Origin of the sequence: Reyranella sp. (genome assembly GCF_050185545.1) — a bacterium.
Lineage (GTDB): Bacteria > Pseudomonadota > Alphaproteobacteria > Reyranellales > Reyranellaceae > Reyranella.
This window is the reverse complement of sequence record NZ_JBFWZI010000003.1, coordinates 1-56,388: the sequence shown is the minus strand read 5'-3', so window position 1 is coordinate 56,388 and position 56,388 is coordinate 1. Positions and strand designations below refer to the sequence as shown.

Below are 56,388 nucleotides of genomic sequence, written 5' to 3'. Positions count from 1 at the left end.
GCCGACGAAGACGCCCCACAGGGTGAGCACCGGGATCAGCGCGTTGCGCAGGCAATGCTTCCAGATCACGACCGCCTCGCTCAACCCCTTGATGCGGGCGAGCTTGACGAACTCGCTCTCCATCACGTCGAGCATGGCCGAGCGCGTGATGCGCATGAAGCCCGCCACCAGGAACGTGCCCAGCGTGATCACCGGCAGCACGAAATGGGCCGGCCCACCCATTCGGCCCGATGGCAGCCAACCCAGCTCGACGCTGAACACGAAGATCAGCAGCACGCCAAGCCAGAAGCTCGGCACGGCAACCCCGAGCACCGCCACCGTGCCGGCGGCGCGGTCGAGCCATCCGCCGCGATTGAGCGCCGCCAGCACGCCGAGCGGGATGCCGAGTGCCATGCCGAGCAGGATCGCCCATGGCATCAGCACAAGCGTGTTGGGCAGCCGGTCGAAGAAGGCCTCGACCGCAGGCTGCTTCATGCGGATCGAGTTGCCGAGATCGCCGTGGATCGCGTTGCCGACGAAGATCGCGAACTGCTCGAAGATCGAGCCGTCGAGCCCGAGCGTCTGGATCAGCGCCTCCCGGTCTTCCGCGGTTGCATCCTCGGGCAGCATCAGGTCGACCGGGTTGCCGGTCATCCGGCCGAGGAAGAAGACGATCGTCGCCACGAGGCAGAGCAGGACCACGCCTTGCAGCAGCCGGCGGGCGATGTAGCGCTTCATGGCCTGCCCATGGGCGGCGCTTCGCTCACTTCTTCCAGGGCTTCTCGTCGGGGCGCGGGATGCGCTCGAACACGTCGCCCAGCTCGTGCCGGCCCGGAATGGCCTCGAACTGCCCGACCTTCTTGGTGTTGATGGCGTAGTAGCCCATGCCTTCCAGAATCGGCACCACGGTCCACGAATTGGAGGCGATCTCGACCATGCGATCGGTCAGGGCCGTCCGCTTGGTGCGGTCGAGCTCAGCCAGGAGGGCGCGGTAGGTCTTGACGAAGTCCTGACAGGTCTCGGCGCAATTGTCCTTGTCGCCGAACAGACGCTGGGTGCTGTCGGGCGAGAAGGCGCCGTTATAGCGCCACGGCGCATCGGGCCGACCGGCGGTGCGGTACATCGAGGCCCAGCCCGTCAGCTGCGCCTGGTCGCCGCGCTCGAGTGGCGGGAAGGAGCCCCATTCGTAGTGCTTCAGCGTCACCTTGATGCCGATCTTGGTCCACATGTCGGCGATCGCGGTGCCGATATCGATCATGAACTGCGTGCCCGGCAGCGCGGTGTTGGCGAACTTGAGCTCGAAGCCGTTGGGATAGCCCTCCTCCGCGAGAATCTTCTTGGCCTGCGCCGGATCGTAGCGAAAAGCCTCGGCCGCCCACTTCTCCCAGCGCGGCGCGCTGAGGAAATCGGTGTAGGCGAACGTCGCGAACGGATAGGGCATCCGCGCCTTGCCGTTCATGACGTGCTCGATCACCTGCTTGCGATCGATCGCCAGGGACAATGCCTGGCGCACGCGCGGCTTGGCGATCGGCTGGTCCTTCAACTCGGGCTTCCAGGTGCCGTAGAATTGAAAGATCGCCTGCATCGTGCCCGGCACCGACAGCACCTCGAGCCCGGCGCGGGCGGCGCCGAGCATGGTCTCGGGCCCTATCGAGGCGATCGCCGCTTCGCCGGTGCGCACCATGGCAACGCGGGTGCTCTCCTCCGGCACCAGCAGGACGTGGAGATCCTTGAAATGCGGCCGGCCGCGCCAGTGCGGCGTGGTCACCGCGGTGAACTCGATGCGATCACCCGGCACGTTGCGGACGAACTTCCACGGGCCGCTGCCGATCGGCTTCTTGCGGAACTCCTCTTCGCCGACCTTCTCGATGTAGGCCTTGGGCATGATGGCGCCTTCCGGCGCGACGGCGCGCGACAGGCCGGCCGGCAGGCCGATCTGCGGGCTGCTGGTATTGACCTTCACCGTCATGTCATCGACGACCTCGATGCTCTTGATGCTGCGCCGCATGCTCGCCGCCGCGGCGGCGAGCGATCCCGGCCCCATCTGGCGCTCGAGGCTGAACTTGACGTCGTGGGCGGTAAGCTTGTCGCCATTGTGGAACGTCTGGCCCGGCCGGATGAAGAACGTCCAGGTCAGGCCGTCGGGCGACAGTTCCCAGCGCTCGGCCACGCCCGGCCCGACACCGCCTTTGGCGACGTCGAAGCCGACCAGGGAATCGTACATCGCGGCCTGGTAGACGGCGTTGCCGGGGCGACCCTCGAGGATCGGGTCCAGCGTCTGGGCGCCCAGCGATTCGACGGCGAATACGAGAGTGCCCTTCTGGTCCTGGGCATGGAGCGGCGACAGGGCGCCGACGATCACGGCAGCGGCCCACGCCGCCACCTTGGTGGCTTGCCGGAACATGGATCCTCCTCCCAGAGGGGTCACGGCGCCTTGGTTGTTCTCTGCGCGCCGTGCACGGCTGCTGAACTATCCGTTGCGCCTTGAAATCTTGTCAATAGCGGCGGTCCACGGTCGGCGCAGGGACCGTCCACGTGCGAAATCCGTGACCATGCGGTGACCGGCGAACCTTTTCCCGCCCCAGGCGTTCAGACGCCGCTGACACAGCATTAAATGTCAGCCTCCACAACGAGGATACTTTCCATGGCGACCGTTACGATCGAGGGCACCGACTACACTTATGACCTGGCGATGATCGGCAGCGACGCCCTTGCCGACACCCTGATCGGAAACGACGACCTCGTTCGTTACTTCATCGACGGACTTGGGCTGAACGACAAACTGACCGGTGCCGGCAACGACGACATCCTGGTCGGCGGCTTCGGGTCCGACACCCTGAAGGGCCGCGCCGGCGACGACATCCTGATCGGCGACCATCTCACGGCGACCGGCCAGATCGTCGGCGATTTTCACCGGGACGACGACGACTGGGAAGACGACGACGATGACGGGCATCATGCGGGAGCAGTCAGCCCGCCGGGCGCCAACGCCAACTGGAAGGCCTGGGAGAACTACGAGAACCGCCTGAAGGAGTTCTTCGATCATCTCGATCCGACGCTCACCTACAAGCTGAACGGCGTCGTGATGACGGCGGAGGAGCTGTCGGCCGCCTGGGCTGCCTACAACGACGACCTGACGATCGACGACGTGCATGTGATCACCGGCAAGAAGATCGAGAACACCAACGGCAACGACACGGCGAACCACGACATCACCGACAATCTCGCCCTGTGGGCGGACCTCACCGACAGCGACGAGGACCAGACCGAGGCGGCCGCTTTCCTCGATTTCGGCACCGTCCAGGTCTTCCACCCCGGTGACCACGTCGTGGTGATCGACACGGCTGTCTTTTCCGGCCCGTCGAGCAACTACACGCTGCTGGTCGGTCCGGACAGCGTGCTGGTGCGCGACAATGTCGGTAGCGACGGCCTCGATGCCCTGCTCGGCGTCGAGCGCATGGAGTTCGCCGATGTGACGCTCCATACCGACTGGTTCTCCGGCGTCGCCTCGCTGCCCGGGCACCAGCTCGACGACCTCACCGACATGTACATCGCCTATTTTGACCGCGCTCCCGACGCGCTCGGTCTGTGCTATTGGGCGAGCCGGCTGGCCGACGGCATGAGCCTGCTGGAGATCGCCAAGAGCTTCTTCGTCCAGCCCGAGACCTTGGCCACCTTCCCGGCGAGCCAGTCGACCGTCGCATTCGTCACGCATGTCTACAACAACATGCTCGGACGGGACCCCGACGCGCCCGGGCTGAACTATTGGGTGCACGATCTGGAAACCGGCGCCATTGGCCGCGACTACTTCATGGTGGCGGTGATCTACGGCGCCCAAGCCTCGACCGGCAGTGCAGCCGACGCTCAGTACCTCGCCAACAAGCACGCCATTGGCGAGGATTTCGCCATCAATGCCGGATTGAGCGAGGTTGCCTGGGCGCAGGCCGTCATGCAGGGCGTCGACGGCTCGGCAGCCAGCGTCGCCGCCGCCCATGCGCAGGTCGATAACTACTCGGCCACGGCGAGCGCCGGCGGCCACCTGGTCGTCGAGCTGATTGGCGTCGCCGGGTAGTCCTCACCTCCAACGCGACTCACTACTGGGAGCGCGCCACTCCGTGGCGCTCATGCGGACCGCGGGCGTCCCGCACGCTCATGACGATGAGCGGGCGGGACGCCCGCGGTCCAGAAGTGCATGAGCGCCACGGAGTGGTGCGCTCCCGGCACGCTCGTCTGTCGGGCTCCGGCGCACCTTCAAAGAGAAGGCTCAGATCGCCTCGGCACCGAACGTCGCGCACCAATGGGCGTGACGTTCCTTGGCGACTCTATCGCGGACGAACGCCAGCGCCTCGTCGTCCAGGCGCTCGACTTCCTCGAGCACGAAGCTCGCCGCACCGCTCGCGTTCCACGCCGCCTGCAACGTGCGGTGCGGACTGGTTCCCAGGCGCAGCGCGAACCAGAGCCGGTTCTGGATCGTCGCAAGGTTGCAGGCCCATCCGATCCACCGTCGACCGCTCGCCAAGCAGCGCACAGCATAGATGCCGCCGATCACCTTGCGCTCCTTGTAAGCGGCAATGGCCGCCTTCTTCTCCCTGGGCGTCACGTTACCGACCTCCGGTTCAACTGGTTTGCTGCACATTATTATCCGGATATTATTGACGCAAGCAGTTTCATCCGGATAAATAATTGTCATGTTGAATCCCCAGGCCAAGACCTGCACCGCATTCGACAGGTTTCAGCGAATTGCACAGGGGTCGCTGGCCGACGTCGCCCTCGCCGTGAGGACGGCCCTGTTGGAAAACCCGGACGCGTCGATCCTCGTCTTCGACGACGTGACGGGTTCGGTGATCGACCTCGATGTCCGGGGTACCGCGGCCGAAATCGTGAGCCGTCTCGCCGGACCGGCACCGGCGGCCCAACCAAGTGACCAAGGCGGGGAATCGCCACCAGCCAGCCGCAGTCGCGGCAGGCCGCGTCTCGGCGTCGTCGCCCGGGAGGTCACCCTCCTGCCCCGCCATTGGCAATGGCTGGCGCAACAGCGGGGGGGCGCGTCCGCCGCCCTGCGGCGCCTGGTCGACGAGGCGCGACGTATCGATCACGGCCGAACGCAGGTCCGCGCCAACCGGGAACGTGCCTATCGCTTCATGTCGGCCTTGGCAGGCAACCTTGCAGGGTTCGAGGAGGCGACACGGGCCCTGTTCGCCGGCGAGCGCGAACGCTTCGAGCAATGCACGGCTTCCTGGCCCGCCGATGTCCGGACGCAGGCCCATCGGCTGGCCTGGAGCGAGCTGCCCGCGATGGACGGCAGCGGCGACGAAGGCTGACAAACTCCGCCCCCGTGAGAATGCCTTGGGGCGCTCGCCTCTTTGTTGGGAGCGCGCCACTGATGGCGGACTGGACCGCGGGCATCCCGCCCGCTCATGGCGCGGCTCGGCTCGGGCGCCGGTCTGCCGCGCCCCTGCCGAACGCGCCCTCATCATGCTCATGAGCGGCCGGGACGCCCGCGGTCCGCATGAGCGTCATCTTGGCGGAGTTTACTCCGCCATCAGTGGCGCGGTCCCAGCGATAGGCGCCGTCTTCCCAGGCGAATAAGCCCAACAGTGTGAGATGGTCCAACTCTCGTTTTTGGGTTCAAAGCGCCGACGTGAACTCGGGGGCCGCATTGCATTCCCCGGGGCCGACTCCTATCGTTGCGTCAACGGAGGGCGCGCTCGTCGCCCGGAAAAATGGGAGAAGGACAGCCATGCGTCCCCTCGGCGTCGTGCTGTCGATATTCTGGGTGGCCTTCGTCGGCTTCGGATCCTGGTACGGCCTGACGCTGGGCTCGCCCTATCTCGATTGGCTCGTGCGCCTCGTTTCGGTACCGGTCGACAAGGTGCCCAAAACCGCGCCGATCAGCGGGTTCGGCCTCTATTGGCAGCTGATCGATCCGGCACCGCTGTTCATGCTGATGCTCCTGCCAGTCATCGTCGCCTGGCTCCTCGCGGCTCTCGCCTCGTGGTTCGTGGACTGACCGCCTCGCCCATCGCGGCGAGTTGAGGACAAGGCGATTGGTTAGAGTAGCCGGCCCGCTCGCCCGCCTCGCTTCGAAAGTAAATCGTAACGTCGACGCGAATTGGCTCTCGACCGAGCGCCTGCTCGGGGGGCACATTCCGCATCGAAACCGCAACATCGAGTGATCAACGTGTCGACTCCCCTCTCCGATTTCGCGCTCGCAGTCGCAAGCCTCGTCAACCCGGCAAACGGCGGCTACACCGCCTACACCTATGAAACGGTCGGCCTCACGACCCCCACCAAGGAGCCGATTGCAACTCTGACGGGAACAGAGCACCCCACCATCTACACCGACTGCTCGGGCTGGGTGAACTACGCGCTGAACACCGTGGCGCCGATCCATCAGGCGGTCGAATTGGCTGCCCGGCTGATCCCCTACTTCAATCCGGGCAACCAGCCGGCGCTCGACGAAAGCGCCTGGCCGTGGTCGCGAGCCGACGTGCTGTCCTACTTCTTCGGCGAGATGGCGGACGGCAGCAACGGGTTCGTCTCCGTGTCGGACTTCGCGACGCTTCAAGCCGGCGACCTGATCGCCTACGGGACGGGGATCTACACCAATCCAACGCATTCGAGCACGGCCCCGCCGCCGAGCTCGGGCTCGGCGCTGATCCCGACCCAGGACACCGGCCACACCATGATCGTGGTTGGTACACCCTCCCTGGCGCCGCAATCCGAATGGGGTACGACACAGAGCAACGGGCTGGCCCCGAACGTGGCCAACGTCTACGCCGTGCAGGTCGTCGACAGCAGCGACATCCTGCACTTCGACGATTCGCGGAAGTATGCGCCAGTCGAGGACAATCCTCCGAACCTGCCTGCCGGCATTCCGCAGTCCAGCCTGGTGTCCGGCGGGGTGGGGATCGGCACGCTGTGGTTCTCGACCGACGCAAGCGGCACGCCCCTGCAGTTCCGCTTCGATCTCGGCGACCCCTGGTTCGCGAATACCCTGGCAGGCGTCCAGAATGGCGACGCCGCCGTCCTGATCAACGCCGGGCGGCTCACCAGCACCATCGAGTTGTCGGGCAGCATGCTCGACCCCAACGGCAACCTGATCGTCACGGCGTTCGCCGATGCGGCACCGGTGCTGAACGGCGTGGCCTACAATACCCAGATCGAGACCGTGACCGGTACCGGAGGCCTCTACGTCCAGGGTGAAGGCACGATCCAGCTCGGCGCCGGCAACAGCTTCACGGGCGGCGTCAGCATCGCCAATGCGGCGGTGTCGCTTGCCGGCGCCGACGCGGCAGGAAGCGGCATCGTCACCTTCGTCGACGCGTTCGACTCGACCCTGGTGCTGCAGAACGCCGCCGCCGTGCCGTCCGCCACCCTGCTGGGTTTCTCGGCAGGCGACTCCATCGGCCTTCCCTACGATCCGTTCACGCCTCTCGATCACGCGGTGTGGATCCAGGCCGGCGGCGCGGGCGGAACGCTCGCCATCGCGAATGGGGCGGGTACGCCGATCGCCAAGCTCAGCCTGAACGGCATCTACTCGAGCAGCCAGTTCATCGTGAACGGCGACGCCGACGGCAACACGGTGGTGACGACGACGGCCACGTCGCCGATCACCGTCCACGACGATGCCTACATCGTCCTGCAAGGCCAGTCGCTCTCGATCGCCGCCGCGTCGGGTGTGCTGACGAACGACCAGAACGTGCCGTCGGCGTCGCTGGTCGGCAACGTGGCGCATGGCGCTTTGCAGCTCGCGGCAGACGGCGGATTCTCCTACACGCCCACCGCCGGATTCACCGGCGCCGACACGTTCTCCTACGACGCCAACAACGACGGGTCGGCCGACGCGCAGGCGCAGATCTACGTCGTTCCCGTGTTGACGGGCACCACGACGACGCTGAACCTGCTCGCGCTCAGCACCCAGCAGCTGGTCGCAGCGACCTACGACGCCTATTTCGGCCGCGCCCCCGATGCCAACGGGTTCGCCTTCTGGGTCGGCCAGTTCAATGCTGGCCAGGGCAGCGTCGCCACCGTGCTCGGCAACATCGCGAGCTCTTTCGCCATCAGCAGCGAGGCCGAGGCCCTCTATCCTTTTCTCGCCGATCCCCAGGACGCCACGCCGGCGCAGATCGGCGCCTTCATCGACAGTGTCTACGACAATCTCTTCAATCGCCTGTCCGACGCGGGAGGGCTGGCGTATTGGACGAGCCAGGTCCAGGAGACCCTGGCGTCGGGCGGCTTCGTCGGATCGGTCCTGGTCGACATCATGGCCGGCGCCCAGAACAGCACGGCAGGCCAGGACATCTCGACCTTGATGAACCGGATCGCGGTCGGCCTGGAGTACGTCCACGACCAGCAGCTATACGGTTCGCCCTGGTCTGCGGCGAACGATGCAGCGGACGCAACCGCCCTGCTGCAGAACGTGACGTCCGATCAGCAATCTCTCCTGCTCGGCATCGCGCAGGCGCAGAACCTCGTGCTGGGCGATTTGAGCTGAGGTCTCTTCGTTTCCTCCCCCGTAATCGGGGGAGGTGGCCCGTATACGGACAAGGAACGCCTCGGTCGAGCTCCATCTGATTCCGACGTCGGAGTCAGAGACATCTCGAGTGTGGCCTTCCCCCTTCGCCCCGTATGACGGGGCACCTCCCCCGATTACGGGTCCCGATTACGGGGGAGGCACGCAAGACGAGAACGTGCCCCTCGCCCAGGCGCAGGCGGCCGCCATCGCCGCGTCGGCACCGCCGACGATGCCGACCCAGAACAGGAAACCGTGGTTCATTCCGGCGCAGCGCACGATCTCGACCGGCACCCCCGCCTCGCGCAGTCGCTCGCCGTAACGCTCCGCCTCGTCGCGCAGCGGATCGTACTGGGCGCTGACGACATAGGCCGGAGGCAGCCGGGCGAGGCTCGCCGCGCGCAGCGGCGAGGCGAGTGGGTTGTCGGCCTCGGCGGGATCGCCGAGATAGTGGTTCCAGAACCATTCCATGGTGCCGCGGGTCAGCCCGTATCCTTCGGCGTTCTCGACATAGGAGGGCGTGCCCGGCGTGTGGTAGTCGGTCACCGGGTAGAGCAGCATCTGGCCGCACAGCATCGGGCCGCCCTCGTCGCGCAGGCGGAGCGCCGTGACGGCCGCCATGTTCCCGCCGGCGCTGTCGCCGGCAACCATGATGCGCGACGGATCGGCGCCGAGCTTGGCGGCATGCGCGGCCAGCCAGCGCGTCGCTGCCAGGCAATCGTCGGGACCGGCCGGAAACTTGTGCTCGGGTGCGAGGCGATAGTCGACCGAGGCCACCACGCATCCGATCCCGGCCGCGAGATTGCGGCACATGCCGTCATGCGTATCGAGGCTGCACAGCACGAAGCCGCTGCCGTGAAAGAACACCAGCAGGGGGAACGGCCCCTTGCCGTGCGGCGTGTACAGGCGCACGCCGAGCGGGCCACCCGGTCCATCGATGCTGTGCATCGCAACGCCGGCCACCTCGGCCGGCGTCGCCATCGCCGCGATGCGCGCCTCGTAGAGCCGCCGCGCTTCGGCGACCGGCAGCGTATGGGTCGCCGGCACGCCGCTGCCGCGATCGAGCAGCATCTGGATTTGCGGATCGACAGGCATGACCTTCTTCCCTTCTCCCTCGTTGCGGCAGCTTCTAGCGGCTCGACGCGCGGTTGACCACGAACAGCAGGGCGAGCGGCGCGGTCGCGAGCGGCACCAGGGTCAACAGGTGAAAGGCGTTGATGTAGCCGATCATGCTGGCCTGGCGCTGGATCTCCGAGGCCAAGCGGGCAAGCACGTCGCGGCCACCCGGATCGCCGAACATCGCGATCCATGGCCCCAGGAGATCACGGGTGAACAGCGTCACCGAGCTCGCGAGGCTGACGCTGGCCTCGGCCGTCGAATGGGCGAACACGACCAGCGTCAGCGAGACGAAGATGCTGCTGCCCAGCATGCGGATCAGCGAGAACAGGGCATTGCCCTGGGTCATCAGCGGAACCGGCAAGGTCGAGAAGGAGAGCACGGCCATCGGCGTATAGCAGAGCCCGAATCCGAAGCCGTGCAGGATGTTGCTCCACATCACGTCCTGGGTGGTGAGCGTTATTCCCAGAGAGCCCATCCACAGTCCGGCGACCGCCTGGATGCCGAGACCCAGGCACAGGCAAAGCCGCGGGTTGAAGCGCGTCAGCTGGGCGACGACGCAGAACGAGGCCAGATTGCCGAGCCCGCGCGCGGCGACGAGATAGCCGATCATCGCCTCCGGATAGCCCATCAGCTCCTGCAGCAGGGGCGGAAACAGCACCATGGGCGTGTACTGCAGCATGCCCATGACCAGCACGAGAGCGGTGCCGACGACGAAGTTGCGATCCCTGAACAAGGCGGGCTGGAAGATCGGCGCAGGCGCCGTCGCCATGTGGATCGCGAACATGATCGAGAACACGACGGCGGCGATGCACTCGGCGATGATCTCGGGCGACTGGAACCAGTCGTTGCGCTGGCCGCGATCGAACATCAGCTGGGCGCCGGCGATCGCCAGGCCGATGAACACGAAGCCGACAAGGTCGAAGCGCGGCGCCGTCCCTTTCTCGCGATCCGTGAGCGCGAGGATCACCGTGAGCGCGGCGATCGCGCCCAGCGGCAGGATGAGGAAGAACGTCCAGCGCCAGCTCAGAAGCTCCGACACCAGGCCGCCGAAGGTCGGCCCGAGGATCGGCCCCATCACGCCGCCAACGCCCCACATCATGATGATGAAGGGATGCTGGCTGCGATGAAAGCTGGCCAGCAGGATGGTCTGGCCCATGGGAAAGATCGGCGCGCCGAACGCGCCCTGCGCCACGCGCAGCGCCAGCATGGTCTCGAGCGAATCGACGAGCCCGCACAGCATCGAGGCACCGGTGAACCCGACCACGGAGCAGACCATCAGGGTGCGCCAGCCCAGCGTGGCGGCGAGCCAGCCGGTCAACGGCGTGGCGATGGCCGTGGCCACCAGATTGAAAGTCAGCACCCAGGAAATCTGGTCCTGGGTGGCGGACAGTGCGCCCTTGAGCTGGGGCAGGATGACGGTGACGCTGGTTGCCGTCAGCCCGAACAGGATCGTCGTGAACTGCACCGACAGCAGAATCAGCCACTGTCGTGCCGAGAGCGATCCCATGGCGGTACGTTAGGGCGGTCACGCCCCGCGGCAACGGGCGAAAATCGGCTGCGAAACGGCGGTTTGCCACTCGGCTCCGGCGTGCGCTGCAACATCGCGCCCTGCAATCAATTCTATTACAGTAAAATGGCGTAGAGCTTGCGTGTCGGGATGGGTGTCGCGGCGCTCCCGAAACGGGCATGAGGCGGAAGCATGTTACGCATTCCAAGACGTCATGGGCACTTCGTATTCGGCGTCATTCAGGCAGGGCTGACATCGGCGGTCGCCGCCGCGATCGCCTGTGCGCCCTTCCTCGCCGAGTCGACCTTCCTGGAACATTGGCTCGTGTCCTGGACGATCGCCTGGGCGACCATGATCCCCGTTGTCCTCCTCGCCGCACCCGCGATCCGTCGACTCGTGAACCTCATGACCGTGGCGACCGACTGAGCGCCAGGCCAGCCGACGAGGACCGCAAGCAGATCGCGCCAAGCCGACCGTGCCGACCGACCGAGCGCCAAGTCAGCCGGCGAGGACCGCAAGCAGACTGCGCCAAGCAGACCGTGGCGACCGACTGAAGGCCACGTCAGTCGGCGAGACCTGCGAGCAGACGACGCCAGGCGGCAATCTCGCGGTCCGGCCGAAAGAGCGGCGCCCGCTCTCGCAACGCGCGACGGAGCCGGGCGACGAAGCTCGGCTCGCACTCGATCCGCCGCATCAGGCGGGCAAGCTTCTCCGTATCGCCGACGGGAAAGTACCCGGGATAGTCGCCGCCGAGCAGGCCGACATTGCCGTCCATCCGCGAGGCGAGAACCGGGACGCCGGCGACGACAGCCTCGGAGACCACGTTGGCGCCGCCTTCGCTCGTCGACGAGATGACCATGGCGTGACTGCGGGCCAGCAGCCGGCGCACCGTGGCGGCGGGAACATCGTCGCGCCAGTGATAGCGCGGATTGGCCGCCATCTCGGCCGTCGCCTCCCCTGCCCATTGGTCGGTGTAGGCCCGGCCGACCTGCTCGACGCGAACGCGGCTGTCCGCCGGCAGGAGGCGCGCCGCCGCGGCGGCGCGCAGCGGGTCCTTGACGTCGCGCAGGTGACCGATCACCGAGACGATCACGGCCCGTCGGCTGGGCCGATTGCCATTCGGCAGCGGCAGCGCCGACTGGTAGATGACGGAGAGTCGCTCCCGCAATTGCCTGGGCACGACGCGCCATGCGAGATCGTTCAGCGCCACCAGGCGGTCGGCCAGCGCCATGGAGCGCAGCGTCGGCACCGGATCGCTCGAAATGTAGTCGTAGATGTCGGTGCCGCTCAGCTGCAGGATCAGCGGCCGCCCGGGATGGCGCGCCTTGAAATCGGCGATCGGCCCGGCGCTGCGCCAGGCGTGCACGGCGACCATCAGATCGGCTGGCCGGCCGTCATAGTCGGCCGCCAGGTGCACGCGGTGGCCGAGATGGCGCAGAATGCGCGCCCAGCGCGCCGCGGCGATCCTGTTGCCGGTGCGTGAAGTCGGACCCGACGGTGTGATAAGGACGATGTTCATGGATCATGGCCAAGCCCATCGGCCGACCAGCGGGGCGTCCGCTGCCGAACTAGGGGCGCAACTGCGCGAGGCCCGTCTTCGCACGCGGCGTTTGACGGAAGATCTGGCATCGACCGAATTGTTGGGTCCGCGCCTCGATATCGTCAACCCGGTGCTGTGGGAGATCGGCCACGTCGCCTGGTTCCACGAGCATTGGACGCTGCGCCACCTCGCCGGCCGCGCGCCGCTTATCGAGCGCGCCGACAGGCTGTGGGATTCGAGCGCGGTGCCGCACGCCACGCGCTGGCAGCTCGACCTGCCGGACCGCGCCGGCACCTTCGCCTACATGGCCGATGTCCTCGCCCGGCAGGAGGAGCTGCTGGCCACTGCCGACGAGGACGCGCGCTACTTCTACGAGCTCGCCATCCGCCACGAGGATATGCACGTCGAGGCCCTGACCTACACGCGCCAGACCCTGGCCTATGCCCCGCCGGTCGGCCTGGGTGGTGCGCCTCTGCCGGCCCGCGGAGCCTTGCCAGGCGACATCGCGATCCCCGGCGGCGCCTGGCGGCTCGGCTCGACGCCCGCCGACGGCTTCGTCTTCGACAACGAGAAATGGGCCCACGAGACCGTCCTGTCGCCCTTCAGGATCGCCCGAGCGCCGGTCACCAATGCCGACTTCGCCGCCTTCATCGAGGCCGGCGGTTATCGCACGCGGGAATTCTGGAGCGATGCCGGTTGGCAATGGCGCGACCGTCGCGCCGCCGAGCGCCCGGTCTACTGGTTGCCCCGGCGCGACGGCGTGTGGACGGCCCGCCGCTATCGCCAGATCGAGGAGATCGCTCCTCACGCGCCGGTCGTCTTCGTGTCCTGGTTCGAGGCCGAGGCATGGTGCCGCTGGGCCGGGCGGCGCCTGCCGAGCGAGGCCGAGTGGGAAGCCGCCGCCGTCGGCGTACCGTCGGCCGACGGCACGCGCCTGGCGCACGACCGGCGGCGCTGGCCGTGGGGCGACGCGCCACCCTCGCCGCGCCATGCCAACCTCGATTTCGCGCATGACGCGCCGGTCGATGTCGCCGCCTGTCCCGAGGGCGACAGCGCCTTCGGCTGCCGGCAGATGATCGGCAATGTCTGGGAATGGACGTCGTCCGAATTCCTGCCCTTCGCCGGCTTCGCCGCCGATCCCTACAAGGACTACTCGCAGCCCTGGTTCGGCTCGCGCAAGGTGCTGCGTGGCGGCGGCTGGGCGACCAGTGCCCGCATCGCTCGCCCGGCCTATCGCAACTTCTTTACGCCCGACCGCTGCGACGTGTTCGCGGGCTTCCGCACCTGCGCCTTGTGACAACCGGCATTGTCGATGCCCAATAATGCGTCTGCCCTTCAACTCGTGCTGAGCGGCGATCCGGCGCTGTTCGCGATCGTCCTGCTGGCGCTCGTCGTCAGCCTGTCGGCGGTGCTGCTCGCCGCCTTGATCGGCGTGCCGCTGGGCGCCCTGATCGCGCTGACGTCGTTCCGCGGCCGCGACGGCGTGATCGTGCTCTTGAACACCATGATGGGATTGCCGCCGGTCGTGGTCGGCCTGATCGTCTATCTTGCGCTGTCGCGCTCCGGACCACTCGGCGCGTGGGGGCTCCTGTTCACGCCGCAGGCCATGGTGATCGCCCAGACCATCCTGGTTGCGCCGATCATCGCCGCGCTGTCGCGCCAGACGATCGAGGATCTGTGGCTCGAGTATCGCGACGAGCTCATGGCGATGAACGTGAGATGGCTGGGCAGGGTCGGCACGCTGGTGTGGGATGCCCGTTTCAGCCTGATCACCGCCCTGCTGGCAGGCTTCGGCCGCGCCGCGGCGGAGGTCGGCGCCGTCATCATCGTCGGCGGCAACATCGAGGGATACACGCGCACCATGACGACGGCGATCGCGCTCGAGACGTCGAAGGGCGATCTGGCGCTGGCGATCGGGCTCGGCATCGTCCTCATGGCGATCGTGCTGATGGTCAACGCCCTCGCCTGGGCCGTGCGACGCGCCGCCGAGCGGCTCGCCGGATGAGCGGCGCGGACCTGCCGATCCGGTTCGACAATGTCACGATTGCCACCGGCAATGCGACGATGCTCGATCGCGTGACCTTCACCATTTCGGCCGGTGCCCCGACCGTGCTGATCGGGCCGAACGGCGCCGGCAAGACGACTCTGCTGCGTGCCGCCATGGGCCTGGTTGCACCGGTGCGCGGCACCATCACCTGGCAAGGCCGCGACCATGTGCCCCCGGTTCGCCGGGCCATCGTCTTCCAGCGTCCCACGATGCTGCGCCGCAGCACTGCTGCCAATATCCGCTACGCGCTCCGCGCCGCGCGCATTGCCCGCGACCGGCATGACGAAGTCATCGACAAGCTCCTCGCCCTGGTCGGGCTCGAGCACGCCGCCGAGCGGCCGGCGCGGCGCCTGTCGGCCGGCGAGCAGCAACGGCTCGCCCTCGCCCGCGCGCTCGCCCGCGCTCCCGATGTACTGTTTCTCGACGAACCGACCGCGAGCCTCGACCCCGCCTCGACCAAGGCGATCGAGGACGTCATTCGCACGGTCAGCCAGCGCGGCATCAAGGTGCTGCTGTCGACGCACGATCTCGGCGAGGCGCGCCGCCTGGGTGGCGAGGTCGTGCTGCTGCATCGCGGCCGCGTCGTCGAGGCCGCGGCCGCGGCCGACTTCTTCGAGTCACCCCTCACCGACGAGGCGCGCAGGTTCATCGCCGGCGAGCTGCTCGTCTGACCCGCACGCTGGAGGCATGCCATGAACATCCGCCGCCGATTGTTCACCCTGTTGGCCGTCGCCGTTCTGTCGTTCATCGCCGCCGCGCCGGCGGCGCTCGCCCAGAAGGCCACGATCCTGGTCGCCTCGACGACCTCGACCCAGGATTCCGGTCTGTTCGGCCATCTGCTGCCCCTGTTCAAGGCCGCGACGGGCATCGAGGTCAAGGTCGTGGCGCTCGGCACTGGACAGGCGCTCGACGTCGGCCGGCGCGGCGATGCCGACGTCGTGTTCGTCCATGCCAGGCCCGAGGAGGAGAAGTTCCTCGCCGAAGGCTACGGCGTCAGGCGTTATCCCGTGATGTACAACGATTTCGTGCTGATCGGGCCTGGAAGCGATCCGGCGGGCGTGAAAGGTTCAACCGACATCGCCGCGGCGTTGCGCGCCATCAAGGACAAGAAGCTTCCCTTCATCTCGCGCGGCGACAGGTCGGGCACGCACGTCGCCGAGCTCCGGTTGTGGAAGGATGCCGGCATCGATATCACGGCCGACAGGGGCGACTGGTACAAGGCGATCGGCCAGGGCATGGGCGCCGCGCTGAACACGGCCGCGGCCGCCAATGCCTATCTGCTGGCCGACCGCGGTACCTGGCTGTCGTTCCGCAACAAGGCCGACCTTGCGATCGTCGTGCAGGGCGACAAGCGGCTGTTCAACCAATACGGCGTCATACTGGTCAACCCGGCGAGGCATCCGACAGTGCAGAAGGAGGCAGGCCAGCGCTTCATCGACTGGCTGATCTCGCCGCAAGGCCAGCGCGCCATCGCCGACTACAAGGTCGGCGGCGAGCCGCTGTTCTTCCCCAACGCCGGCGATCCGAATGCGTAGCAAATTCTCCTCCCCGACTTCGTTGGGGAGGTGTCGCCGTCTTAGGGCGACGGAGGGGTCATGGTCTTTTGGACCGCGGGCGTCCCGACCGCTCATGGAATAAGCATGAGCGGGCGGGACGCCCGCGGTCCGCATGATTCATGACCCCTCCGTCGCCCTAGGACGGCGACACCTCCCCAGCAGAGCTGGGGAGGAATTATGAGTAAAGTAGAGCCAACAGGGGAACCGGGGAGAGCATGTACAAATCCATCCTTGCGATATCCGAGGGCGGGCCGGATGCCGTGGTGTCGTTCGGCCTCGCGGCCCGGATCGCGCGCATGTTCGGCGGCACGGTCGACGCCGTTCACTTTGCCGAGACCCATCAGGGCGATCTCGACATTGCCTCGCAAGCCATGCCGTTCCTCAAGCGGCTTTCCGACGACAGGCTGAGATCGCGTGCCGCCGAGTCCAAGCGGGCCTTTCACGACCTGCTCGAACCGCTCGGCGGGTCGACCTTCGCCGGCGGCGACGACATGACACGCGACCGGCTGATCACGCTCGGCCGCTATGCCAGCCTGGTGCTGCTCGGCCGGCCGGGCGCCGATGCCGAGAACATCGCGCCATCGACCGTCAGACACGTGCTCTACGACTGCGCCCGCCCCGTCGTGATCGCACCGCCCAATCTTCCATCCCACCCGCCCACTTCCGTGGTCGTTGCCTGGAACGGCAGCGCACAGGCGGCGCGCGCCGTCGGTGCCGCCCTGCCCTTTCTGGAGAAAGCGAGCAAGGTTATCGTCATGGCCGGCGCCGAGCCCAACGCGGTCGGTGCGCCGCGCCTCGTGCGCTACCTCGCACGCCGCGGCATTGCCGCGAGGGTCGAGGCCATGGATGCCGGCGCGGTGTCCGGGCGCGCACGGGGCCGCGCGCTGCTGGGATATGCCCGGGACAAGGAGGCCGATTTCCTGGTTATGGGCGCCTACGGCCACGGGCAGCTGAGCAACTTCCTCGGCCTCGGCGGCGCCACCGCCAAGGTGATCTCGTCCTGCCCGATACCGCTGCTGCTGGCTCACTGAAGGAGTCACCGATGGCCAACGAAGGCGACACGCTGCCGACCGCGACCCGCGTTGCCGATCCCGGCATTCGCGCCCTCTACCGGCTGGAGAACCGCTGGCAGGCCTGGCTCGACGTCGAGGCGGCGCTGGCGCGCGCGCAGGCCGAGCTCGGCATCATCCCGACCGCCGCCGCCGAGGCCATCGCCGCCAAGGCGAATCTCGGCCTGATGGACCGGACACGCATCGACGAAGGATTTGCCCGCACCGGCCACACGCTCGTTCCGCTGGTGTGGGAGCTGGGGCGCATCGTCGGCGACCCGCACGGCGGCTGGGTCCATTGGGGCGCCACGACCCAGAACATCACCCAGACTGGTGATCTCCTGGTGCTGCGCCAGGCCCACGCGGTCTTCCTGCGCCAGATCGGCGAGGCGCTGGCGGCGATGGCCGACCTGGCCGAGCGCACCGCGGACATGCCGATGGCCGGGCGCACGCACGGCCAGCATGCGGTGCCGGCCACCTTCGGCTACAAGGTCGCAGTATGGATCGACGAGCTGCTGCGCCATGTCGAGCGCCTGCAGCAGCTCGCGCCACGGCTGTTCGTCGCCATGCTGGGCGGCGGCGCGGGGACCTTCGCCTCGCTCGGCAAGCAAGGACCGCCGGTACAGCAGGCGATCGGCCGGCTGCTGGGCTTCGGCTCGATGGCCGTGCCGTCGCGCGCCCTGGGCGACCATCTGGCCGAGAACATCTGCGTGCTCGGCCTGCTGGCCGCCACCTGCGGCAAGATCGGCCGCGAGATCTACACGCTGATGAAGACCGAGTTCGGCGAGGTCGAGGAGCCCGTCCCGCCCGGCACCGTCGGCAGCTCGACCATGCCGCAAAAGCGCAATCCCAAGCTCTGCCAGGACGTCATCGCCGCGGCCGCCGAGGTGCGCGCCCAGGTGCCGCTAGCGCTGGAAGCGATGACGACTGAGCACGAGGCCGACCGCACGACCAGCCTGATGATGGACAGCGCCGAGCAGCACGCCTGCGTCGCCACCGGCGACATGCTGGGCCGCCTGGCTGAGATCATGCGCGGCCTGCGCGTCGATCCTAGGCGCATGCGGTCCAACCTCGATCTCGGCGGCGGCCTGATCATGGCCGAGGCGGTGATGCTCGACCTCGGTGCCGCAATCGGTCGACAGCACGCCCACGATGTCGTGTACGACGCCGCGCAGGCGGCGTTCGTCGAAGGCAAGCCGTTCTCCCAGCTGCTGGCCGCCGACGAGCGCCTGACCGCGCACGTCGACGCAGCCGCAATCGCCCGGCTGCTCGATCCAACCGCCTACACCGGCCTGTGCGCCGACATGGCCCGCGTCGGCGCCGCGCGGGCGCGAGCCGGCGCGGCGGGGCTTCGCTGATCGTTTTTTTCCCAGCTTTGCTGGGGAGGAGAACTCAATGAAACGTCCGACCCGAGTCGATCACCAGGGTCTGGCCGGTCGTCGTGTTGGTGCGGCACATCGTGACCACCTGGTCGGCGACGTCGTCCTTGTCGGCAGCCTTGCCGAGCAGCGAGAGGCGGCGGCCGCTCTCGATCACCTCGGGCCTGAGGTTGGCAGTCGCGCGCGTTCCCTCGAGAAGTCCCGGGGCCACGCAGTTCACCAGCACTTCGGGAGCGAGCGCCACCGCCATGCACTTGGTGAGATGGATCAGGCCCGCCTTGGAGACGGCGTAGGCGATCGACGAGCCGGTCGGGCCGAGGCCCGCCACCGAGGAGATATTGACGATCCGCCCGCTGCCTTGCCGCTTCATCACCGGGGCGACCGCCTTGGTGCAGAGCATGGGTCCGGTCAGGTTGATGTCGATGATCTTCGTCCATTCCTCGTAGGTAAGATTGTCGAGATCGGTGAACGGGATCGACTTGTTGTAGGCGGCGTCGTTGATCAGGATGTCGAGCCGGCCGAACCGCTTGACGACATCATCGACCAGCCCCTGCACCTGCTCGCGCCTGGTGACGTCGCAGGCGAAGGCGGCCGCCCCGACCTGGTGCTTTTCGAGATCGCGCGCCACTTCCTCGGCCTGGCCCCTGCTCCGGGCATAGACCACGGCGATATGGCAGCCCTGTGCGGCGAGGGCGTGACAGATGCGCTGTCCCAGCCCGCCATTGCCGCCCGTGACCACGGCAACCGTTCCCTTGAGGTCCATCTTCCCCCCGATCATGCCAATTGCTTGGTCGGAACGATATCTCATCGCCGCCGGAGGCCAAAGCACGCCCCTGCAGGGCGGCCTTGCCGCAAACCGTCTGCAACCGCACCCTGACATCGGCGTTGCGATTTCGTGAGATATGTCCCCAAGGTCAGTGGCTTGCCGCGGAAGGATGGGCAGATGAATTCGTCCGGCCGGCCGCCGCAGGCGTCAAACGATACCGGCTCCGAAACCCAGCTCGCCGACACGCTGACCGACGAGCGTCGCTTTCGCATGCTGGTCGACGCCGTCATCGACTACGCCATCTACATGCTCGATCCCGAGGGCCGGGTCAGCAACTGGAATGCCGGCGCCCAGCGCATCAAGGGCTATCGCCCGGAAGAGATCATCGGCCATCACTTCTCACGCTTTTACACGGATGAGGACCGGGCCAACGATGAGCCGCGCCGGGCGCTCGAGACGGCCATCCGCCAGGGCCGACACGAGAAAGAGGGATGGCGCGTTCGCAAGGATGGCACGCGCTTCTGGGCCAGCATCGTCATCGACCCGATATGGGCGCCCGACGGCGCCCTGCTCGGCTTCGCCAAGGTGACGCGCGACATTTCCGAACGGCGCGAGGCCCATGAACAGCTCGAGCGCACGCGCGAAACCCTGTTCCGGGCACAGAAGATGGAGGCAATCGGCAGGCTGACCGGCGGAGTCGCACATGATTTCAACAACCTGCTCGCCGCGATGATCGGCAGCCTCGAGCTCCTCCACAAGCGCGTCGGTCACGATGCCCGTGCGTCGACCCTGATCGACAACGCACTCAAGGCGGCCCATCGTGGCGCCGCCCTCACGCAGCGCATGCTGGCCTTCGCCCGCGGCCACGCGCTGCGGCCCGAGCCTGTCGATATTCTCACGCTGGTGCGCGGCATGACCGACCTGCTGCAGCGCACCCTGGGAACCATCGTGACCGTGGAAACCCGCTTTCCCCTGTCGCTGGGGCGCGTGATGGCCGATCCCAACCAGCTCGAGATGTCCCTGCTGAATCTCGCCGTCAACGCCCGCGATGCCATGCCGACCGGCGGTCCGCTGACTATTGCGGCGCGCGAGGAGACGGTGCACGGAGTCGGTGTCGAGGGCCTCCGGCCCGGCCGATACGTTTTGCTCTCGGTCACCGACCGTGGTGAAGGAATGGACGAGGAGACGCTCCGGCGCGCCACCGAACCGTTCTTCACGACCAAGGGAGTCGGCAACGGGACCGGACTAGGCCTCTCCATGGTGCACGGCATGGCCGAGCAGCTGGGCGGCCAGCTGACGCTAACGAGCGAGCGCGGCACGGGCACGACGGCGACGCTGTGGTTGCCGGTCCTGGAGGAGCATCGGCAGCCGGCACCCATGATGCCGCCGCCGCCTGCCGCCGAGCCGGAACGGTTGCTTCCGCTGTCCATTCTGGCGGTCGACGACGACCCGCAGGTGCTGGTGAACACGGGGGCCATGCTCGAGGATCTCGGCCATCGGGTGGTAACGGTGAGCTCGGCCCGGCAGGCGCTGGCGAAGCTGGCGGAGGGCGACACGTTCGACCTGGTTATCACCGATCACGCCATGCCGACGATGACGGGCGCCCAGCTCGCCGAAGAGATCGGCTGGCGCTGGCCGCGCCTGCCGGTCCTGCTCGCGACGGCCTTTGCCGAGCTGCCGCCCGGCGTCGCCGCCAACGTGCCGAAGATCACCAAACCCTATCTCCAGCATCAGCTGGCCCGCGCCGTGGCCGCGGTGATGCCAGCATGGGCCCGCATCAGCGGCCCCGTCGCCTCGGGCGAGGAGTGAGCCTCTCCAATCCCTCCCCCGTAATCTGACCCGTAATCGGGGGAGCCGGGGGAGAGCCGCACACGAGGTTTGTGAAGTTCCGACGTTGGAATCTCATGGATCTCGTCTGAGGCTTTCCCCCTCCGCCGCCTCCGGGCCAACTCCCCCGATGACGGGGGAGGAACAAGAGATGTGTCGACTCCGCAGCGCGCCGCCGGTCGTGCGCACGGCCGCGACAGCGGGTAAACCAGGGCAACAACGCGGACGAGGAGATCGATGAGCGATAACGGGTTCAGGGCGGCAGGCTATCCATGGCGCCTTCATTGCGGCCGTCAGGCGCTCGAGCAGGGGCTGAAGGAGGCGGTGCAGCGGGCTGGCGCCAGGCGTGCCTTCGTCGTCTGCTCGCCGTCGATCAACCGGCGGACCGACACGGTGCGCCGTATCGCGGCGGCGCTCGGCGAGTTCCATGCCGGCGTCTTCGATGCGATCGAGAAGGATTCGACCTATGCCTCCGTGGTGGCGGCCAGGGAGGCGGCCGCGGCGGCCGGCGCCGACCTGCTGATCGCGGTGGGCGGCGGCAGCGTCATCGTGGCGACCCGCGCCGTAGCGATCTTCCTGGCGGAGAAGGACGAGCCCTTCCGTATCATGACGCAGTATCCCGAGGGCAAGCCGGCCTTCAGTCCGCGCCTGATGGCTCCCAAGCCGCCGATCATCAACGTACCGACGACGCCGAACAGCGCGATGAATCGGGCGGGCACCGGCCTGAAGAATCCTGATCTCGACCATCGCATGGAATTCTTCGACCCCAAGACCCGGCCCCAGGCGATCTTTCTGGACGAGGAGGCGCTGCTCGCCACGCCGGCCGACCTGATCCGCTCGACCGGCACCACGGTATTCGCGGGCCTGGTCGGCGCCCGTGCCCAACTCGACGCCAACCCGCTGGCAGCAGGAGACGAGGACCAGGCTTTCCGGCTGGCCTGGCGCGCCTACCGTCGGCTCGCCGAAGAGCCCGACGAGGCGGCGCTGCGTCTCGATCTCTGCCTCGCCGCCTTCCTGCAGAACCGCGCCGAGGACGACGGCCTGCGCCGCTTCCGCGGCGGCGTCTTCTCTGGAAACTACGCGGTCTCGACCGCCCTGCACGTGCGCTATCCGCGCGTCGGCCAGGGCGAGTCGACCTCTGTCGTGCATGCCCCGAGGATCCGCCTGTCCGAGGAGATCGAGCCGCGCGGAGCGCGACGCGTCGCCGAGGCACTCGAAGTCTGGCGCGACGGCATGGCGACGCGCGACGCGGCCCTCGCGGTGGCCGATGCGCTCGAGCGGCTTTACGGGCGCATGGGCATGCCGACGCGGCTGCGCCAGCTCGACATTCCGCGCGAGGATTTCCCCCGGATCGCCGGCGAGACGGTGAAGAATTTCAACGCCAATGCCGGCGCCCGCTCCCCGGAGGCGCAGGTCGCCGAGGCGATGCGCCTGCTCGAAGCGGCCTACTGATACGGGGACACTGCATTATGAGCCGATCGATCTTGTTTCTTGCCTCGATGCTTGTGCTGGCAGTCGCGGGACCGGCCGCTGCCGGTCCGTTCGAGGACGGCCAGGAGGCCTACCGGCGCAAGAACTACTCGCGCGCCTTCAGCCTGCTGCGCCCCGAGGCGGAGCGCGGTCAGGCCCGGGCGCAGTACCTGGTCGGCCGCATGTACGAGGACGGCTTCGGCGTCGAGCAGAACTACGGCGAGGCGGCACGCTGGTACCGCGCCGCGGCCGAGCAGGGCGACCCGCTCGCCCAGCACGCGCTCAGTGTCTTCTACGCCGTCGGCTGGGGCGTCGCGGCCGATCCGGCCGAATCGGTGAAGTGGCTGCGGCGCTCGGCCGAGCAGGGCTACTATTATGCCGAGAACGACCTCGGCTCACGCTATCGAACGGGACGCGGCGTGCCGCAGGACAATGGCCTCGCCTACATGTGGCTCGACCTCGCGGCCGAGAACGCACCCGACTCGGTCAAGGGCGTGATCAACAAGGCGCGCGACGAGGTCGCCCAGGCGATGACGCCGCAGGCCATCGCCCGCGCCAAGGAGCTCGCAGCGCGCTGCAGGCAGTCCGGCTACAAGAGTTGCGATTGATACCCCTTCTCCTTCGTCATCGTGACGGAGAAGTCGTTGTCCAGGAACGACAGCTCGTCCCGGCGGACCTCGTTGACAATGCGGGCGATCGATGTCGGTCCGGCCTCGGCCATCAGCTGGATGAAGCGCGGATTCTGGCGCAAGCGCTCGCGCGCCTCCGGCTCGACGCTGTCCATGATTTCCTGGACCAGGGGACGGAAGTCGCCGATCTTCTCCTTGGGGAGCACATCGTTCCTCGTGTGCTGGGCGAAGACGATCTCATCGCGCCGCATCAGCACCTCGGCGAGATAGGGCAGCCGATCCTCGACCGAGACCAGCGCGATGCTGCGTTCACTTGGCACGTTGCGCAGTGTCTCCACCGCGCTCACACGGGCCGTGCCGGCACCGAGCACCAAGAAATCGAAGTGGCGTTGCATTCGGTCGCAGTCCTCGACTGGGATCGCGCCAGCGCGTTGCGCGCGGCCCATTGGTCGCCCCGGCATCAGTACGGTACGCCTTCGAGGGTCATGCCCTCCACCGCGGCAGCCGCGAGAAGCTCGTCGCGCATGACGAGACGTTCCGACCGGATGTACGAGATCGTCTCGAGCACATGACGGGCCATGCGGGTCTCCTGCCCGTCACGCTCCAGGCAGGCGACTATGTGGCGCTGGTGCTCGACCTCGTTCTCGGCGAGAGCCAGCATCTTATCTGCCAGCGCAAGACATTGCTGAAGGGACATTCCGCACTCCATTCTGCATGAATTCCAGCATCGATGCGGTCGGCAGGCCTTGATCCGCCTCAAGCAGGCGCGAGTGCCGATGCGGGCGCGTCCACCACCCGATTCCCTTGTTTGATTGTCGTCAAGGCAGGGCGGAGAGCAAGCGCAAGAGTGCTGCCGACGCACTGGCTTGCAGTCAGCTGCCCCGCATGGAGGACCCTGATGAACGAAGGCGGAAGGAATTTCCGGAAGGTGCTCATTGCCGTCGATGAGGATCCGATCGCAGCTCACGCAGCCGACGTCGGCATCGACCTGGCGCGCTCCCTGGGCGCCGAGATAGCCCTGGTCCATGCCATGGACGCTACGCAAGTTTACTCGGTCGAGCCGGGCATGGCGGCTGACGAAAGGGCTCAGATACTGGCGGCAGAACACGACGGCACGCGACTGATGGCGGAATTCCGCGCTCGCCTGCCGGCTGGCGCACAGGCGCTGCAGTTCGTGCCGCAGGGCGACCCCGGACCCGAGATCGTGCGCGTGGCGACTGAATGGCAAGCCGATCTCGTCGTGATCGGCAGTCACGGCCGCCGCGGCATCACCCGCGCCCTGGTCGGCAGCGTCGCCGACTGGGTGATGCGCCACGCGCCGTGTCCGGTCGTCGTGGTTCGTACAAAGTCGTGAACGCGGCTATCGCGTCGCTGGGAGGGTGTCACCACAGGTGGGGTTAGCAGGGTCCGCCTCACATCAACGACGCACGAACCGCCCCTGCTTCGCGGGAGGCATGCCGCGCCGCGGCAGCTCCTACGGGAGAAAGCCGCTGGGCTCGGCGAGCTTCCGCGGCAGGTACTCGTCGATCACGTAGTTCAGGCCCCACTTCGCCAGCGCCTGCTGCTCGGCGCGAACCCCCATTTTCAGCAATTGCCGGATCGCGGCAATCCATTCGGGATGGGCGGCGATGAACGGGTCGTTGTGGAGGGCGTCCTCCGCGCGCTTGACGTCGGTTGCCGACAGCGGGTGAGTGGCGTCCTCGAGATGGAAATCGGCGATGTCCTGGGGCGTCACCCCCAGGAAACGCGCCTGCGGTACGCAAAGGAAGCGGTTCATGTGCGCGGCGTTGCCGGAGCCGACCTTGAGCGTGCGATAGATGTTGGCGAAGCCGTAGGGATCGCAGTCGACGAAGCAGTAGACGGGCAGGCTCTGCTGGTCGGCGAGCCGGCGAACGAAGCGCCGCGTGGCACGTGTCGGCACGCCGCCCATCTCGACGATGATGCAACCCGCCGTCTGCCAGAACCGGTGATTGTTGAGGCGCTGGAACATGCCGCCGGTCTCGATCGCGAGCACGAACCGGGCGTCGGTGCGGAAATCGAGATGCTCGACCGACCGCGGGATGCTGTAAGCGCCGCTGCCCAGGTTGGCACAATCGACCTCGACCGTGTCGCCGGTGTCGGGATTGCGGTCGATCACGGTAAGTCGGCCGGCGACCGAGCCGCCGTGCGACTCCGGGTAGAACCGCAACTGCTCGCGCGACAGCCCGTGCATCGACGCCACCGCCTCGATGTCGTCCATGATCGCGTCCGACTCGGCTTGCTCGTCGAACCGGCAGTCGCCCCAGTTCTTGCTGATGTAGTAGACCTCCCTCTTGGTAGCGAAGTCGTCGTTCTCGATCATCGAACGCGCCGCCGCCATCATCCTCAGCGTCTGGGCGAAGGAACGCGCCGTGGTCACGGTCAGGGTGCGTACCTTGCGCACCTCGCCGAGCTCGAAGTACCCCTTGGCTTCGTCGTAGGTCACGTTGTCCAGGCTGCGCGCCGGAAGCTCGATGTCGGGCAGCCGGCCGCTCTCGATGTCGACGCGGACCTGGCGGGCGATGGAATCGATCAAGGCGATGGTCTTGCGATCGAGGTCACTCATCGGGGCGTCGGAGCTCTTTCTCGTCACGGCTGGCCTCCCGGCGACAGCCGGCTGCGGTGGAGCACGTCGTCGAGCCGACTCACGGTCAGGTCGCGCTCGGCGTCGCTGAGGGCGAGGATGTCTTGCAGGGCGAGCCCGACATGGGGTAGATACCTCTCGATATAGGCCCGGCGGTCGTACTCCTGGAGGAGCCGCCGTTCGTGGCGCAGGTAGTGCGCGAGCTTGCGCGCGCAGAGTTGCAACCCCAGCCTGATTTCCCTCACGATCTCCGGATATGGCTCGATGGCTTCCTTGGACTCGGAGGTGTAGGGCACCCAGACGGAGGCGACGTGGACCAGGATCGCCATCGGTGCGATCGGCAGCGCGCCCTTCGGCTGGTGCACGCCATAGCCGCGCCAGTTGGTCTGGATGACGGCCTTGGCTATGGCGCAACTCGACTGCTGGTAGAGGAGCGGCACCCGATTGGCGAAGCGCAGGAGGCGCGCCGGCTCGTCCTTTCGGCCGATCACGGGCTCTGCCGGGGCTGCCGTCCTCGTCTTGCGCATGTGACCAGTCTCGTCGACCTCGATGCCGGTGTCGTCGGGATGGCCGAAAGCGATGCCGACCTCGACCTGGAACGGATTGCCGCGATAGGCGGCGGCCGGCCGGGTAGCGACGGTATAGAATTCCGCCGCGACCTCCTTGTGGAGGCCCGCCAGGAGCTGGGTCTCGCCGATGGGCACGATACAGTCGGTGCGCGGGGCGGCGATCCGCGCCGTCTGAAGGGCCTTGTGCAGGGCAGTCGCCTGCACGTGCGCGATGTGCCTCGGGTGGGAGCGATCACTGAGCCTCCTGTCCGACGATTCGCCGGCGAGCGCGATGATCCTCTGCGCCGTCTTGCGGCCGACGCAGCTGAACTCGTCCTCGAGAAAGCGCACCAGGGTGCGCCTCGGGGTATTGCTCAGCATCTGGATGAGCCGCCCCAGCTCGATACCGTAGGGATGGGGCTTGATCTCCGTAGGGCGGGTTGGCAGCTCGTCGCTGCTGCGCGCGAACCTGACCTCCTCCCCATCCGGACCGCGATAGGTGATGGTGACATGCGGGTTGGCGATCGCCGTCTGCTTCAGGTAGGCCTCGACTGAATGCGGTCCCTTCTGATGATGGCCGCCGATCTCCATCTCGACGCGCGTTCCGTGCGGGCGATCCCAGGCGTGCTGCCGCTTCCTGTGGATATCCGGCTGGTTCCTCGCGGTATCGATCGAGACGTACATCTCGGAGGCGAGCGCCTCGCCGTCGACGCGACTGACAATGTGCAGCGGCTTGCCGACGGTGAGCTGGCCGTACATACCGGCGGCCGAAATGCCCATCCCCTGCTGGCCGCGCGACTGGCTGAGCTTGTGAAACTTGGATCCGTAGAGCAGCTTGCCGAAGATGCGCGCGATCTGGCCAGCGACGATACCGGGCCCGTTGTCCTCCACCACGACCTTCGACCTGCCGAAGCGGTCGCGCACCTCGACCAGGAGATCGGGAAGGATTCCCGCCTCCTCGCAGGCATCGAGGGCGTTGTCCACGGCTTCCTTGACCGCGGTGACCAAGGCCTTGGCGGGGGTGTCGAAGCCCAGCAGGTGACGGTTCTTGAGAAAGAACTCCGATACGGAAATCTCGCGCTGTCGCCGCGCCATCTCGTGCGCCGTTGCGGGCGGGGGTTGCCGTTCGGACATGATCGCGGTCCAAGCCTCGAAGGAAGAAGACCAGTCCCGTTTACAGCCGCGGCCTGCCTCGCCGCTTGACCGGGATCAACGACGACGTCAGGCGCGCGGCGCGGACCGTCCCAATGGCCCGCCGCTGCCGCCGAACGCTGCCCCCCGATCTTCATAGGAGAACTCACCCGGCACAGCAGCTCATCGTGCTCCTGGCCGGCGGGACGTCGAGCGCCGGGTTCTCGCTGAAGAAACCCACGGGCTGCAGCATAAAGCCGGCGGTGGTCACGGGCTGGACCGGGAAGTCTTCGGGGCGCGGGATGTGGTGCAGCCCGAAGCTGTGCCAGACGACGAGGTCGGTGTCGACCAGCGGCCGGTCCGCCCTGGTCCAGGCCGGCAGGCCGTCGCCGCCCCTGCTCTGGTTGGGATAGCGCCCGGCGGCGTGCATCTCGTCGCGGTCGAAGGCGGTGACCCAGAGCTGGCGGGTCATGAAGGCGGCGCGCCGGGCGACGCTCGACTGCGGATTGGAGAAGATCGGCACCGGGCTGGTCGGCATCAGCCGGTAGGCCGTCGGCTGGCCGAGCCTGTTGCGCCCCTCGGCGCTCTCGATCTTCCAGTAGCGCGCGGCGTTGAAGTCGACAGTACGCTGCGCCGCCTGCTCGCTCGCCAGCACGGTCTCGTGCACCGTGAAGGCGTTGCCATGCGGATTGTCCGGCCCCGTCGGCAACGCCATCGTATCGACCTCGACGACGCGGTTGCGCTCGCCGTCGACCGCCATGTCGAGCCGCATGTTGAAGATGTGCTGGTGATAGTGCGCATAGACGCCGGGCGACACGATGGTGCCGAAGCGCGGCGCCTCGCCCGCCCGGATGCCGGCGGTGTTGAGGATGCCCGTGGCTTTCATCTCGAACTGGATCGAGCCGTCCTGGTAGAGGTACCAGAACGAGCCGTACTCGTAATTGCCGACGGTCGAGATCGACGACACGACCAGCCGGCGGGCGCGCCGCACGTCGACCTCGCCGGTGAACAGGTCGGTATGCTTCCACAGGATTCCGAAATCTTCCTCGTGCAGGCAGACCGCGCTTTCGATGCAGTAGGGCTGGCCCTTGCTGTCGGCCAGCCAGGCGTCGAAGTAGCGGATGGTCCCCAGGCAGTCGCAGCCGAGCTTCAGCGAGTTGGCGAGCACGCCGATGCCGTACTCGCCGACATCGAAGGCATTCTTGCGAAAATGCCCGCCGCCGGGATGGCCATACGGCACCACCATCTCCGACAGCGCGGCGCGATGAAGCACCGGCCGCAGCCGGCCCTCGTCCTCGTAGCCCACCGCATGCAGCACCAGGCCTTCGCGCGCGGTGAAGCCGACACGGAAGCGCCATCTCTGCCAGCGCACCTCGTTGCCTTCGACAGTGAAGCTCGGCCCGTCCGCCTGCACGATCTCGAGGGGCTTCACGTCATCGCGGAAGATCGTGCGATAGCGTGCCGCGTAGTTGCGGCTCGCCATCGGCACCTCGGCCGCGCCGTAATCGTCGACGCGCAGCACCTCGGCCCGGTCGAGATCGATCACCGCGCACAGGCCTTCGATCGGATGGGCGTAGCCGTTGTCGTTCTTCTCGCTGCGGTACCAGCAGAAAGTGTGCGACAGCCGCCGCCCTTCCTCGTCGGGCAGGCCGTAATAGCCGGCCGACCAAGGATCGACCTGGACGTTGTCGATGTCGGTGATGCCACGCCTGGCGAGCGCCGCGCGGAAGCGCGGATCGGCGCGGGCGACCTCGCCGACCAGCAGGATGTCGTCGACGAGTATGCGCGGCCGCACGCCCGGCACGTGCCGCCAGTCGACAATCCGATCGGCAACGAGATCGACGCGGGCCTCGAAGACCCGGCCGTTGGTGCGGTCGAACGCGCACACGAACGCCTGGCGCGGGAAGTCGGCACCGCCCCGCAGGTCGTGGACGGTGCTCTTGTCGGGCTCGCTCAGGCTGATGGTCTCGAACATCATGCCGGCACCCAGATCATGCGCGGCGCGCACCAGCGTCGCCGCCCGCCGGATTTCGTCAGGCGTCAGCGGGTCGAGCGGATGTCGGGGCGTCTGCGCGGCACGAGTCTCGGCAACGGCGTCGGGCATGAAAGTCCTTTCCTGCCGGACGCGATGCCGGCCACACCGGCCCACGGTGGCTTAAGGCAGGGGCGAAGTCGAGACGACTGACCCCCAATCCAATCGGTCGCACCCGGCGGTCGTTCCTGGCGTTGACAGGACGGGCCGATCGTGGCGGAATTATCGCACGCACAATCGACACGGAGGTTTAGATGCTTCCACCCGACATGCGCTCCGCAATGACAGCCGGCGCAATCCTTCGGGCGTCGGCTTAGCGGCACACACACGAACGGCCTGTCGGGGCCGGCCATCGCGGGTCGCATCAGTAAGGCGAGACCCCATTTTGGCCGACCCCGATTTGCGTTCTCATCAAATCGATCCCCCAGGCAATGCTAAACCAGCCAGGCGTTGCCGTAGGCGCTGGTGAAGTCGATGTTGACCACGAGGTCGTTGTAGTCGTGGTCGCCGCCACCGTACGTGTCCTCGAAGCCCCATGTGTTGAGGCCGTAGTTCCAGATGTGGCCGACAGGCGTGCCGTCCACCCTCTCGTTGGCCTGCGCGAAGGCCCAGTAGGTCCTGCCCTGCGTCGTGTCGGCCAGCTTCATCGCGATGATGTCGCCAGCGTCGACATCCTGCAGCATCGCTTGGACGTACTCGCCGTAGCCCGGGCCGGCGATCGCCGTCGCCCCGCCGGTCGTCTGGTAGGCACGTGCCTCGGCCGCGGCTTCGTAGCCCGCCGCGCCTGGCGCGACTCCACCGATGCTGCCGGCGAAGTCGTCCACCCGGTAGAAGGTCACCGCCAGGCTGTCGGCGCCGTTCTGCCGGATGTTGACCACCGCCGTCTGGTCGTCGAGCGCATTGACCGTCTCCGCCACCGCCACCGGACGCGCCACGCGCACCAGGCCCGCCGCTGTCTCGAAGTCGACGAAGCCGAACTGGTTGGTGAGCGGAGCGGTCACGGCCTGCGCGTCGACGCCGTCGATCGAGATCGCGAATGTGTCGCCGAGGTCCAGGGTCACCTGGCCGAGGCCGCCCTGTCCCTGCATGTCGAACAGGGTAACGAGGTCGGACTGGAAATCCGACTGCTGGGATTGGCCGGCGAAGCGCGCGTCCCACGCGAAGGCATCGGTGCCGGCACTGGCCAGGACGGCGCTCGTCGAGCCGGCAGTGACACCGACCGTGAGCGCCCCATCCGATACGGCCTGGATCAGCAGGCTCTGTAATGCGCCGCTCGTCCAGTCGCCGGCGCCGTACGAATTGAGCACCTGCGGCACGCTGTCGTCGAACGACATCTCCGAGTGCGCGATCGCCGTCAGCGCCCGCGCCAGCAACAGGCCGTTGGGCGAGCCCAGACCGGTCGCCAGATCGTAGTCCGGCCCCGCGACGTAGCCGTAGCCCGTCGGGCTGACATGCTGGCCGCCAGTCAGATAGTCGCCCGGCAGGAAATACGACGAGGTGTTGTTGCCCAGCGTGACGTCGTTGAACGCGGCCGGCGCGATCTTGGCGGCGGCGTACAAGAGGTCGTTCATGTAGCCGAGGTTGGGCAGCAGCTGGTCCTGGAAGATCGTGTCGATCTGCACGATTAACGATGCCCAAAGCGGCGCAGCCGCGCTGGTGCCCTCGTTGCCGCCGGTTCCGATCATGTTCTCGTCTGGCGCGTTGTAGGTGAGGTTGCCGCCGGCGGCAGCCGAGACATCGGGAACGCCGCGGCCGACCAGGTGCTGCGAATCGGACGTCGTCGGATTGAGCCCGTATGCGGCCTGGTACCATGGCACGGGCTGGGTCGGATCGACGCCGCCCGATCCGGTCGAGTTGTTCTGGTAGCTCGCCGAGTAGCCCGAGCCGGGAATGCCCTCGATCACCGGCTGGCCGCTCTTGTCGGTCGACACGTAGTAGGTGTTCCAGACCGCCTCGACGAATGCCTGCTCGTCGGAGGCATCGGTCGGCAGGCTGGTCAGACCGCCGGCGACCAGTTGCCAGATCGTCGCCAGGTTCCCCGCCGTCGCAGACGCGACGATGGCGCTCAGGGTCGGATCCTCGCCCGCCTTCTCGGTGGTCGACAGCGACGTGCCACCGACCAGGATGTTCCACGGCTGGGTGACGTTGTATTCGACGTTTGTCAGGCCGTTTGCGGTCTGGTTGCCGGAGCCGCCGTCACCCAGTGCAATGACGGTCGTCTGGTTGCTGAGGGCGGCGTCGACGAAGAGCTCCCAGTAGGCCCGGTAGAACGGCGAGTCTGGCGCCATGCTCTGGCTGTCGCCGTACGAGTTCGACGTCACTGGCGCCTTGCTCCAGGTGTTGCCTTCGGGAGCGGCGAGCTGTTCCCAGATCGAACTCTGGATCGCCGTATAGGTCGAGGCGTAGGCGGTTCCGTTATTGCCCGAACCGTTGAAGAGCCAGACGTCGCTCTTGGGATTGATTGCCGCCACGACGCCGACGTCGAGCGAGCGCTCGCCCGCGTCCACGTTCACCTTGCCATCGATAGTGTACGCCTGTCCGTCGCCTCCCTGGACATGGACGATGCCCGTGCCTCCGCTGACCTTGATGTGCTTCAGATACTCGTCCAGCCGGCTCTGGAATTCGGTGCCCGGCTGATCGTTTTTAAGGGCCGAACCGATGCCGGGCTCGATCAGCCCGATGGTTCCGGTCTGCACGGTCTCGCCGTTGAGCGGAAAATTATACAGGTCGGCAATATGCTGCGGATCACGCGCCGTGTTGCCCGTCGTCGAGTTGCCGATGCCCTGGGCGCCCTCCGTCAGGGTGACTGGCGAGCCGGTCGACAGGTTGGTGCCGTTCGGCGCGGTTTCGTAGTCGACCCACAGGCCGGTGACGTTCCAACCCGACGGCAGCGAGAGCTCGCCGTTCCAGTAGATCAGACCCTGCGAATACATCAGCTCGGTGTCGAACAGCGTCTGGAAGTGCGCTGCGTCGGGGATGTGCACCCAAATGGTGCGCGATTCGGCCGACGATACGTAGTTGCCGTTGTCGGGATTGTCGTGCAGCACCTGCAGGTCGAACGGCGCGCTTTCCACGGCGCTCACCAGCGCGTCGTACTGAGCCTGGCTGGCGCCGTAGGTGGTCCACAGGGTGCCCTTGCCGTTGAGCTCCTGCAGCGTCTGCTGCCGCGTCCCCCAGTCCTGCGCCAGCAGCCCCGCGGCGTCGGTGACGCGCGGCAGCACCAGCGCCACATTGATGCCGTACGGCGAGATCTTGCCATCGGTGATGCCGTAAGCGCTTTCGACGGTCGGCGCATCGGTGATGCGGTAGCCGGCATAGTCGAGATACGTCGAATTGGCGATCGGCTGATACGTCGTTGCCATCGAATCTCTACCCCTTGAATGACTTCCCACGGTTGCGACGGTGGCAACATACCGCGCGGGCCGATCGCACTGTCAATATCGCGCGGCGGCGGATCGATGATGCACGCCCATTGCGCTCGGGCGCCGCGCTGATCCAATCTGCGCGACGCTCGTTGCGAAAATCTTTCATCGAGAGGACGAAAGATTTTTCATCGGCAGGAAGAAGGAGGGAGATCGCGATGCCGCTCACGCTCGTCAGTCAGAATTTCAAGGAGGGCGAGACCCTTTCGACCGACCACATCCTGTCGGCCAACTACGGGTTCGGCTGCGCCGGCGGCAACAAGTCGCCGCAGCTTTCATGGTCGGGCGTCCCCGCCGGCACCAAGAGCTTCGCGCTCACCTGCTTCGACCCCGACGCACCGACCGGCAGCGGCTTCTGGCATTGGCTGGTCGTCAATATACCTGCCGGCGCGACGTCGCTCGCGCTCGGCGCCGGCAATCCTGCGGCCGGCCTCCTGCCACCCGGCGCGCTGCAGACCCGCACCGACTTCGGCACGCCCGGCTACGGTGGCCCCTGCCCGCCAGAGGGCCACGGCCCGCACCGCTACGTCTTCACGCTGTTCGCCGTGAATGCCGACAAGCTGCCGGTGGCCGCCGACACATCTGCAGCCATCGTTGGATTCAACTTGCACTTCGCCACGATCGAGAAGGCGACCCTGACCGGCCTGTTCCATCGCTGAGCGGCGCGATCGCATGACCCGCCCGCTCGACGGCCTGAAGGTGCTCGAGATCGGCCAGGCCTATGCCGGTCCCCTCGCCGGCATGATCCTGGCCGACATGGGCGCCGACGTGATCAAGGTCGAGAAGCCTGATGGCGGCGATGACGCCCGCCAATGGGGTCCGCCCTTCGTCGGCGACGACAGCGCCATGTTCCACGCCAACAACCGTGGCAAGCGTTCGGTCGCGCTCGACATCAAGGACGAAGCCGCCGTCGCACGTCTCAAGGAGCTGGCGCGCGACGCCGACATCCTGATCCAGAACCTGCGGCCAGGCGTCGTCGAGCCGCTCGGCCTCGGTCCCGACGCCCTGCTGGTGCTCAACCCGCGGCTGATCTACTGCTCGATCTGGGCGTTCGGCTACACCGGGCCGATGCGGCTGGCGCCGGGATTCGATCCGCTGCTGCAGGCCTATGGCGCGGTGATGACCCTCACCGGCCGGCCGGAGGATCCGCCGACCTTCTGTGCGCCGGCGATCAACGATGCGGCGACGGGCATGTGGTGCGTGATCGGCGCGCTGGCCGCCCTGCAGCAGCGCCACGTCACCGGGCGCGGCTGCGTCATCGACACGTCCTTGTTCGAGACGGCGGTGCACTGGGTGTCGGGCGCCCTGCACGGTTACTGGCTGAGCGGCAACGTCCCGCGGCGGCACGGCACCGCCAGCCCGGCCCTGGTGCCCTACCAGGCCTTCGAGACCGCCGACCGGCCAATCGTGGTGGCGGCCGGCAACGACCGGCTGTTCGTCAAGTTCGCCGAGGCGATCGGCTGCCCGCACTGGCAGGACGACCCGCGCTTCAGGGACGGCCGCCGGCGCGCCGCCAACCGGCCGGCGCTGGTCGCCCTGATCGAGCCACTGCTGCGCGTCCGACCGCGCGAACACTGGCTGAAGGTGTTCGGCGACGTCGGCGTGCCCTGCTCGCCGATCAACGACATCGCCGAGCTCGCGCAATCGGAGCAGCTCGCGGCGATGGACCTGCAGCGCACTCTGCCCGGCAGCGACATGCAGGTGGTCGGCCTGCCGATCTCGTTCGACCGCCGGCGCCCGCAGCCGCAAGGCGATTCGCCGGCACTCGGTGCGCATACGGGAGAGGGATTCGGCCGGCGGCGATGATGCCCTCGTTCTCTTCGCAGCGAGGCTGGGGAATCAATCCCTCCCCCGTCTTACGGTCGTCTTACGGGGGGTGCCCTGTCGTACGGGGCGGAGGGGGAAGGCCACACTCGAGGTGTTTATGATTCCCACGTCGGAACTTCATGGACCTCGCGTGATGCTCTCCCCTCCGGCCAATGGCGCTGTAAACAGCGCCTAATCGGGCCACCTCCCCCGATGACGGGGGCGATGACGGGGGAGGCATGGAATCTGTGCCGCAACAGCGAAGCCGGGGGATGAGGGAGCGACCATTCGTCTGGCTCGCCTCACGCCGCGTAGTAGCCGCCGTCGACCACGTGCGAGGCGCCGGTCATGAACGAGGCGCGCTCCGAGCACATCCACACCACCGCCTCGGCTATCTCCTCGGGTACGCCGAGCCGGTTCATCGGCACCTTGGTCATCAGCCGCTCGTAGCGCTCGGCCATGCCGGGCTCGGTCATCGGCGTCTTGATGTAGCCCGGGTTGACGCAGTTCACACGGATGCCCTCCTGGGCATACTCCATCGCCGCCGTCTTGGTGAGCCCGACCACGCCGTGCTTGGCGGCGACGTAGCTCGCCGCCGTCGGCAGGCCGACCAGTCCCGCCACCGACGCGGTGTTGACGATCGCCCCGCCACCCTGCTTCAGCATCTGCACGATCTCGTGCTTCATGCACAGGAATACTCCGGTGAGGTTGATCGCCATCATGCGATCGAACGACTGGCGGCTCATCTCGTGCGTGCGCTGGCCGGCCGGACCGACGTGGCGCGGCGCGATGCCGGCATTGTTGAAGGCGCAGTCGAGACGGCCGAACGCGGCGACGCTGCGCGCCACCATGGCCTCGATCTGCGCCTCGTCCGAGACGTCGGCGCCGATTGCGATCGACTGCCCGCCCGCCGCGTTGATCATCGCCACGGTCTCGGCCGCACCCCCCTCGCTCTGGTCGGCGACGGCGACTCGCGCACCCTCGCGCGCCATGGCGAGCGCCGTGGCGCGGCCGATGCCCGACGCGCCGCCGGTCACCAGGGCGCTCTTGCCGTCGAGAATTCCAGCCATTGTCTTGTCTCCAATTCGCTCGAGTTGCATTGGATCGTGTCATGCGGCTATCGGGGTCTCAACAGCGGGCGCAGGGCTGTCAGGGATCTTGGCGTCATCAGGCGAAAATGACTATAATGACCATATTGCTCAATCTGGTCGAAAAGGCAGCACATGAGCACTGACAATTGGACAGTTGCGGAGGCCAAGGCCCGGTTCAGCGAAATTGTCGAGCGGGCACAGTCAAAGGGGCCGCAGGTCATCACGCGGCATGGCCGGACGGCGGCAGTCGTCGTGTCCGCCGACGAATGGGAGAGGAAGACGAGGCGATCTGGCAACCTTGCTGAATTCTTCGCGGCTTCGCCACTTTCCGGCTCGGGCATCGCCGTCAAGCGGCGCAGAGATCGCGCGCGCAAGATCGACCTGTGACCTTCCTGCTCGACACCAATGTCGTCTCGGAATGGGTGAAGCAACGGCCCAATTCCGGCGTTGTCCGATGGCTCGCCGAAATAGACGAAGACCGGGTGTTCCTGAGCGTGGTTACGCTGGCCGAGTTGCGGCACGGTATCGGTAGGCTGCCCGACGGCGCGAGACGCCGTGGCCTCGACGCATGGCTGCGCCACGATCTGCCCCAGCGCTTTGAAGGTCGCCTACTTTCGGTTGATCCGCGGATTGCCGATCGCTGGGGTGAGGTGGTCGCACGCCGTAAGGCGGTGGGCCGACCGATCGACATCATGGATGCGTTCATTGCCGCTACTGCCATCGTCCACGAACTCGCCCTGGTGACCCGCAATACCGCAGATTTCAAGCCGACCGTCGAACAAATCGTCAATCCCTGGGGCGACTAACTGGGTCCAGGTTCAGCGAAAGCGCCCGACAATCGCGTCAATTCGGCTGGAAGCCGCACCGATACGGTGCCGCGCCTCCGGCGAGACACGCGGCTCACTTCGCCTCGCGCACGTAACCGCGCTCGCGCATGCAGGTGTTGAATGTGGCGGTCGCGGCGTTGGCGCGGTCGGTGTTGTCGCGCTGCTGGGACATCGCCAGCCCGGGAGCACTCAACGTCGGCGTCGTGAAGCCGCGCGGATAACGCAGCTCGGCTTCCTGCTCGGCTGTGGCGTGGCACTCGGCGGTGTCCCTGGCGACCGCGCTCTCGCTGGCGCCCGGCTTCTGCCACGACGGCGGCGCCGGTGTGGCGCACGACGCCAGGCCGGCCGACAAAATCAGCAGAAGGCAAGTCGGATGGTTGGCAATGCGATGCATGGCTGTCCCTCAATGAACCTGGGGCGATTGCGCCTCGCTGCCGAGCTGAAACGCCTTCACCCCCAGGGCCGACACCAATCCTATCAGGATTATCCCGAGGAAGCCGATCCCCACTGCCATGGCCTGGGTCAACGGCTGCCGGGGCACGAAATCGCCATAGCCGATGGTGAGTCCGGTGACGAAGGCGAAATAGACGCCCTGCCCCAGGCTCCAGCCCTCGATGGCGGCAATGATCACGCCCAGCACCGCCTTGGCGGCGAGCAGCACCGACAGAACCGGCCAGACGATCACCACGCCGGCGAGAAAGGATCGCCAGTAGAGCCGGCGCAGCACCGCCGAATGCGATAGGGCCATGGTCGTCTCCGGTCGGGCTGTCGAGACATGGAAGTGTGATCGTGCGAACCATCTTGGCACGAACGGGCGCAGCCGGGAGGAAACGATGGTGCGACGCCGAGGCATGCTGGCAACGGCGACGGCGGCCGGCCTGCTGGCGCGCACGGCGCGGTCCCAGGCCTTCCCCTCGAAGCAGTTGCGCTTCCCGGTCGGAGCGGCACCCAGCGGTGGCGTCGACACGGCCGCCCGCGTCGTCGGCCAGGAGCACACCCGGCGCGACGGCATCTCGGTCCTCGTCGACAACAAGTCCGGCGGCGGTGGCAACATTGCAACGCGCGAGTTGCTGCGAGCGCTGGCCGACGGCCACACCATCTTGCTGGCCAATATCGGCGTCCTGGCGATCAATCCCTTCGCCATGAAGGATGTCGGCTACTCGACGCAGGACTTCGCGCCGATCACGCTCGCCGTCGACTTCTCCAACGTGATCGTCGTCCACCCGAGCGTTCCGGCACGCTCGCTTGCCGAATACCTCGCCCTGGCCAAGGGGCCGGACGGCATGACCTACGGCACGTCGGGCGTCGGCAGCGCCGGCCATCTTGCCGGCGAGCTGTTGAAGTCGATGAGTGGCGCGCGCCTTGCCCGCGCGCCCTATCGCGGTGGCGGGCCGGCGATGAACGACCTCGTTGCCGGGCACGTCCCCTCGGTGATCGCCAGCGCGCCCACCGCCACCAGGTTCGTGCGCGACGGCCGGATCCGGGCGCTGGCCATGTTCGGTCCGCGTCGCTCGCCGTTCGATCTCGACGTACCGACCGTCGCCGAGCTTGGATTTCCGGGCTACGCCGCAACTAACTGGTATGCCTTGATCGTGGCATCAAGGAGGCCGCCCGAATACGTGGCAGCGCTCAACACGCTCCTCACCCGGGCGCTCGCTCTGCCCGAGAGGTGCGTGGCACCTTCGCCAAGCAAGGCATGGAGACCCTGCCCGGCACGCCGCAGCAGGCGGCGGCTCACATCGAGCGCGGGCGCGCCGTCTGGAAGAAGGTCATCGCCGACAGTGGGCTGCAGCTGGAATAGGGGCTCTACTGCGAGAAGCCGATGGTCTGCAGGCCCTTGGCCGGACAGGACGGGTCCTTCGTGGTGGCCGGGGTGCGCGTCGCATTGGGGGGCCAGCGGGTGAGGCCCCAGCAGTCGGCTTCCTCCGGGCGGAGCCACTTCATCGAGCGCGGGTCGGAGCTCTGCAGCAGGGCGAGCATCGGCACGTAGGGCACGCCGCGGCGTTCGGCGCGACGGGCGATAAGCTCGTTGCAGAGCGGCGAGCGCTCGCGCCCCGCCTGTACGGCACAGGAATGCAGGCCGAGGCGGCCGCGATCGAGCACCGACCGATGGCGGCCGGCGACGAACAGGATGGAGGCGCAAGCCGACGCACACGTCGTACCGGGCAGCACGAAGGTCGATACCTTCTCCGCTTCCATGTGGTCGGCCATGGCGAAGGCCTCGCCGACCGCCCCGCCGTCGCTTGCCAGCGCCACCCGCTTGTCACCGAGGCGGTCGCGCCCGACCTCGCGCAAGGCGAACTGCAAGCGCAGCGAATCGCCGCTGGTGATCGGGCCGCGTGCGATCAGCATCGGCACACCGTCGTCGGCCATCCGGATGACGAACTCCATCGCCATGGCAGACCCGCTCGCCGCCACTGTCAGGGCCAGCAGCCCTCCCAACAGCGCCAACAGCCGGCCACACCCCGCGCGATGCATCGTCCCTCCCGGGCGGCCCCCCCACAGGCGGGAGATTGGCCGGTTCCGGCGTGCCAGGCGCGACCTGATGGTTCCAGACTGGACTCACGGTCGGCAGCGCTGGGCCAATTCACTCCATTGCCGGACCTGATCGCGGCCCGCCGCGTCGAGTGAGCGCGCGGCCATGGCAAAACGGCGCTGCCCGGCCCCTTCCAGATTGAAATGGATTTGGATGTTATGATTTCCGCTCGTCGAGCGCCTGGCGAACGATCCGCGCCAGATCGCGCTTGCGAAACGGCTTGGCCAGCAGGTGCATGCGGGGATGCGTCAGCCCGTGCCGCGCGACTTCCTCGGTATACCCCGACATGAGCACCACCGATATGCCGGGCCGCAGGCGCACGGCCTCGTCGGCCAGCGCCCTGCCGCTCACCGATCCCGGCATCACGATGTCGGTCAGCACCAGGTCGTAGGGCGGATCGGCAGCCGCGAAGGCGGCGAGCCCGGCCTCGCCGTCCGGCCTTTCGTCGACCTCATAGCCAAGACCGACGAGCTGCTCGACGAGACGCGCGCGCACCTGCTGCTCGTCCTCGACGAGCAGGATCCGCTCCCTGCCTCCGACCGGCGCCGAGCGCGTCTCGGGTGCCGGCTCGACGGCGACAGTCTGCGGCAGGTAGAGCCGGAATGTGGTGCCGTGCCCAAGCTCGCTCGCCACGCGGACATGGCCGTTCGACTGCTTGATGAATCCGTACACCATGCTGAGCCCGAGCCCGGTGCCGCGGCTGGCGTCCTTGGTCGTGAAGAAGGGCTCGAAGATCCTGTCGAGCAGCTCGGGCGGGATGCCCGTGCCGGTGTCGGTCACCGCCACCATGATGTGCGGGCCAACCCGCGCCTCGGGTGTCACCCTGACATAGGCCTCGTCGATGTCGACCGCCTCGGTCTCGATCACCAGCTGGCCACCCGCCGGCATGGCATCGCGCGCGTTGAGGCAGAGATTCATCAACGCCGCCTCGAGCTGCGCGCGATCGACGTTGGCTCGCTCGAGGACCGGCGCCAGGCGGTACTTGATGGCGATGTCGGCCCCCAGGGTTCGCCGCAACAGGCGGCCAAGCGAGGAAACCAGCTCATTGAGGTCGGTCGGATGGGGCTGCAACGGCTGGCGGCGCGAGAAGGCCAGCAACTGGCGCGTCAACTCGGCGCCACGCGTCGTCGAGCGCTCGATCTGCTTGACCTTGCTCATCGCCGATGCCGGCAACTGCTCCTCGAGCAGGCCATCGATGTTGGCCAGGATCACCATCAGGAGGTTGTTGAAGTCGTGCGCCAGGCCGCCGGTCAACTGACCCACTGCCTCCATTTTCTGCGCCTGGCGCAACTGCGCCTCGGTACGGTTATGCTGCGTCAGGTCACGAATGATGCCGACATAGATCGGCTCGCCGCGATGCGTCGCCTCGCCGACGGCGATCTGGATGGCGATGGTCGAGCCGTCGCGCCGCCTGCCGTAGACGTTCCGCGGGACGCCGATGATCCTGCGGACCCCGGTGCGCTGGTAGGTCAGCAAGTGCTCGTCGTGCTCGCGGGCGACGTCGTCCGGCATCAGCATCTTGACGTTTCGACCCACCACCTCGTCGGCGGGGAAGCCGAACAGCTGCTCGGCAGCGCGGTTGTAGAGCTGCACGGTGCCGCGCCGATTGATGACGATCAGCCCGTCGATCAGCGTCTCGAGAACAGTGTCGACCAGGGTTTGCAGGCGGGCCTCGTTGTCGCGCAGCCGGCTCGTCGCCTCGAGCCGGTCGGTGACATCGCGCGAGATCGAGCCGAAGCCCAGCAGCCTTCCCTCACCGTCGCGGACCGCGGAAATGATCACGTTGACGAAGAAGATGCCGCCGTTGTGGTCAACGCGTCGGCCGGTTTCCTCGAAACGACCGAGGGTTGCCGCCTGTTGCAGCACGCGTTGCGGCTTGCCCTCGGCACAATCCTCGGCTGGGTAGAACAGCGCGAAATTTTTGCCGACGACCTCGTGCGCCTTGTAGCCGGTGATCGCCTCGGCCCCGGCGTTCCACGATGTAATGATGCCGTCCGGATCGAGCGTGGTTATGGCGAAGTCGTCAACACGCTCGAAAAAAAGGCGCAGAATGCCCGCCACGTCCTGGGATGCGGACGAAGACCCCGTGTGAACGGTCACCCGACGACGCTCCCTGACCGTCTGCAACCAATTACCCGCCTGCCGGGGCTTCTTGTCGTGGCCCCTGGCCCGCGCGCGCACAACCGTCCCACCGCATAACGCTTGCGTCAAGATGGAAGTACAACTTTTCCGATCAAGTTGTCAGGCGCGTCAGGAGCCCCGCTCCAGCAGGGCTGCCACCCGTCGCAAGGACACCGGCTTCTCGACCAGCATGGCCGTCGGAAGGTCCGGGTTGGCGCGCCGGATCTCGTCGAGCTGCTGGTGGTCGGCATCCCCGGTCAGCAGTATCCAGCGCACGGCAGTCGATTTCGCGGCGAGCCGGACGTACAGCCCAAACCCGTCGCCGTCGGGCAGATTCACGTCACACAGCACGGCGTCGAGCGCCGGCGCCGGCTGGCGCTCCAAAAACGCCCGGGCTTCCTCTGCCGAGGCCAGCGCGATAACGCCGTGATGACGACGCAGGAGGTATTCCCCGACCTCGCGACGCAGGTCGGCATCGTCCTCCACCAGTAGAAATTGCACGACGGTAACTCTACGCCCCCCGCCCCTCGGCACGCGCCGTATTAATGCCCCACCCGGCCTTGAGTTACATCACCCGAATCGCAAGCCGAACCACTTTTCCGGTCTGGTTGCCGGCACCCCGGTGCGCGCCGCACTCTTCAGCATGGCGCGGATCGCGCGGCCCAGCGTCCGGGTCTCGACCGGCTTCGGGAAGAATCTGTAGATGCCGACCCGCTCCAGGATGGGCTCCGACAGGTGGTCGATGCGACCCGACATCACCAGCAGGGCTGTCTCGGGCGACAGGCGGCGAATGCGCTCGCTCAGGGTGACGCCATCAAAATCGGGCAGATCGAAATCGACCAGGGCAACGCGCGGCCGCAGATCGGCGATGCGATGAAGGGCGGGAGAGCCGGCATGGATGGTCCGGACCACGAGACCGCGCCGCTCGAGGATGCAGGCGAGCTCCTCTGCCTGCAAAGGGTCGTCCTCGACAATCAGCACGTCGCAGGCAGGTTCGACGGAGTCGGAAGTCGGCCGGGTCATCGCGTCCGTCATCTTGCAACTCTTGCCCGGCGTCGTCACGGGGCAATACATGACTTGCCCGGCGGAAGGCTCCGAATTGGACGAAACTACCGTCGGGGGCGCGACTGCACGCTGTCGAAGAATGTCTCGACGGCGCGCAGACCGGGCTCGCTCAGCCGGATGAGGGTGCGACGCTTGTCGCCGGAATCGTCGCTGCGCACGATGAGATTGTGGCGCTGCAGCTCGTCCATGCGGCGGAGCGCGGTGGTCAGCGGCACGCCAGAAGCGGCGCCGAGGCTGGTCACCGTGACCTCCGCACCGGCGAGCTGGGCGTCATAGAGGTCGAGCAGCATCTCCCAGCAGGGGTCGGAGAACAGCTCCGTCGGGAACAGGCTGCTGCGGGTGCGACGCATCGCCTTGAGGTCGCGCAGCACCGCCTGCCGGCGCTCGGTGGGGGAAAGAAGCTCCTCGCCGGCCGTCGGCGCCGCCTCCTGGCGCTGGCGCATCTGGCGGGCCAACTGGGCCGACTTGACAGCGCGCACCAGGCGCGGCCCGTCCACCGGCTTGGTCAGCATGTCGCGCGCGCCCAGACGCAGCGCCGCCACGGCGTCGTCGAATCCGGCATTGCCGCTGACGAAAATGATTTCCGGCCGCGCCCCGTCGGCGAAACGGCTCAGCCGCTCTGCGAACTGCACGCCGTCGAGCTCTGGCATCCGCAGATCGCTCACTACGATGCCGGCGTGGAGTCCCTCCGCCATCAACTTGAGCGCGCTCCAGCCGTCACTGGCCGCACGGCAGGTGAGGCCAGCCTTGGCCAGATACTCGACCAGTTCCTCGATCGATTCGAGGTCGTCGTCGACCACGAGAACGTCGACGCTGGCGGCAGTACGATCAGTGACGCCCGGCGCAGTCATGGCTTCCTTCATGCCAGGCCGACGGACACCTCCGGAATGGAGGCGTTTGTCGGCCGCTCTGGAAGGAAAGGTGCCTGCAATGCGGTACAATTCGCAAGCGCGACCGGCGAAACCGGTCGCGTTGGGACGGGAAGTGGACCAGGAAGATGCCCGCAAGCGCGAGCCCGACGGCGCCAGCCGCCCCGGCCATCGGCCCGCTACGGGCCGACCGCCGGCGCTCCCTGCTGCTCGCCGGTTTCGTTCTCCTGGTCGTCTGGTCGGCCGCCGGCCTGCTGATCTGGCAAAGCCGGCAGGCATCGATCGACGAATGGAAGCGCGCGGCCGCCCGGACCAGTCTCATCGCATCGGCCTATGTCGGCCAGGCCCTTGGCGCCGCCGACCTGGTGCTGAAGAGCATGCTCGACTGGCTGCGCGACGAGCAGATCGGCAACGAGGCGGAATTCCAGGCGGCGGTGAGCGGCCGTCGCTTCTACAACGAAATGCGCGAGCGGATCGCCGGCCTGCGGCAGATCGGAATGGCCGGAGTCGTCGGCCGCGACGGCGTGATCCTGAACGCCACCTCCAGCTTTCCGCCACCCCAGGCCTCCATGGCCGGCCGCGAGGGCTTCGTCGCCGCGATCTCGCCGAACCCGCCCGAGGTGATTCTGACCACCACGATACCAGGCCGGGTCATCGGCCGCCCGACCTTCTTTCTGCTGCGTCCCGTGGTCGGCCCCGGCGGTGACGTTCTGGGTGTCCTGGCGATCGGTCTCGATGCCCGCTACCTGGGAGATTTCTTCCGCCAGATCGCGGTCAGCGCCGACAGCACGATCTCGATCATGCGCGACGACGGCACGCTGCTGGCGTCGAGCATGCGCGACGACTCGCTGCTCGGGCGACGCTTTCCCGACTCCCTCTCGCTGCGGCTGCTTCGCGAGATCGGCCCGGCGCCGGCCGTGTTCACCGATGCGCCCCTCGCGCGCGACCCGTCGCTTCACCTGCCGCGGATCATGGCGCCCCGCCGCATCGAAGGCTTTCCGGCGATCGTCACACTCTCGATCGGGCCGAGCGTCTTTCTGAAGCCGTGGCGCGAGACCAGCGCCGAGTTCGTGCTTGCCGCCACGCTGCTCAGCCTGGCGACTCTGCTTGTTCTCCTGCGGGTGCTGCGGTTGATGCGCCTTTCAGACGCCGCGCGCCGCGCCGCCTCCGAGCAGGCGCTGCTTGCCGCCATCGTCGACACGCCTTCGGCCTTGACCGCGGTGCTCGACCGCGCCGGGCGCGTCATGCGCGCCAATACCCGCTTCAACGAGCTGTTCGGGGAGCGCTTCGACCTCTACCGCTCCGGCGATGCGGACGACGGATTTAGCGAGGTTCAGGGATTGGGGCAGCTCCGTGACTTCGTCGCCGGAAACAAGCGCCAGGCCGAGATCGACCTCGAGGTGGTGCGCCGGGGCCAGCCAACCTGCCGGCTGCATTTTGCGTTGGCTCGCCAGACGCATTCGGAGACCGGCGAGTGCATCATCCTGGTCGGTCAGGACGTGACGCTGCGCCATCAGGCGCAGCGTGCGATCGCCCAGACCGCCAAGCTCGCGACCCTGGGCGAGGTAACCACCGGCATCGCTCACGAGCTCAGCCAGCCGCTGAACGTGATCCGCATGGCCGCGCAGAACGCGCTGGCCGAGCTCGAGCCCGAACCCGAGGACGAGGACGACACGCCGGGCGAGGACGCATCGGCAGACGGCGCAGCCTGCCCGCCGCCCATCGAACCGGAATTCAAGGCCTTCCTCGCCGGCAAGCTCCACCGCGTCATCGCGCAGGTCGACCGCGCCGCCGCCATCATCAACCGCATGCGCATCTTCAGCCGAACCTCGCGCGAAGGTCCGCAGCCGGTCGACATGCGGGAGGCCTGCCACGGCGCACTCGCCCTGATGACGGCGCAGCTCCGCCGTGACGGCATTGCCGTACACCTGCAGCTCGACGAAGCGCCGGTCCTGGTCGTCGGCAACATGGTCGTGATGCAGCAGGTGATCGTGAGCCTGCTCGCCAACGCGCGCGATGCGTTGCGCGACAGCCCGAGCGCCGGCAAGGCGATCGCCATTCGCGCCTTGCGGTCGGCGGATGGCCGCGTCATCGTGCGCATCGCCGACAATGGCCCGGGCGTGCCGACGGCGATCCGCGACCGCATCTTCGAGCCCTTCTTCACCACAAAGCCGGTGGGCGACAGAAGTGGCCTCGGCCTCGCCACCTCCTACGGCCTTGTTCGCGACGCCGGCGGCACGCTCGCTCTGGCCGAGCCCGAGCCCGGCGAGCTTCAGGGCGCGGTGTTCAGGATCGACCTGCCGGCGGCAGTGCAAACCGCCGACGCCGACAAGCTCGGGGCCGACAGGACGCCGGATGCGCCACCCCCGCCCACCATGGCGGCGCTGTAGGTCGACGTGCGCAAAGCCGTTATCATGTCGCTTCGGACGACCTCGCCCGATCTCCTTGCACTCCAGGGGCCTCGCTCGCCATGACCGTCCGTATCCTGTTCGTTTCGACCGGCGACGTCTGCCGCGCGCCGATGGCGGTCGGCTGCCTGCGCGTTCTGGTGCAGCGCGCCCGGCACGCAGGCGCCTTCGAGATCGATTCGGCCGGCACCTACGAAGGCGCAAGCGGGCAGCCGCCGAGCCTGCTCGCCCAGGAGGTGGCAGCCCGCCGCGGCTATCCGATTCGCGACCTGAGAGCCCGCCGCCTGGAACCCGCCGATCTCGCCCGCTTCGACCACGCGCTGGCGATGGACCGCATGCAGCTCGCGTCGATGCGGCTGATTGCGCCGGGGCCGCACACCGAGCGGCCGCAGATGCTGCTCAGGTACGTTCCGGTGCCGGGCCTCCGCGAGATCCGCGACCCCTTCGGCGGCACCACACGGGACTACGAGCGGGCGCTCGACCTGATCGAGCGCGGCTGCGCCGGCCTGCTGGAGCATCTCGGCAAGGAGGCGGGGCTGCCCGGGCGCGACACGCCGGGGGACCGGCAAGGCCGGACCACGCAGCTTCGCGTGGTCCATTCGCGGGATTGAGAGGTCCAACCTCCCGAGCAAGCCTGTCCATTTCGGTGCACGCGCGTCAGCTCGAAGCTGTAGTGACAGGCACGGGGCGCCCTCGACTGGAAGGCGAGATTCAACACATCGCCGCGCATCGCGCCGCCGACCTTCCCGCTGAAACAGTCGGCACTGTCGCTGCGAAACGCTGGGCGCAGCAGACGTCGGCGCTTGGCATTGCTGCGAGGGGAGCATTGTCGGACACGCGTGCGGGTTCCTTGGCTTGTTCTCGGACGCAGCTGTGCCCCACAATGTATTCTTCCCAGCGAAAACCGGGGAGGAAGTTCTACTGCAAGAACGAAAGAGCCTGGGACATGGTCAAGGAAATGACACCTCGCGAACTGGCCGAATCATCCCGGCGCTACTGGCATTGGACGGGCGTCGCAACGCTGCTGGGCTGCCCGCATCGCCAGGACTTCGACGAGACCGACATCGGCCTGGTCGGCTTTCCCTATTCGGGCGGCAACGCTATCGAGCGCATGCAGTACCTGGCGCCGCGCGCCGTGCGCAACCGCTCGCACTCCTACCACCGCATGCTGCGCAACACGCGCTTCGATCCGTTCAAGGCCTGCCGCATCAACGATCTCGGCGACGTGCCGGTCGTCGACATTCTCAACCCTGATCTGGCGGCGGCGGAGGCCGAGGCGTTCTATGGCGAGCTCCATGCCCACGGCATCGACCCGATCACGGTGGGCGGCGATCATTCCGTCACGACGCCGATCCTGCGCGCCATCGCCGGCGCCAAGTCGCGGCACAAGGGGCCGATCGGCATGATTCATTTCGATGCCCATGCCGATTCCTGGCCGGCGGTGAACGGCACGGCCCATCATGCCGGCGCCGCCTTCCGCATCGGCGTCCTGGAAGGACTGATAGATCCCAAACGTACGGTGCAGATCGACCTGCACGGCGCGCTGGGCGATCCCAACCAGGACGACTTCTCGCTCGAGCATTTCCGCGTGTTCATGCTCGACGAGGTGGTCGACAAGGGAATCGCCTTCGTGGGCGACGAGGTGCGGCGCATCGTCGGTGATGGCCCGACTTACATCAGCGTCGACCTCGATGTCCTCGACCTCGCCTACGCGCCCGCGGTCGCCGACCCCGAGGTCAACGGCATGACCTCGCGCGAGTTCTTCGGCCTGCTCGATCGGTTCAGAGGCCTAGACATCTGCGGCGGCGACGTCGTCTGCTATTGCCCGCCGCTCGACGGCCCGGCGCAGATCACAGCGCTCACCTCGGCCGAGATCCTGCTGCACCTGGCCAACCTGGTGGCGCAATCGCGCGTCGCTCGGCGCGTGCCGGCTCCATGACCCAGAGCCTGGCCGACCGGTTCTTCGTCGACGCGATGTCGCCTGAGATTCGCAGCGATCCATATCCCTATTACGAACGCTTCCGCGGTCCTGACCGCTGCTGCGCGCCGCCGAGACCGTCTGGTTCTCCCTGGGCCACGCCGGCGTGACGACGTTGCTGCGCCATCCCGGGCTGTCGGCGGACGAAACGCGCGCCGCACGCAACGCAGAGCGTGCGCTCAGCCTCATGGGCATGGACCCGCCCGAACACACACGCCTGCGCGGCCTGGTCGCGCGCGCCTTCACGCCGCGGCGGCTCGAGGACCTGCGCGGCGTCACGCAGGCCATCGCCGATGAGTTGCTGGACGGCATGGCCGGGCGCGGCAAGACGGTCGACCTGATCGAAGCCTTCGCCTATCCGCTGCCTGTCCGCGTGATCTGCGCCCTGCTGGGCGTGCCGCCAGCCGACGAGCCGCTCTTCACCGAATGGTCGCGTGGCATGGCCCGTTCGGTCGATCCCGTCGTGCTGCGGACACCGGAGATCGAGACGACCATCAAGGCGGCCCAGCATGGGCTGGCCGCCTATATCGCCGACCGGCTGGCCGAACGCCGCCGCGCGCCGGGCGACGACCTGCTGTCGGCGCTGGCGGCGGTCGATGTTGACGGCGACAGCATCACGGCGCGCGAGATCGTGGCGCTGGCCCAGCTCCTGCTGTTCGCCGGCCACGAGACGACGGTGAACCTGATCGGCAACGCCGTGCTGGCCCTCTTGGGCGCACCCGATCAGCTGGCGCTTCTGCGTCAGTCGCCCGAGCTCACCGGCGCCGCAGTCGACGAATTCCTGCGCTTCGATTCTCCCGCCCAGGTCACGCTCAGGATCGTCAGCGAGGACACCGAGCTGGTAGGTGTGCCGGTGAAGGCGGGAGACGAGATCATGCTGATCCTGGCGGCCGCCAACCATGACGCCGCCGTCTTCGCCGATCTCCACCGCCTCGACGTGACGCGCGACGCCCGCCGCCATGTCGCCTTCGGCAGCGGCATCCACCATTGCCTCGGCGCGACGCTCGCCCGCATGGAAGGCGAGGTCGCCCTCAACACGCTGCTGCAACGCTTCTCCGGGATCGAGCTCGCCGGCCTGCCGACGCGATTGCCGACCTTCACCCTGCGCGGACTCGACACCCTGCCCGTTGCGCTGCGATCGTGAGGAATCTGCTTTCAGAGAGACAGGCATGAAGCGACCGCCGGGCCTGCTGACGCCGGGACTGGTCGAGGCGGACCCGCCGTCGATCGCCGGCAATCGGCCGGGTCTCGCGGCGGCGCTGGTCGAGGCATTGGGCGTGGGTATGGACCTGCACGCGGTGAGGAAGATCTGCGCCCGGCGTCACACCACGCACCCGAAGTGTGCCGACGACACCAGCCGGATGTACTTGTCGTGAACCGAACCCGGTCGCGTCCGGCCCGCCGCTTCGGGTGCCTTCCACGCCGCCATGCGCCGCGCGATCTCATCGTCCGGCACTTCCAGGTTCAGCGTCCGCTTGCCGGGATCGATGACGATCGTATCGCCGTCGCGCACAGCGGCGATAGGGCCGCCGCGGGCGGCCTCGGGGGAGATGTGGCCGATCAGGATGCCGTGGCTCACGCCGGAGAAGCGGCCGTCGGTGATCAGGGCGACGTCCTCGGCCAGCCCGCGGCCCTGAAGCTGGATGGTAAGCATCACCATCTCGGGCATGCCGGGGCCGCCGACCGGGCCGACATTGCGCACCACGATCACGGTGCCGGGCTTGATCTCGCCGGCACGGATCGCCGTCATGGTGTCGGCCTCCGAATCGAAGACGCGCGCGGTGCCGCGGAACTCGCCCTTCTCCAGGGTCTTGCCGGAGAGCTTCAGCACGCAGCTCTCCGGCGCCAGGTTGCCCCTGAGCACGCTGATGTGATTGTTGGGCGGCGCGATCGGGCTGCTCACCGGGCGCACGATGTCCTGCCTGCCGAGCTGCTCGAGGGTCGGCACCGCCTCGAGGTTCTCGGCCACCGTCTTGCCGGTGACGGTGGGCGCATCGCCGTGCAGGAAACCGTGGCGCAAGAGCTCCTTCATGACGATCGGCACGCCGCCGATGCCATGCAGGCTGGTCATCGCATAGGGGCCGTGCGGCTGCAGGTTGCCGAGCAGCGGGACGCGCTCGCCGATCGCCTGGATGCGCTCGATGGTGAGCGGCACCTCGGCCTGGCGGGCAATGGCGAGCAGGTGCAGGTACATGTTGGTCGAGCCACCCATGGCGTAGACGGTGGTGATGGCGTTCTCGAAGGCCTGCATCGTCATGATGTCGCGCGGGCGGGTGCCTGCCGCCATCAGGCGATAGAGCGCGTCGACGCTGGCGCGCGCCTGGGCGCGGACGTCGGCGTGGATGTCGCTCCCGGCATCGTAGTCGGCGGGATGCGAGGCGCCGCGCGGCAGCATCATGCCGATCGACTCGGCGATGGTGCTCATGGTGTTGGCGGTGAACATGGCGCCGCAGGTGCCGCTGCCCGGCATGACGTTGCGCTCGAGCGCGCCGAGCTCGTCGGCCGAGATGCGGCCGGCCTCGTGCGCGGCGCGACCCTCGGCATAGTCCATGATCGTGAGGTTGGTTCCCTTGGCCGCCCACGGACCGAAATCGACGCGGCCAGGCGAGCTGGTGCCAGGGTAGAGCACCAGGCCGAAGGCGTTGGTGCGGGCAAGCGGCATCAGCGCGGCTGCACCCGTCTTGTCGCAGCCCGAGATGACGATCATGGCGTCGCCGTGATGGGCGTAGTGGCCGATCTCGAAGCAGTCGGCGACGACGTCGCGCGAGACCAGGCTGTAGCCGGCGGTGGGAGTCCCTTGCGTCAGCGCGTCGGAGACGGCGGGAGCGCCGACGATCAGCCCCTGCCCGCCGCGCTCGGCCAGGATCTCGGCCAGCAGGTCGGCGATCGAGCGCACGCGGTTGTTGCAGCGATGGGCATTGGTCCAGGCAGCGGCGATGGTGACGACGGCGCTGGCGTCGGCGGTGCGGTCGGGCTCGAAGCCTGCTGCGCGCAGCTCGACGCGCGCTTTCTTCCAGTAGGTGCTGCTGTCTTGGGTCATGGGGGTTTCCGCCTGGTTGGGTTGCGGGAGGTTAGCCGATTGTCTGTTCCGGTGTACCGATCACAGATCCGCCAACCCAACACGCTGGCCAACAGCACCACAGGCGCCGCGCAGTCCGGATCGAGCGCGACCGCCTGCTCGAGCAATGTCCGGGCGGCGTCGCTCCTTCGGTCAAGGCGTGGAAGTTACTCAGAGCGCGAAGGCACAGATCGTAGGCATCGAGGGTCGCCGGAGGCGGCCGCTGCGCCCGCTCGATCTCGGCGCGCTCAATGCCGGACGCAATGGCGCCGGCACCGCTTCCATGATTCGATCCTGCAACGCAAAGACATTGCTGTCCGAATCAGAGGGCCGGCGTCCTGATTCAGCACCTGCGGGTAACGCGCGCGGCAGGCATGGAGAAGGGCCTTCCAGACCGCCTGTACAGGGTCACTTCGCTTCGGATGCGAGCGGCTGGCCCTTTTCGACGACATAGGTCGCGATCACCTTCGCACCGGCCGAGCCGGTCTTCGCATTGTGAACGGCGCGGGCGGGCACCTTGTACGAATCGCCGGCCTTGAGCAGCCGCGGCGGCTCGCCGTCGATCAGCAGCTCGAAGCCGCCCTCCATGACGTAGCCCGACTCGGGACCCGGATGAGTGTGGCGTCCGATCGAGACGCCCGGCGCGATCTCGGCAATGCCAATCACGGTTTCATAGGCGGTTCCCGGCACGTCGAAACGCTGCAAGGGCGTGCGCTTGATGGTCTGCGTCTGGCTGGCAACGGCCGGCGGGCTTTGCTGGGCCGCAACCGGGCCCGTCCAGGCCAGCACCGCGAGCACGGCGTACATCGACGATGTGAATTTGAGCATGCATCCTCTCCTCGACCTCGCGTGCGCATTGTTTGCCGCCTGCGCTACCCGGTCTTGGACTCTTGCGAACCCGCCATAGGCCGTGGACGAACTGGCAATTCTTTCCCGCGCAAACTACGCTCTCACGATCGCGCGCCGGCTCGGGGGAGAGTCATGATGGAGAAAGTTGAGAAGCAAGACTTCGCTTCCCTGCACTTCTCGACGCGCCAGCTTCCCGCGGCGAAGCGTCTGCCGGCGCTGCGCGACCTCTTCGACCGCGCGGTCCAGCTCGAGCTGGAGGCCGAGCCCGGCCAAGCGGCCGAGATGACGATGCATATCGCGCCAGGTCTGCGCCGGGCGAAGATGCTGTCGCCGCTCACGGCGCGCGTAACGCGCCCGGCGAAGATGCTGGCCGATGGCGAGGACACAGTCTGCCTGATGATGAAAACCGGCGGCCACATGGCCCTGACGCAACGCCGGCACGAGGGCGTTCCGCAAGTTGGCGACGGCGTCTTCCTGGTCTACCGCGAGCCGGCCCTCCTGCAGTTCCACGAAACCACCTATCATTCCGTGCGCGTGCCGTTTGGCGCGCTGGCGACGATCGCCAATGTCGAGCAGGCCGCCGCACGCTGCATACCGGGCGATACCGAGGCGCTGGCGTTGCTGCGGACTTATCTCGAGAGCTTGCCCGAACGCATCGCCGACCCGCGCCTCAATCTGCTTTCCGCCACCCACGTTTACGACCTGATCGCGCTCGCCATCGGGGCGACGGAGGACGGGCGGCAGATCGCGAGCCAGCGCGGCGTCCGTGCCGCACGTCTCGACGCCATCAAGACCGAGCTGATCCGCAACGCCGCGCTCCCGCTCGATCAGCTTGCCCGCCGTCAGGGCATCTCACCGCGCTATGTCCAGATTCTGTTCGAGGAGGCCGGAACCACCTTCTCGAACTTCGCCCTTGAACGACGGCTCGAGGCGGCGCGCCGCTTGCTGACCAGCCCGCGCTACGCTGCCTGGTCGATCACCGCGATCGCGCTCGAGGCGGGTTTCGGCGACGTCTCGCATTTCAACCGCCGCTTCAAGCGGCGTTACCTCATGACACCGTCCGACATGCGCCGACACAAGGACGTCGAGCGCTAGGCGCGTTCCTACCGCCGTGGTGCGCGGCCACGGATCCGGTTGAAGCCGCGCTTGATCTCGACGAAGCGCGCCTCGATCAGCGCCGATCGGGCGCGCGGGCGTACCCCTTACTCGTCCAAGCCTCCGAGATGCCGGCTCGGCTCCATTCGTTCGTGCAGCACGCGTACCACCTCGATGAGATCGGGACCGGCCATGCGATAGAAAACGACATGCACCGGTGCGGCGACCGGTGCTTCGCGACTTTCGCTCCGGGCGTGCCGGACATGCAGGCTGCGAAGCCGGGGCGTGAGGTCGCTCCAATCCAGCGTCGAGGCCCCAAGAGGATCACGGGAAATCCGGCGCAGTGCCGCTGTGAGGAGGCTGCGATACCGGATGCGGGCCTCGGCACCGTGGCGGGACTCGCTCGTGCGCAGGATCGACTGGGTGTCGGCTCTCGCGGGCGCAGCCAGCCGATAGCGCGCCACCGTTCACCGCGATTCGGCCAGCCGATCCAAGGTCGAGTCGAGGTCGGCGTCGTCGACCTCCGTGAACGCGCCCTGGTCGAGGGCATCGATACCGGCCTTGATCTGTCTGCGCAGGAGGGTGAGCTTCATCTCGTCCTCCTTCCACCGCTGCTGCAGACCGCGCAGCGCATCGCGGATTGCTTCGCTGGCGTTCTGATACTTTCCAGCCTTGACCATTCTTTCGACGAATGCGTCCTGCTCGGGCGTAAGATTGACGTTTCGCGTGGGCATTGAACTCTCCAAGGCGGCCCTCACCCTATCACGGTTGGCAAACTTTGCCAGTCCGTCCGCTCTCACGACCCGGCATCGGCGGCATCCGGACCGCGACACTGCCAATTTCGGACGAGCCATCCGCTTCAAACGAGGTGCGGTCGAGCGATCGTACGCGTGCCCTCCATTGGTATCGGCTATTGTGCCTCGACCCAATCGGCTCGAGAGGAGGCGTTGCATGGACAGAGAAACTTCAGCTCGACGCGACGTTCTGAAGCAAATGGCCGCCGCAGGCGCGGTGGGCCTGCCTGCCGCAGCCCAGGCGGCCGGTCCGCCTGCCTACGATCCGAACGCCCGCTTCGACCTCGTGGTCAGCGAGGTCGAGGTGCGGCGAAATGCGGCCGGCCGGATTCTGATGGCGCGGATTTACCAACCCAAAGGGACGGGCCCCTTCCCCACCATTCTCGACCTGCACGGCGGTGCCTGGAACAGGAAGGACCGCTTCGCCGAGGAGCCGATGGACCGCGCGCTGGCGGCGAGTGGGCTGCTTGTCGTCGCGGTCGACATGACGATCGCACCCGAAGCGCCCTATCCGGCCTGCATACAGGACGCCAACTACGCCGTGCGCTGGCTCAAGGCCAATGCCGCGACCTGGAACGGCGATGTCTCCAGGCTGGGCGTCTACGCATCGTCGAGCGGGGGTCATGTCGCCCAGCTCCTGGCGATGCGGCCGCACGATGCGCGCTACGGCGCGATCCCTTTCGCCACCGCACCGGACGTCGACGCCACCGTTTCCTTCGTCGTGATGCGCTCGCCGGTCAGCAACACGTTTGCGCGCTACCAGAACGCCGAACGGCGCAAGAACGAGGGCATGCTGAAGAACAACAAGGTGTTCTTCTCGCCCTGGGAGACGATCCACGAAGGCAACCCGCAGGAGATTCTCGAGCGCAGGGAGAAGGTCACCCTGGCGCCGTTCCTCATCATGCAGGGCGCCCTCGACGACAACGTGCTGCCGGAGATGCAGGAACACTTCGCCGAGACCTACCGGGCGGCAGGCGGCGAGTGCGACTATCGCCTGTTCGAGAACAGCGTCCACGAATGGGTCGCCGAGCCGGGTCCGCAGACCGACAAGGCGCGCGAGGTGGCCAAGGAGTTCATCGCGCGGCAGCTGAAGGCTTGATCCTCAGGTCCGGGGCAGCTGGTGCTTCAGCACCTTGCCCGTCGCGTTGTGCGGCAGTTCGTCGAGGAAGCGGACTTCCTTCGGGACCTTGAAGCGGGCGAGCTGGGTGCCGCAGTGCTCGATCACGGCGCCCTCGTCGAGGTTGGCGCCGGGCTTCAACACGACGAAAGCGCGGCCGATCTCGCCCCACTTCTCGTGCGGCACGCCGACCACGGCGTTCTCCAGCACGCCGTCGAGCTGGTAGATCACGTTCTCGACCTCGACCGGGTAGACGTTCTCGCCGCCCGAGATGAACATGTCCTTCCAGCGGTCGACGATATAGTAATAGCCGTCCTCGTCCTGGCGCGCGGCGTCGCCGGTGTGGAACCAGCCGTCGGCCGTGAACGAGGTGCGGTTGGCTTCCGGCCGGTTCCAGTAGCCCGGCGTCACGTTCGGCCCCTTGATCATCAGCTCGCCGGTCTCGCCCTGCCTGACCGGATCGCCGTCGGGATCGCAGATCTTCAGCCGCACGTACATCGGCGGCAGGCCGGACGAGCCGATCTTCGCCATCGCCTTGTCGGCCGACAGGAAAAGGCCCATCGGCCCGGTCTCGGTCATGCCCCAGCCCTGGCGCAGAGCGATGCCCTTGCGGCCGAACGTCTCGAGCAGCGACAGTGGCGAGGCGGCGCCGCCCACGCCCATCGACCTTATGTGCGAGAGATCGGCCGCGGCGAAGCCCGGCTCCTGGGCCAGCATCAGGAAGTTGGTCGGCACGCCCAGCAAGTCGGTGAGGCCGAGCTCCTTGTCGGTCATCAGGGCGAGGAAGCGGCCGGGATCGAAGCTGCGCAGCACTACGTTGCAGCCGCCGGTATGGAAGGTCGGGTTGGCGTAGACGTTGAGACCGCCGGTGTGGAAGGTCGGCAGGAACACCAGGTTCCTGGTGCTCGCCGTCAGCCCGACTGTCATGGCGCAGTGAACGCTGTTGAACACGCACATCTGGTAGGTGATGCGCGCGCCCTTGGGCCGCCCGGTCGTTCCGGACGTGTACATCACCGTCCAGGTGTCGGCGAGATCGAGCGCCGGCGGCGCAAGCGTGCCGCTCGCCTTGGCGAGACCGGTCTCGTAGGCGCTCGGCTTGCCGTTGGCGAGGTTCGCCGTGTGCGGCACGGACGCGAGCTTCGCCACCTGCAGCGCCGCATCGGTGAACTCGTCGCCATGAACCAGCACGACGGGCGTGGCGTCCTTGCAGATGAACTCGAGCTCAGGGACTGCGAGCCGCCAGTTGAGCGGCAGGAATATGGCGCCGAGCCGCCGGCAGGCGAACTGCAGCTCGAACACATCGGTGTCGTTCATGCTGAGCACCGCGATGCGATCGCCCGGCTGAACGGCGAAGGCATCGCTGAGCCACAGCGCGGCGCAGCTCACGCGCCGGTCCATCTCGGCGTAGGTGAAGCGCCGGCCGGAAGCGAGATCGTGCGCCGCCTCAGACGACGGCGCGAAGCGGGCGTGATGGGCGATCCAGTCTTCCGCGGGGATACCCGATGTCATGCAGTTTCCTCTCGATTCTCTTTCTCCTCCCCAGCTTCGCTGCTACGGAGTGGACACATCTCTGAGTTCCCATCCAGTAGCGATTGCGAGGAAGTAGTCGAGGCCACGCTTAAAGGTAATCGGTCCCGGTGGTCTGGAGGAAGGGTA

53 protein-coding genes (1 of these 53 only partly in view) are annotated in these 56,388 nt (G+C 67.3%); 27 read left to right on the top strand and 26 right to left on the bottom strand.

Going from position 1 to position 56,388, the window contains the following annotated elements:
• Both AB7O82_RS01490 and AB7O82_RS01485 read right to left on the bottom strand, forming a co-directional pair.
• Positions 1-717: the 5' portion of an ABC transporter permease gene (locus AB7O82_RS01490; RefSeq protein WP_428551786.1), read on the bottom strand. Its footprint begins 201 nt before the window's first position; the window shows 717 of its 918 coding nt (coding positions 1-717); the start codon lies at positions 715-717; the stop codon falls past the left edge of the window.
• Between the two features lie 25 nt (positions 718-742).
• Positions 743-2,383, bottom strand: coding sequence for an ABC transporter substrate-binding protein (locus tag AB7O82_RS01485; RefSeq protein WP_428551784.1), 1,641 nt, complete (start codon positions 2,381-2,383; stop codon positions 743-745).
• Positions 2,384-2,623: 240 nt separating this feature from the next.
• Between AB7O82_RS01485 and AB7O82_RS01480 the strand changes: the two genes are divergently transcribed.
• A complete protein-coding gene (locus AB7O82_RS01480) occupies positions 2,624-4,051 on the top strand; it encodes a DUF4214 domain-containing protein (protein ID WP_428556200.1) in 1,428 nt (475 codons plus the stop codon).
• Positions 4,052-4,243: 192 nt separating this feature from the next.
• On the opposite strand, the gene AB7O82_RS01475 is transcribed toward AB7O82_RS01480, so the two are convergent.
• The gene (locus AB7O82_RS01475; RefSeq protein ID WP_428556203.1) at positions 4,244-4,579 is read right to left on the bottom strand and encodes a GIY-YIG nuclease family protein; all 336 of its coding nucleotides are present in this window, start codon (positions 4,577-4,579) and stop codon (positions 4,244-4,246) included.
• Positions 4,580-4,667: 88 nt separating this feature from the next.
• Between AB7O82_RS01475 and AB7O82_RS01470 the strand changes: the two genes are divergently transcribed.
• The 3 genes from AB7O82_RS01470 (at position 4,668) to AB7O82_RS01460 (ending at position 8,476) form a co-directional block, all read left to right on the top strand.
• On the top strand, positions 4,668-5,300 hold the full coding sequence (locus AB7O82_RS01470; protein ID WP_428556198.1) for a DUF2239 family protein: 633 nt from the start codon (positions 4,668-4,670) through the stop codon (positions 5,298-5,300).
• 419 nt (positions 5,301-5,719) lie between these two features.
• Positions 5,720-5,989, top strand: a complete 270-nt coding sequence (locus AB7O82_RS01465; protein WP_428547560.1) for a hypothetical protein — start codon at positions 5,720-5,722, stop codon at positions 5,987-5,989.
• 171 nt (positions 5,990-6,160) lie between these two features.
• On the top strand, positions 6,161-8,476 hold the full coding sequence (locus AB7O82_RS01460; RefSeq protein ID WP_428547557.1) for a DUF4214 domain-containing protein: 2,316 nt from the start codon (positions 6,161-6,163) through the stop codon (positions 8,474-8,476).
• A 168-nt stretch (positions 8,477-8,644) separates the two neighbouring features.
• Here the strand turns inward: AB7O82_RS01460 and AB7O82_RS01455 are convergent, their stop codons facing one another.
• Both AB7O82_RS01455 and AB7O82_RS01450 read right to left on the bottom strand, forming a co-directional pair.
• Positions 8,645-9,589: an alpha/beta hydrolase gene (locus tag AB7O82_RS01455; RefSeq protein ID WP_428547554.1), complete on the bottom strand. Its 945-nt coding sequence runs from the start codon at positions 9,587-9,589 to the stop codon at positions 8,645-8,647.
• Between the two features lie 34 nt (positions 9,590-9,623).
• A complete protein-coding gene (locus AB7O82_RS01450; protein WP_428547551.1) occupies positions 9,624-11,120 on the bottom strand; it encodes a DHA2 family efflux MFS transporter permease subunit in 1,497 nt (498 codons plus the stop codon).
• 192 nt (positions 11,121-11,312) lie between these two features.
• Between AB7O82_RS01450 and AB7O82_RS01445 the strand changes: the two genes are divergently transcribed.
• Positions 11,313-11,546, top strand: a complete 234-nt coding sequence (locus tag AB7O82_RS01445) for a DUF2798 domain-containing protein (RefSeq protein ID WP_428547548.1) — start codon at positions 11,313-11,315, stop codon at positions 11,544-11,546.
• Between the two features lie 136 nt (positions 11,547-11,682).
• Here the strand turns inward: AB7O82_RS01445 and senB are convergent, their stop codons facing one another.
• Positions 11,683-12,639 carry a selenoneine biosynthesis selenosugar synthase SenB gene (gene senB, locus AB7O82_RS01440; protein WP_428547545.1) on the bottom strand — a complete coding sequence of 319 codons (957 nt, stop codon included), beginning with the start codon at positions 12,637-12,639 and terminating at the stop codon, positions 11,683-11,685.
• On the opposite strand from senB, the gene senA reads away from it, so the two are divergent.
• The 6 genes from senA (at position 12,638) to AB7O82_RS01410 (ending at position 18,670) form a co-directional block, all read left to right on the top strand.
• Positions 12,638-13,957 carry a selenoneine synthase SenA gene (senA, locus tag AB7O82_RS01435; protein WP_428547542.1) on the top strand — a complete coding sequence of 440 codons (1,320 nt, stop codon included), beginning with the start codon at positions 12,638-12,640 and terminating at the stop codon, positions 13,955-13,957. The two genes, senB and senA, sit on opposite strands and share 2 nt — an antisense overlap.
• Before the next feature lie 15 nt (positions 13,958-13,972).
• Complete coding sequence (locus AB7O82_RS01430) at positions 13,973-14,665, top strand: ABC transporter permease (protein WP_428547539.1); 693 nt, start codon at positions 13,973-13,975, stop codon at positions 14,663-14,665.
• Complete coding sequence (locus AB7O82_RS01425) at positions 14,662-15,378, top strand: ATP-binding cassette domain-containing protein (protein WP_428547536.1); 717 nt, start codon at positions 14,662-14,664, stop codon at positions 15,376-15,378. Before AB7O82_RS01430 ends, AB7O82_RS01425 begins: the two co-directional genes overlap by 4 nt.
• A gap of 21 nt (positions 15,379-15,399) precedes the next feature.
• Positions 15,400-16,242, top strand: a complete 843-nt coding sequence (locus tag AB7O82_RS01420; RefSeq protein WP_428547533.1) for a substrate-binding domain-containing protein — start codon at positions 15,400-15,402, stop codon at positions 16,240-16,242.
• 236 nt (positions 16,243-16,478) lie between these two features.
• Entirely contained in the window at positions 16,479-17,294 is an 816-nt protein-coding gene (locus AB7O82_RS01415; RefSeq protein WP_428547530.1) for a universal stress protein, read from the top strand.
• 11 nt (positions 17,295-17,305) lie between these two features.
• Positions 17,306-18,670: a class-II fumarase/aspartase family protein gene (locus AB7O82_RS01410; protein ID WP_428547527.1), complete on the top strand. Its 1,365-nt coding sequence runs from the start codon at positions 17,306-17,308 to the stop codon at positions 18,668-18,670.
• Between the two features lie 34 nt (positions 18,671-18,704).
• On the opposite strand, the gene AB7O82_RS01405 is transcribed toward AB7O82_RS01410, so the two are convergent.
• Entirely contained in the window at positions 18,705-19,469 is a 765-nt protein-coding gene (locus AB7O82_RS01405) for an SDR family NAD(P)-dependent oxidoreductase (protein ID WP_428547524.1), read from the bottom strand.
• A 165-nt stretch (positions 19,470-19,634) separates the two neighbouring features.
• Between AB7O82_RS01405 and AB7O82_RS01400 the strand changes: the two genes are divergently transcribed.
• From AB7O82_RS01400 to AB7O82_RS01390, 3 genes are all read left to right on the top strand, one after another.
• Entirely contained in the window at positions 19,635-21,266 is a 1,632-nt protein-coding gene (locus tag AB7O82_RS01400; protein ID WP_428547521.1) for an ATP-binding protein, read from the top strand.
• 255 nt (positions 21,267-21,521) lie between these two features.
• Complete coding sequence (locus AB7O82_RS01395) at positions 21,522-22,736, top strand: iron-containing alcohol dehydrogenase (protein WP_428547518.1); 1,215 nt, start codon at positions 21,522-21,524, stop codon at positions 22,734-22,736.
• Between the two features lie 17 nt (positions 22,737-22,753).
• Complete coding sequence (locus tag AB7O82_RS01390) at positions 22,754-23,362, top strand: tetratricopeptide repeat protein (RefSeq protein ID WP_428547515.1); 609 nt, start codon at positions 22,754-22,756, stop codon at positions 23,360-23,362.
• Here AB7O82_RS01390 and AB7O82_RS01385 read toward each other — a convergent pair.
• Both AB7O82_RS01385 and AB7O82_RS01380 read right to left on the bottom strand, forming a co-directional pair.
• Entirely contained in the window at positions 23,344-23,778 is a 435-nt protein-coding gene (locus tag AB7O82_RS01385; protein ID WP_428547512.1) for a DUF3734 domain-containing protein, read from the bottom strand. The genes AB7O82_RS01390 and AB7O82_RS01385 overlap by 19 nt on opposite strands.
• A gap of 65 nt (positions 23,779-23,843) precedes the next feature.
• Positions 23,844-24,080 (bottom strand): hypothetical protein, encoded by a 237-nt coding sequence (locus AB7O82_RS01380; RefSeq protein WP_428547509.1) that lies wholly within the window; start codon positions 24,078-24,080, stop codon positions 23,844-23,846.
• 201 nt (positions 24,081-24,281) lie between these two features.
• Between AB7O82_RS01380 and AB7O82_RS01375 the strand changes: the two genes are divergently transcribed.
• Positions 24,282-24,737 carry a universal stress protein gene (locus tag AB7O82_RS01375; RefSeq protein WP_428547506.1) on the top strand — a complete coding sequence of 152 codons (456 nt, stop codon included), beginning with the start codon at positions 24,282-24,284 and terminating at the stop codon, positions 24,735-24,737.
• Positions 24,738-24,857: 120 nt separating this feature from the next.
• On the opposite strand, the gene AB7O82_RS01370 is transcribed toward AB7O82_RS01375, so the two are convergent.
• The 4 genes from AB7O82_RS01370 to AB7O82_RS01355 all read right to left on the bottom strand — a co-directional run bounded on the left by AB7O82_RS01370 (position 24,858) and on the right by AB7O82_RS01355 (position 33,058).
• Positions 24,858-25,994, bottom strand: a complete 1,137-nt coding sequence (locus AB7O82_RS01370; protein WP_428618505.1) for a DNA topoisomerase IV subunit A — start codon at positions 25,992-25,994, stop codon at positions 24,858-24,860.
• Positions 25,991-27,667, bottom strand: coding sequence for a DNA topoisomerase VI subunit B (locus AB7O82_RS01365; protein WP_428554948.1), 1,677 nt, complete (start codon positions 27,665-27,667; stop codon positions 25,991-25,993). The genes AB7O82_RS01370 and AB7O82_RS01365 overlap by 4 nt, the downstream gene beginning before the upstream one ends.
• A gap of 163 nt (positions 27,668-27,830) precedes the next feature.
• Complete coding sequence (locus AB7O82_RS01360; RefSeq protein ID WP_428554950.1) at positions 27,831-29,768, bottom strand: primary-amine oxidase; 1,938 nt, start codon at positions 29,766-29,768, stop codon at positions 27,831-27,833.
• A gap of 362 nt (positions 29,769-30,130) precedes the next feature.
• Positions 30,131-33,058: a DUF4114 domain-containing protein gene (locus tag AB7O82_RS01355; protein WP_428618503.1), complete on the bottom strand. Its 2,928-nt coding sequence runs from the start codon at positions 33,056-33,058 to the stop codon at positions 30,131-30,133.
• A gap of 218 nt (positions 33,059-33,276) precedes the next feature.
• Between AB7O82_RS01355 and AB7O82_RS01350 the strand changes: the two genes are divergently transcribed.
• Positions 33,277-33,777 (top strand): YbhB/YbcL family Raf kinase inhibitor-like protein, encoded by a 501-nt coding sequence (locus tag AB7O82_RS01350; RefSeq protein ID WP_428549812.1) that lies wholly within the window; start codon positions 33,277-33,279, stop codon positions 33,775-33,777.
• 13 nt (positions 33,778-33,790) lie between these two features.
• Positions 33,791-34,924 (top strand): CaiB/BaiF CoA transferase family protein, encoded by a 1,134-nt coding sequence (locus AB7O82_RS01345; protein WP_428549814.1) that lies wholly within the window; start codon positions 33,791-33,793, stop codon positions 34,922-34,924.
• 302 nt (positions 34,925-35,226) lie between these two features.
• Here the strand turns inward: AB7O82_RS01345 and AB7O82_RS01340 are convergent, their stop codons facing one another.
• Positions 35,227-35,994: an SDR family NAD(P)-dependent oxidoreductase gene (locus AB7O82_RS01340; protein ID WP_428549816.1), complete on the bottom strand. Its 768-nt coding sequence runs from the start codon at positions 35,992-35,994 to the stop codon at positions 35,227-35,229.
• 153 nt (positions 35,995-36,147) lie between these two features.
• Between AB7O82_RS01340 and AB7O82_RS01335 the strand changes: the two genes are divergently transcribed.
• Both AB7O82_RS01335 and AB7O82_RS01330 read left to right on the top strand, forming a co-directional pair.
• Entirely contained in the window at positions 36,148-36,402 is a 255-nt protein-coding gene (locus AB7O82_RS01335) for a type II toxin-antitoxin system Phd/YefM family antitoxin (protein ID WP_428549818.1), read from the top strand.
• Positions 36,399-36,821: a type II toxin-antitoxin system VapC family toxin gene (locus AB7O82_RS01330; protein WP_428549820.1), complete on the top strand. Its 423-nt coding sequence runs from the start codon at positions 36,399-36,401 to the stop codon at positions 36,819-36,821. Before AB7O82_RS01335 ends, AB7O82_RS01330 begins: the two co-directional genes overlap by 4 nt.
• A 94-nt stretch (positions 36,822-36,915) precedes the next feature.
• On the opposite strand, the gene AB7O82_RS01325 is transcribed toward AB7O82_RS01330, so the two are convergent.
• Together AB7O82_RS01325 and AB7O82_RS01320 are read right to left on the bottom strand one after the other, a co-directional pair.
• Positions 36,916-37,236 carry a hypothetical protein gene (locus AB7O82_RS01325; protein ID WP_428549822.1) on the bottom strand — a complete coding sequence of 107 codons (321 nt, stop codon included), beginning with the start codon at positions 37,234-37,236 and terminating at the stop codon, positions 36,916-36,918.
• 9 nt (positions 37,237-37,245) lie between these two features.
• On the bottom strand, positions 37,246-37,590 hold the full coding sequence (locus AB7O82_RS01320) for a potassium channel family protein (protein WP_428549824.1): 345 nt from the start codon (positions 37,588-37,590) through the stop codon (positions 37,246-37,248).
• 85 nt (positions 37,591-37,675) lie between these two features.
• Between AB7O82_RS01320 and AB7O82_RS01315 the strand changes: the two genes are divergently transcribed.
• A complete protein-coding gene (locus tag AB7O82_RS01315; protein ID WP_428549826.1) occupies positions 37,676-38,746 on the top strand; it encodes a Bug family tripartite tricarboxylate transporter substrate binding protein in 1,071 nt (356 codons plus the stop codon).
• Here AB7O82_RS01315 and AB7O82_RS01310 read toward each other — a convergent pair.
• The 5 genes from AB7O82_RS01310 to AB7O82_RS01290 form a co-directional block, all read right to left on the bottom strand.
• Positions 38,649-39,320, bottom strand: a complete 672-nt coding sequence (locus AB7O82_RS01310; RefSeq protein ID WP_428549828.1) for a hypothetical protein — start codon at positions 39,318-39,320, stop codon at positions 38,649-38,651. The genes AB7O82_RS01315 and AB7O82_RS01310 overlap by 98 nt on opposite strands.
• A gap of 214 nt (positions 39,321-39,534) precedes the next feature.
• Positions 39,535-41,439, bottom strand: coding sequence for a PAS domain S-box protein (locus AB7O82_RS01305; RefSeq protein ID WP_428549830.1), 1,905 nt, complete (start codon positions 41,437-41,439; stop codon positions 39,535-39,537).
• Positions 41,440-41,628: 189 nt separating this feature from the next.
• Positions 41,629-42,000 carry a response regulator gene (locus tag AB7O82_RS01300; RefSeq protein ID WP_428549832.1) on the bottom strand — a complete coding sequence of 124 codons (372 nt, stop codon included), beginning with the start codon at positions 41,998-42,000 and terminating at the stop codon, positions 41,629-41,631.
• A 69-nt stretch (positions 42,001-42,069) separates the two neighbouring features.
• Positions 42,070-42,534 carry a response regulator gene (locus AB7O82_RS01295; RefSeq protein ID WP_428549834.1) on the bottom strand — a complete coding sequence of 155 codons (465 nt, stop codon included), beginning with the start codon at positions 42,532-42,534 and terminating at the stop codon, positions 42,070-42,072.
• A 74-nt stretch (positions 42,535-42,608) separates the two neighbouring features.
• Positions 42,609-43,364, bottom strand: coding sequence for a response regulator (locus AB7O82_RS01290; protein WP_428549836.1), 756 nt, complete (start codon positions 43,362-43,364; stop codon positions 42,609-42,611).
• Positions 43,365-43,561: 197 nt separating this feature from the next.
• On the opposite strand from AB7O82_RS01290, the gene AB7O82_RS01285 reads away from it, so the two are divergent.
• The 5 genes from AB7O82_RS01285 to AB7O82_RS01265 all read left to right on the top strand — a co-directional run bounded on the left by AB7O82_RS01285 (position 43,562) and on the right by AB7O82_RS01265 (position 49,195).
• A complete protein-coding gene (locus AB7O82_RS01285; protein ID WP_428549838.1) occupies positions 43,562-45,823 on the top strand; it encodes an ATP-binding protein in 2,262 nt (753 codons plus the stop codon).
• Positions 45,824-45,903: 80 nt separating this feature from the next.
• Complete coding sequence (locus AB7O82_RS01280) at positions 45,904-46,452, top strand: low molecular weight protein-tyrosine-phosphatase (protein ID WP_428618501.1); 549 nt, start codon at positions 45,904-45,906, stop codon at positions 46,450-46,452.
• Positions 46,453-46,787: 335 nt separating this feature from the next.
• A complete protein-coding gene (locus tag AB7O82_RS01275) occupies positions 46,788-47,780 on the top strand; it encodes an arginase family protein (protein ID WP_428618498.1) in 993 nt (330 codons plus the stop codon).
• Between the two features lie 145 nt (positions 47,781-47,925).
• Positions 47,926-48,963: a cytochrome P450 gene (locus AB7O82_RS01270; protein ID WP_428553295.1), complete on the top strand. Its 1,038-nt coding sequence runs from the start codon at positions 47,926-47,928 to the stop codon at positions 48,961-48,963.
• Between the two features lie 25 nt (positions 48,964-48,988).
• Positions 48,989-49,195, top strand: a complete 207-nt coding sequence (locus AB7O82_RS01265; RefSeq protein ID WP_428553293.1) for a hypothetical protein — start codon at positions 48,989-48,991, stop codon at positions 49,193-49,195.
• On the opposite strand, the gene AB7O82_RS01260 is transcribed toward AB7O82_RS01265, so the two are convergent.
• Together AB7O82_RS01260 and AB7O82_RS01255 are read right to left on the bottom strand one after the other, a co-directional pair.
• A complete protein-coding gene (locus tag AB7O82_RS01260; RefSeq protein ID WP_428553291.1) occupies positions 49,141-50,859 on the bottom strand; it encodes a dihydroxy-acid dehydratase in 1,719 nt (572 codons plus the stop codon). The two genes, AB7O82_RS01265 and AB7O82_RS01260, sit on opposite strands and share 55 nt — an antisense overlap.
• 426 nt (positions 50,860-51,285) lie before the next feature.
• Positions 51,286-51,705 (bottom strand): cupin domain-containing protein, encoded by a 420-nt coding sequence (locus AB7O82_RS01255; protein ID WP_428553288.1) that lies wholly within the window; start codon positions 51,703-51,705, stop codon positions 51,286-51,288.
• A gap of 153 nt (positions 51,706-51,858) precedes the next feature.
• On the opposite strand from AB7O82_RS01255, the gene AB7O82_RS01250 reads away from it, so the two are divergent.
• Positions 51,859-52,821: a helix-turn-helix transcriptional regulator gene (locus AB7O82_RS01250; protein WP_428553285.1), complete on the top strand. Its 963-nt coding sequence runs from the start codon at positions 51,859-51,861 to the stop codon at positions 52,819-52,821.
• 107 nt (positions 52,822-52,928) lie between these two features.
• Here AB7O82_RS01250 and AB7O82_RS01245 read toward each other — a convergent pair whose 3' ends face one another.
• Positions 52,929-53,285 (bottom strand): type II toxin-antitoxin system RelE/ParE family toxin, encoded by a 357-nt coding sequence (locus tag AB7O82_RS01245; RefSeq protein WP_428553282.1) that lies wholly within the window; start codon positions 53,283-53,285, stop codon positions 52,929-52,931.
• A gap of 3 nt (positions 53,286-53,288) precedes the next feature.
• On the bottom strand, positions 53,289-53,555 hold the full coding sequence (locus AB7O82_RS01240; RefSeq protein WP_428553280.1) for a type II toxin-antitoxin system ParD family antitoxin: 267 nt from the start codon (positions 53,553-53,555) through the stop codon (positions 53,289-53,291).
• Positions 53,556-53,772: 217 nt separating this feature from the next.
• Here AB7O82_RS01240 and AB7O82_RS01235 point away from each other — a divergent pair, with 217 nt between their 5' ends.
• Positions 53,773-54,714, top strand: a complete 942-nt coding sequence (locus AB7O82_RS01235; RefSeq protein WP_428618495.1) for an alpha/beta hydrolase — start codon at positions 53,773-53,775, stop codon at positions 54,712-54,714.
• A 3-nt stretch (positions 54,715-54,717) separates the two neighbouring features.
• Here AB7O82_RS01235 and AB7O82_RS01230 read toward each other — a convergent pair whose 3' ends face one another.
• Positions 54,718-56,241: an acyl-CoA synthetase gene (locus AB7O82_RS01230; protein WP_428618493.1), complete on the bottom strand. Its 1,524-nt coding sequence runs from the start codon at positions 56,239-56,241 to the stop codon at positions 54,718-54,720.
• Positions 56,242-56,388: the final 147 nt, after the last annotated feature.

Coding starts and splice junctions, on each gene's coding strand:
- AB7O82_RS01485 (WP_428551784.1), bottom strand. CDS start 2,383: ATGTTCCGGCAAGCCACCAAGGTGGCGGCGTGGGCCGCTGCCGTGATC.
- AB7O82_RS01480 (WP_428556200.1), top strand. CDS start 2,624: ATGGCGACCGTTACGATCGAGGGCACCGACTACACTTATGACCTGGCG.
- AB7O82_RS01470 (WP_428556198.1), top strand. CDS start 4,668: ATGTTGAATCCCCAGGCCAAGACCTGCACCGCATTCGACAGGTTTCAG.
- AB7O82_RS01465 (WP_428547560.1), top strand. CDS start 5,720: ATGCGTCCCCTCGGCGTCGTGCTGTCGATATTCTGGGTGGCCTTCGTC.
- AB7O82_RS01455 (WP_428547554.1), bottom strand. CDS start 9,589: ATGCCTGTCGATCCGCAAATCCAGATGCTGCTCGATCGCGGCAGCGGC.
- AB7O82_RS01450 (WP_428547551.1), bottom strand. CDS start 11,120: ATGGGATCGCTCTCGGCACGACAGTGGCTGATTCTGCTGTCGGTGCAG.
- AB7O82_RS01445 (WP_428547548.1), top strand. CDS start 11,313: ATGTTACGCATTCCAAGACGTCATGGGCACTTCGTATTCGGCGTCATT.
- senA (WP_428547542.1), top strand. CDS start 12,638: ATGGATCATGGCCAAGCCCATCGGCCGACCAGCGGGGCGTCCGCTGCC.
- senB (WP_428547545.1), bottom strand. CDS start 12,639: ATGAACATCGTCCTTATCACACCGTCGGGTCCGACTTCACGCACCGGC.
- AB7O82_RS01430 (WP_428547539.1), top strand. CDS start 13,973: ATGCCCAATAATGCGTCTGCCCTTCAACTCGTGCTGAGCGGCGATCCG.
- AB7O82_RS01425 (WP_428547536.1), top strand. CDS start 14,662: ATGAGCGGCGCGGACCTGCCGATCCGGTTCGACAATGTCACGATTGCC.
- AB7O82_RS01420 (WP_428547533.1), top strand. CDS start 15,400: ATGAACATCCGCCGCCGATTGTTCACCCTGTTGGCCGTCGCCGTTCTG.
- AB7O82_RS01415 (WP_428547530.1), top strand. CDS start 16,479: ATGTACAAATCCATCCTTGCGATATCCGAGGGCGGGCCGGATGCCGTG.
- AB7O82_RS01410 (WP_428547527.1), top strand. CDS start 17,306: ATGGCCAACGAAGGCGACACGCTGCCGACCGCGACCCGCGTTGCCGAT.
- AB7O82_RS01405 (WP_428547524.1), bottom strand. CDS start 19,469: ATGATCGGGGGGAAGATGGACCTCAAGGGAACGGTTGCCGTGGTCACG.
- AB7O82_RS01400 (WP_428547521.1), top strand. CDS start 19,635: ATGAATTCGTCCGGCCGGCCGCCGCAGGCGTCAAACGATACCGGCTCC.
- AB7O82_RS01395 (WP_428547518.1), top strand. CDS start 21,522: ATGAGCGATAACGGGTTCAGGGCGGCAGGCTATCCATGGCGCCTTCAT.
- AB7O82_RS01390 (WP_428547515.1), top strand. CDS start 22,754: ATGAGCCGATCGATCTTGTTTCTTGCCTCGATGCTTGTGCTGGCAGTC.
- AB7O82_RS01385 (WP_428547512.1), bottom strand. CDS start 23,778: ATGCAACGCCACTTCGATTTCTTGGTGCTCGGTGCCGGCACGGCCCGT.
- AB7O82_RS01380 (WP_428547509.1), bottom strand. CDS start 24,080: ATGTCCCTTCAGCAATGTCTTGCGCTGGCAGATAAGATGCTGGCTCTC.
- AB7O82_RS01375 (WP_428547506.1), top strand. CDS start 24,282: ATGAACGAAGGCGGAAGGAATTTCCGGAAGGTGCTCATTGCCGTCGAT.
- AB7O82_RS01365 (WP_428554948.1), bottom strand. CDS start 27,667: ATGTCCGAACGGCAACCCCCGCCCGCAACGGCGCACGAGATGGCGCGG.
- AB7O82_RS01360 (WP_428554950.1), bottom strand. CDS start 29,768: ATGCCCGACGCCGTTGCCGAGACTCGTGCCGCGCAGACGCCCCGACAT.
- AB7O82_RS01355 (WP_428618503.1), bottom strand. CDS start 33,058: ATGGCAACGACGTATCAGCCGATCGCCAATTCGACGTATCTCGACTAT.
- AB7O82_RS01350 (WP_428549812.1), top strand. CDS start 33,277: ATGCCGCTCACGCTCGTCAGTCAGAATTTCAAGGAGGGCGAGACCCTT.
- AB7O82_RS01345 (WP_428549814.1), top strand. CDS start 33,791: ATGACCCGCCCGCTCGACGGCCTGAAGGTGCTCGAGATCGGCCAGGCC.
- AB7O82_RS01340 (WP_428549816.1), bottom strand. CDS start 35,994: ATGGCTGGAATTCTCGACGGCAAGAGCGCCCTGGTGACCGGCGGCGCG.
- AB7O82_RS01335 (WP_428549818.1), top strand. CDS start 36,148: ATGAGCACTGACAATTGGACAGTTGCGGAGGCCAAGGCCCGGTTCAGC.
- AB7O82_RS01325 (WP_428549822.1), bottom strand. CDS start 37,236: ATGCATCGCATTGCCAACCATCCGACTTGCCTTCTGCTGATTTTGTCG.
- AB7O82_RS01320 (WP_428549824.1), bottom strand. CDS start 37,590: ATGGCCCTATCGCATTCGGCGGTGCTGCGCCGGCTCTACTGGCGATCC.
- AB7O82_RS01315 (WP_428549826.1), top strand. CDS start 37,676: ATGGTGCGACGCCGAGGCATGCTGGCAACGGCGACGGCGGCCGGCCTG.
- AB7O82_RS01310 (WP_428549828.1), bottom strand. CDS start 39,320: ATGCATCGCGCGGGGTGTGGCCGGCTGTTGGCGCTGTTGGGAGGGCTG.
- AB7O82_RS01295 (WP_428549834.1), bottom strand. CDS start 42,534: ATGACGGACGCGATGACCCGGCCGACTTCCGACTCCGTCGAACCTGCC.
- AB7O82_RS01285 (WP_428549838.1), top strand. CDS start 43,562: ATGCCCGCAAGCGCGAGCCCGACGGCGCCAGCCGCCCCGGCCATCGGC.
- AB7O82_RS01280 (WP_428618501.1), top strand. CDS start 45,904: ATGACCGTCCGTATCCTGTTCGTTTCGACCGGCGACGTCTGCCGCGCG.
- AB7O82_RS01275 (WP_428618498.1), top strand. CDS start 46,788: ATGGTCAAGGAAATGACACCTCGCGAACTGGCCGAATCATCCCGGCGC.
- AB7O82_RS01265 (WP_428553293.1), top strand. CDS start 48,989: ATGAAGCGACCGCCGGGCCTGCTGACGCCGGGACTGGTCGAGGCGGAC.
- AB7O82_RS01260 (WP_428553291.1), bottom strand. CDS start 50,859: ATGACCCAAGACAGCAGCACCTACTGGAAGAAAGCGCGCGTCGAGCTG.
- AB7O82_RS01255 (WP_428553288.1), bottom strand. CDS start 51,705: ATGCTCAAATTCACATCGTCGATGTACGCCGTGCTCGCGGTGCTGGCC.
- AB7O82_RS01250 (WP_428553285.1), top strand. CDS start 51,859: ATGATGGAGAAAGTTGAGAAGCAAGACTTCGCTTCCCTGCACTTCTCG.
- AB7O82_RS01240 (WP_428553280.1), bottom strand. CDS start 53,555: ATGCCCACGCGAAACGTCAATCTTACGCCCGAGCAGGACGCATTCGTC.
- AB7O82_RS01235 (WP_428618495.1), top strand. CDS start 53,773: ATGGACAGAGAAACTTCAGCTCGACGCGACGTTCTGAAGCAAATGGCC.
- AB7O82_RS01230 (WP_428618493.1), bottom strand. CDS start 56,241: ATGACATCGGGTATCCCCGCGGAAGACTGGATCGCCCATCACGCCCGC.